The sequence below is a fragment of the Thauera sp. genome (assembly GCF_047601425.1).
GTDB lineage: Bacteria > Pseudomonadota > Gammaproteobacteria > Burkholderiales > Rhodocyclaceae > Thauera.
In genome coordinates, this window is sequence record NZ_JASGJL010000001.1 from 2085550 (window position 1) to 2142554 (window position 57005).

General features: G+C 67.6%; 51 protein-coding genes and 3 pseudogenes (2 of these 54 only partly in view). 10 read left to right on the forward strand and 44 right to left on the reverse strand.

Annotated features, from left to right (window positions below):
* The 10 genes from QM748_RS10230 to QM748_RS10275 all read right to left on the reverse strand — a co-directional run.
* A protein-coding gene (locus tag QM748_RS10230; protein WP_415246873.1) for a helix-turn-helix transcriptional regulator crosses the window boundary here: on the reverse strand, nt 1-322 show its start. Its footprint begins 827 nt before the window's first position; the window shows 322 of its 1149 coding nt (coding positions 1-322); the start codon lies at nt 320-322; its stop codon lies off the left edge, out of view.
* A gap of 47 nt (nt 323-369) precedes the next feature.
* Nucleotides 370-1314, reverse strand: a complete 945-nt coding sequence (locus tag QM748_RS10235; protein ID WP_415246874.1) for an electron transfer flavoprotein subunit alpha/FixB family protein — start codon at nt 1312-1314, stop codon at nt 370-372.
* A gap of 8 nt (nt 1315-1322) precedes the next feature.
* The gene (locus QM748_RS10240; RefSeq protein WP_415246875.1) at nt 1323-2072 is read right to left on the reverse strand and encodes an electron transfer flavoprotein subunit beta/FixA family protein; all 750 of its coding nucleotides are present in this window, start codon (nt 2070-2072) and stop codon (nt 1323-1325) included.
* A 24-nt stretch (nt 2073-2096) separates the two neighbouring features.
* Nucleotides 2097-2549 carry a MaoC/PaaZ C-terminal domain-containing protein gene (locus QM748_RS10245; protein ID WP_415246876.1) on the reverse strand — a complete coding sequence of 151 codons (453 nt, stop codon included), beginning with the start codon at nt 2547-2549 and terminating at the stop codon, nt 2097-2099.
* Nucleotides 2546-3628, reverse strand: coding sequence for an alkene reductase (locus tag QM748_RS10250; protein ID WP_415246877.1), 1083 nt, complete (start codon nt 3626-3628; stop codon nt 2546-2548). The genes QM748_RS10245 and QM748_RS10250 overlap by 4 nt, the downstream gene beginning before the upstream one ends.
* Before the next feature lie 8 nt (nt 3629-3636).
* Nucleotides 3637-4404 carry an SDR family NAD(P)-dependent oxidoreductase gene (locus QM748_RS10255; protein WP_415246878.1) on the reverse strand — a complete coding sequence of 256 codons (768 nt, stop codon included), beginning with the start codon at nt 4402-4404 and terminating at the stop codon, nt 3637-3639.
* A gap of 246 nt (nt 4405-4650) precedes the next feature.
* Nucleotides 4651-6036, reverse strand: a complete 1386-nt coding sequence (locus QM748_RS10260) for a DUF1329 domain-containing protein (protein WP_415246879.1) — start codon at nt 6034-6036, stop codon at nt 4651-4653.
* Between the two features lie 11 nt (nt 6037-6047).
* On the reverse strand, nt 6048-7712 hold the full coding sequence (locus QM748_RS10265) for a DUF1302 domain-containing protein (protein ID WP_415246880.1): 1665 nt from the start codon (nt 7710-7712) through the stop codon (nt 6048-6050).
* An 81-nt stretch (nt 7713-7793) separates the two neighbouring features.
* Nucleotides 7794-8837 (reverse strand): 2Fe-2S iron-sulfur cluster-binding protein, encoded by a 1044-nt coding sequence (locus QM748_RS10270; protein ID WP_415246881.1) that lies wholly within the window; start codon nt 8835-8837, stop codon nt 7794-7796.
* Nucleotides 8838-8847: 10 nt separating this feature from the next.
* Complete coding sequence (locus QM748_RS10275; protein WP_415246882.1) at nt 8848-10071, reverse strand: acyl-CoA dehydrogenase family protein; 1224 nt, start codon at nt 10069-10071, stop codon at nt 8848-8850.
* 400 nt (nt 10072-10471) lie between these two features.
* On the opposite strand from QM748_RS10275, the gene QM748_RS10280 reads away from it, so the two are divergent.
* From QM748_RS10280 to QM748_RS10290, 3 genes and pseudogenes are all read left to right on the forward strand, one after another.
* Complete coding sequence (locus tag QM748_RS10280; RefSeq protein ID WP_415246883.1) at nt 10472-11464, forward strand: WD40/YVTN/BNR-like repeat-containing protein; 993 nt, start codon at nt 10472-10474, stop codon at nt 11462-11464.
* A gap of 182 nt (nt 11465-11646) precedes the next feature.
* Nucleotides 11647-12663 (forward strand): annotated as a pseudogene (locus QM748_RS10285) (efflux RND transporter permease subunit); the annotation flags it as partial.
* Nucleotides 12664-13021: 358 nt separating this feature from the next.
* Nucleotides 13022-13918, forward strand: coding sequence for an efflux RND transporter permease subunit (locus tag QM748_RS10290; RefSeq protein WP_415246884.1), 897 nt, complete (start codon nt 13022-13024; stop codon nt 13916-13918).
* 63 nt (nt 13919-13981) lie between these two features.
* Here QM748_RS10290 and QM748_RS10295 read toward each other — a convergent pair whose 3' ends face one another.
* Nucleotides 13982-14713 (reverse strand): TetR/AcrR family transcriptional regulator, encoded by a 732-nt coding sequence (locus QM748_RS10295; protein WP_415246885.1) that lies wholly within the window; start codon nt 14711-14713, stop codon nt 13982-13984.
* A gap of 262 nt (nt 14714-14975) precedes the next feature.
* On the opposite strand from QM748_RS10295, the gene QM748_RS10300 reads away from it, so the two are divergent.
* The 6 genes from QM748_RS10300 (at nt 14976) to QM748_RS10325 (ending at nt 23742) form a co-directional block, all read left to right on the forward strand.
* Complete coding sequence (locus QM748_RS10300; RefSeq protein WP_415246886.1) at nt 14976-16184, forward strand: acetyl-CoA C-acetyltransferase; 1209 nt, start codon at nt 14976-14978, stop codon at nt 16182-16184.
* Nucleotides 16185-16217: 33 nt separating this feature from the next.
* Complete coding sequence (locus QM748_RS10305; RefSeq protein WP_415246887.1) at nt 16218-18416, forward strand: 3-hydroxyacyl-CoA dehydrogenase NAD-binding domain-containing protein; 2199 nt, start codon at nt 16218-16220, stop codon at nt 18414-18416.
* A gap of 95 nt (nt 18417-18511) precedes the next feature.
* Nucleotides 18512-19600, forward strand: a complete 1089-nt coding sequence (locus QM748_RS10310; protein WP_415246888.1) for an acyl-CoA dehydrogenase family protein — start codon at nt 18512-18514, stop codon at nt 19598-19600.
* A 5-nt stretch (nt 19601-19605) separates the two neighbouring features.
* Entirely contained in the window at nt 19606-20892 is a 1287-nt protein-coding gene (locus tag QM748_RS10315) for an acyl-CoA dehydrogenase family protein (protein WP_415246889.1), read from the forward strand.
* Between the two features lie 4 nt (nt 20893-20896).
* Complete coding sequence (locus QM748_RS10320; protein WP_415246890.1) at nt 20897-22087, forward strand: CaiB/BaiF CoA transferase family protein; 1191 nt, start codon at nt 20897-20899, stop codon at nt 22085-22087.
* A gap of 29 nt (nt 22088-22116) precedes the next feature.
* Nucleotides 22117-23742 carry an AMP-binding protein gene (locus QM748_RS10325; RefSeq protein WP_415246891.1) on the forward strand — a complete coding sequence of 542 codons (1626 nt, stop codon included), beginning with the start codon at nt 22117-22119 and terminating at the stop codon, nt 23740-23742.
* A 299-nt stretch (nt 23743-24041) separates the two neighbouring features.
* Here the strand turns inward: QM748_RS10325 and QM748_RS10330 are convergent, their stop codons facing one another.
* The 8 genes and pseudogenes from QM748_RS10330 to QM748_RS10365 all read right to left on the reverse strand — a co-directional run bounded on the left by QM748_RS10330 (nt 24042) and on the right by QM748_RS10365 (nt 33314).
* On the reverse strand, nt 24042-24455 hold the full coding sequence (locus QM748_RS10330; RefSeq protein ID WP_415246892.1) for a hypothetical protein: 414 nt from the start codon (nt 24453-24455) through the stop codon (nt 24042-24044).
* A 152-nt stretch (nt 24456-24607) separates the two neighbouring features.
* Nucleotides 24608-25609: pseudogene (locus QM748_RS10335) on the reverse strand (IS5 family transposase); the annotation flags it as partial.
* Between the two features lie 80 nt (nt 25610-25689).
* Nucleotides 25690-26262 (reverse strand): hypothetical protein, encoded by a 573-nt coding sequence (locus tag QM748_RS10340; RefSeq protein ID WP_415246893.1) that lies wholly within the window; start codon nt 26260-26262, stop codon nt 25690-25692.
* Nucleotides 26263-26332: 70 nt separating this feature from the next.
* A complete protein-coding gene (locus QM748_RS10345) occupies nt 26333-27025 on the reverse strand; it encodes a DUF6988 family protein (protein ID WP_415246894.1) in 693 nt (230 codons plus the stop codon).
* A 319-nt stretch (nt 27026-27344) separates the two neighbouring features.
* Nucleotides 27345-28952, reverse strand: a complete 1608-nt coding sequence (locus QM748_RS10350; RefSeq protein ID WP_415246895.1) for a DUF1302 domain-containing protein — start codon at nt 28950-28952, stop codon at nt 27345-27347.
* A 28-nt stretch (nt 28953-28980) separates the two neighbouring features.
* Nucleotides 28981-30363: a DUF1329 domain-containing protein gene (locus QM748_RS10355; protein ID WP_415246896.1), complete on the reverse strand. Its 1383-nt coding sequence runs from the start codon at nt 30361-30363 to the stop codon at nt 28981-28983.
* A 163-nt stretch (nt 30364-30526) separates the two neighbouring features.
* The gene (locus QM748_RS10360) at nt 30527-32233 is read right to left on the reverse strand and encodes a class I adenylate-forming enzyme family protein (RefSeq protein WP_415246897.1); all 1707 of its coding nucleotides are present in this window, start codon (nt 32231-32233) and stop codon (nt 30527-30529) included.
* A 16-nt stretch (nt 32234-32249) separates the two neighbouring features.
* Nucleotides 32250-33314 carry an MBL fold metallo-hydrolase gene (locus tag QM748_RS10365; RefSeq protein WP_415246898.1) on the reverse strand — a complete coding sequence of 355 codons (1065 nt, stop codon included), beginning with the start codon at nt 33312-33314 and terminating at the stop codon, nt 32250-32252.
* 239 nt (nt 33315-33553) lie between these two features.
* On the opposite strand from QM748_RS10365, the gene QM748_RS10370 reads away from it, so the two are divergent.
* Complete coding sequence (locus tag QM748_RS10370) at nt 33554-34657, forward strand: Rieske 2Fe-2S domain-containing protein (protein WP_415246899.1); 1104 nt, start codon at nt 33554-33556, stop codon at nt 34655-34657.
* Nucleotides 34658-34963: 306 nt separating this feature from the next.
* Here QM748_RS10370 and QM748_RS10375 read toward each other — a convergent pair whose 3' ends face one another.
* The 25 genes and pseudogenes from QM748_RS10375 to QM748_RS10495 all read right to left on the reverse strand — a co-directional run.
* Nucleotides 34964-35644 carry an EthD domain-containing protein gene (locus QM748_RS10375; RefSeq protein ID WP_415246900.1) on the reverse strand — a complete coding sequence of 227 codons (681 nt, stop codon included), beginning with the start codon at nt 35642-35644 and terminating at the stop codon, nt 34964-34966.
* Complete coding sequence (locus tag QM748_RS10380; RefSeq protein ID WP_415246901.1) at nt 35641-36624, reverse strand: NAD(P)H-dependent flavin oxidoreductase; 984 nt, start codon at nt 36622-36624, stop codon at nt 35641-35643. The genes QM748_RS10375 and QM748_RS10380 overlap by 4 nt, the downstream gene beginning before the upstream one ends.
* Before the next feature lie 16 nt (nt 36625-36640).
* Nucleotides 36641-37810, reverse strand: a complete 1170-nt coding sequence (locus QM748_RS10385; RefSeq protein WP_415246902.1) for an acyl-CoA dehydrogenase family protein — start codon at nt 37808-37810, stop codon at nt 36641-36643.
* Between the two features lie 23 nt (nt 37811-37833).
* The gene (locus QM748_RS10390; protein WP_415246903.1) at nt 37834-38967 is read right to left on the reverse strand and encodes an acyl-CoA dehydrogenase family protein; all 1134 of its coding nucleotides are present in this window, start codon (nt 38965-38967) and stop codon (nt 37834-37836) included.
* A complete protein-coding gene (locus QM748_RS10395; protein WP_415246904.1) occupies nt 38964-40169 on the reverse strand; it encodes an acetyl-CoA C-acyltransferase in 1206 nt (401 codons plus the stop codon). The genes QM748_RS10390 and QM748_RS10395 overlap by 4 nt, the downstream gene beginning before the upstream one ends.
* Before the next feature lie 22 nt (nt 40170-40191).
* Nucleotides 40192-40647, reverse strand: coding sequence for a MaoC family dehydratase (locus QM748_RS10400; RefSeq protein ID WP_415246905.1), 456 nt, complete (start codon nt 40645-40647; stop codon nt 40192-40194).
* A gap of 17 nt (nt 40648-40664) precedes the next feature.
* Nucleotides 40665-41450 (reverse strand): SDR family oxidoreductase, encoded by a 786-nt coding sequence (locus tag QM748_RS10405; protein ID WP_415246906.1) that lies wholly within the window; start codon nt 41448-41450, stop codon nt 40665-40667.
* 137 nt (nt 41451-41587) lie between these two features.
* A complete protein-coding gene (locus QM748_RS10410) occupies nt 41588-42019 on the reverse strand; it encodes a nuclear transport factor 2 family protein (RefSeq protein WP_415246907.1) in 432 nt (143 codons plus the stop codon).
* 12 nt (nt 42020-42031) lie between these two features.
* Nucleotides 42032-42808 (reverse strand): SDR family NAD(P)-dependent oxidoreductase, encoded by a 777-nt coding sequence (locus QM748_RS10415; RefSeq protein WP_415246908.1) that lies wholly within the window; start codon nt 42806-42808, stop codon nt 42032-42034.
* Nucleotides 42809-42910: 102 nt separating this feature from the next.
* Nucleotides 42911-43375: a nuclear transport factor 2 family protein gene (locus QM748_RS10420; protein WP_415246909.1), complete on the reverse strand. Its 465-nt coding sequence runs from the start codon at nt 43373-43375 to the stop codon at nt 42911-42913.
* Nucleotides 43376-43456: 81 nt separating this feature from the next.
* Nucleotides 43457-44281: an SDR family NAD(P)-dependent oxidoreductase gene (locus tag QM748_RS10425; RefSeq protein ID WP_415246910.1), complete on the reverse strand. Its 825-nt coding sequence runs from the start codon at nt 44279-44281 to the stop codon at nt 43457-43459.
* Between the two features lie 18 nt (nt 44282-44299).
* The gene (locus tag QM748_RS10430; RefSeq protein WP_415248051.1) at nt 44300-45877 is read right to left on the reverse strand and encodes an amidase; all 1578 of its coding nucleotides are present in this window, start codon (nt 45875-45877) and stop codon (nt 44300-44302) included.
* Nucleotides 45878-45879: 2 nt separating this feature from the next.
* Nucleotides 45880-46749 (reverse strand): SDR family oxidoreductase, encoded by an 870-nt coding sequence (locus QM748_RS10435; protein WP_415246911.1) that lies wholly within the window; start codon nt 46747-46749, stop codon nt 45880-45882.
* Nucleotides 46750-46770: 21 nt separating this feature from the next.
* Nucleotides 46771-47922, reverse strand: coding sequence for an acetyl-CoA C-acetyltransferase (locus QM748_RS10440; protein WP_415246912.1), 1152 nt, complete (start codon nt 47920-47922; stop codon nt 46771-46773).
* Between the two features lie 2 nt (nt 47923-47924).
* On the reverse strand, nt 47925-48983 hold the full coding sequence (locus QM748_RS10445) for an acyl-CoA dehydrogenase family protein (RefSeq protein WP_415246913.1): 1059 nt from the start codon (nt 48981-48983) through the stop codon (nt 47925-47927).
* A gap of 10 nt (nt 48984-48993) precedes the next feature.
* A complete protein-coding gene (locus QM748_RS10450; protein WP_415246914.1) occupies nt 48994-50163 on the reverse strand; it encodes an acyl-CoA dehydrogenase family protein in 1170 nt (389 codons plus the stop codon).
* A gap of 7 nt (nt 50164-50170) precedes the next feature.
* Nucleotides 50171-50923, reverse strand: coding sequence for an enoyl-CoA hydratase family protein (locus tag QM748_RS10455; protein ID WP_415246915.1), 753 nt, complete (start codon nt 50921-50923; stop codon nt 50171-50173).
* Nucleotides 50924-50969: 46 nt separating this feature from the next.
* The gene (locus tag QM748_RS10460) at nt 50970-52112 is read right to left on the reverse strand and encodes an NAD(P)H-dependent flavin oxidoreductase (protein WP_415246916.1); all 1143 of its coding nucleotides are present in this window, start codon (nt 52110-52112) and stop codon (nt 50970-50972) included.
* Nucleotides 52109-53020: an enoyl-CoA hydratase gene (locus QM748_RS10465; RefSeq protein WP_415246917.1), complete on the reverse strand. Its 912-nt coding sequence runs from the start codon at nt 53018-53020 to the stop codon at nt 52109-52111. Before QM748_RS10465 ends, QM748_RS10460 begins: the two co-directional genes overlap by 4 nt.
* A gap of 15 nt (nt 53021-53035) precedes the next feature.
* Complete coding sequence (locus tag QM748_RS10470; protein ID WP_415246918.1) at nt 53036-53845, reverse strand: CoA-transferase subunit beta; 810 nt, start codon at nt 53843-53845, stop codon at nt 53036-53038.
* 14 nt (nt 53846-53859) lie between these two features.
* On the reverse strand, nt 53860-54735 hold the full coding sequence (locus tag QM748_RS10475) for a CoA transferase subunit A (protein WP_415246919.1): 876 nt from the start codon (nt 54733-54735) through the stop codon (nt 53860-53862).
* A 26-nt stretch (nt 54736-54761) separates the two neighbouring features.
* The gene (locus tag QM748_RS10480) at nt 54762-55667 is read right to left on the reverse strand and encodes a VOC family protein (RefSeq protein ID WP_415246920.1); all 906 of its coding nucleotides are present in this window, start codon (nt 55665-55667) and stop codon (nt 54762-54764) included.
* Between the two features lie 112 nt (nt 55668-55779).
* Complete coding sequence (locus tag QM748_RS10485; RefSeq protein WP_415248052.1) at nt 55780-56121, reverse strand: SDR family NAD(P)-dependent oxidoreductase; 342 nt, start codon at nt 56119-56121, stop codon at nt 55780-55782.
* A gap of 64 nt (nt 56122-56185) precedes the next feature.
* Nucleotides 56186-56530 (reverse strand): annotated as a pseudogene (locus QM748_RS10490) (SDR family NAD(P)-dependent oxidoreductase); the annotation flags it as partial.
* Between the two features lie 80 nt (nt 56531-56610).
* On the reverse strand, nt 56611-57005 hold the 3' portion of the coding sequence (locus tag QM748_RS10495; RefSeq protein ID WP_415246921.1) for a helix-turn-helix transcriptional regulator. Its footprint extends 841 nt past the window's final position; only the last 395 of its 1236 coding nucleotides appear in the window; the start codon falls outside the window, past its right edge; its stop codon occupies nt 56611-56613.

Sequence of the window (57005 nt, forward strand, 5' to 3'; positions counted from 1 at the left end):
AATAGGCCGTGCGCCGCCATTCGGACTCGGTCATCAGGTCCTGCACCAGGAAGACCTTGTCGGCCGGCTGGTTGGCGAAGGGCGTCATCGAATGGCCATAGGGCAGGTAGGTGACCTTGTCGCCCCCTTCCACGCCCACGGCGATCATCATCCCGAGATTGGCCACTTCCGGGCTGCGCAGGATCAGGGTCGCGTAGTTGGCCTGGAACAGCACGCGGAACCGTTCCAGCGCCTCGCCCCAGCGCCGGCTGTCGAGCGACGCATCGTAAAGCGCCGAAACGATCGCGTCGTATTCCGGCAGTCCCAGTTCAATGTCGCTCACAGCCCTTCCCCTTCAGTTTCATGCCGGCAGCCGGAAGGCTTGCCGTCTCAGACTGCTGCCAGGCTCGAAGTCAGCGCGGGCACGGCCTCGAACAGGTCGGCAACCAGGCCGTAATCCGCCACCTGGAAGATCGGTGCGTCCGGATCCTTGTTGATCGCCACGATCACCCTCGAATCCTTCATGCCGGCCAGATGCTGGATGGCCCCCGAGATGCCCACCGCGAGGTACAGGCCCGGCGCGACGATCTTGCCCGTCTGGCCGACCTGGTAGTCGTTGGGCACGAAGCCCGCGTCGACCGCCGCACGCGAAGCGCCGAGTGCGGCCCCAAGCACGTCCGCCAGCGGATCGAGGATGCGGTGATAGTTCTCGCCGCTGCCCAGCCCGCGGCCCCCGGATACGACGACCGCCGCTGCGCCGAGTTCCGGCCGCTCGGATTTGCTCAGTTCGCGGCCGAGCACGCGCGACAGTGCCAGATCGGGGCCTGCCGCGATCTCCACCACTGCCGCGGCACCGCCGCCGGCGGCGGCATCGAAGGCCGTGGTGCGCACCGTCAGCACGTCGAGCGCCTGGTCCGATTCGACCGCCACCAGCACGTTGCCGGCGTAGATCGGCCGCTCGTAGCGTCCCGCCGCGGCGATCGCCACCACGTCCGAAACCGCCGCCGCGTCGAGCAGGGCCGCCACGCGAGGGGCGAGATTCTTGCCGAAAGCCGACGCCCCGGCAAGCACGGCGCGGTAACCGTTTTCGCCCGCCACGCGCTGGATCAGGACAGCCAGATTTTCCGCCAGCGCATCGGCATAGTGGGCCGCATCCGCCTTCAAGACGCGCGCCACGCCGGCCACCGCGCATGCCTGCGCGACGACCCCGCCGCAATCCGCGCCGGCCACCAGCAGGTCGATCTCGCCGCCAAAATGCGCTGCGGCAGTGACGGCATTGAGCGTCGCCGCCGCCAGTTGCTTGTTGTCGTGTTCCGCAATGACCAGGGTCTTCATCGTCCGCCTCAGATCGCCTTCGCTTCGTTGCGAAGCTTGTTCACCAGTTCGGCCACGTCGGCCACCTTGACCCCGCCCTTGCGCGCCGCCGGTTCGGCATGGCGCACGTGGCGCAGGCGCGGCGCGACATCCACGCCCAGTCCGGCCGCCGGCAGCACGTCGAGCGGCTTCTTCTTCGCCTTCATGATGTTGGGCAGCGTCGCGTAGCGCGGCTCGTTCAGCCGCAGGTCGGCGGTGACGACCGCCGGCAGGCTGAGCTCGATCGTTTCCAGGCCGCCGTCGATCTCGCGCGTGACGCGCGTCTTGCCGCCATCCGGCACCAGCTTCGAGGCGAAGGTCGCCTGCGCCCAGCCCAGCAGGCCGGCCAGCATCTGCCCGGTCTGGTTGGCGTCGTCGTCGATCGCCTGCTTGCCGCAGATCACCAGCGTCGGCTGTTCCCGCTCGGCCACCGCCTTCAGCAGCCTGGCCACCGCCAGCGGCTGCAGCTCGGCATCGGTTTCGACGAGGATGGCGCGGTCCGCCCCCATCGCCAGCGCGCCGCGCAGGGTTTCCTGCGCCGCGGCGGTGCCGCAGCTCACCGCCACCACCTCGGTCGCCGTGCCTGCTTCGCGCAGGCGCACGGCCTCCTCGACGGCGATCTCGTCGAAGGGATTGATCGACATCTTCACGCCGGCCAGCTCGACCCCGCTGTTGTCGGATTTGACCCGTACCTTCACGTTGTAGTCGACGACCCGCTTCACCGGGACAAGAATCTTCAAGATGTTCTCCTTGCTTGGTTTTTGTCAGGCCGCGAGCGGCTCGCGGCGCAGCATCACGACCTGGGCATCGAAACTGACGGCCACCTCGCCGCGCTGGTTCAGCAGCTCGAAGCGCGAGGTCACCACGCCGCGGTCCGGCTTCGAACCCGGCCCGCGCTCGACGTGGGTCACCCGCGCCCGCAGTTCGTCGCCGGCCACGCCGGGACGATGGAAGCGCAGCCTGTCCCAGCCGCGGCCGGCGATCGACGCGGTCTCGCCGCTGGGGATGCCGTGGCTCAGCCGGATCGTGATCGACAGCAGGTGCACACCGGCCGCGAACAACTGCCCGATCGGCGATTTCGCCGCCGCGGCTTCGTCGATGTGCGGCGGGAAAGGATCCCACTCGGTGGCGAAAGCCTTGATGTTCTCGGCGCTCAGCACGTAGCGTTCGGGCGATTCGCGCGCTTCGTCCAGCACCATGTCTTCCCAATAGATCATGCTTCTGCCTCCTCGGCCGCCGGGTAATCGGTATAGCCTTCGGCGCCCGGCGTATACAGCGTCCTACGGTCGAAACGCGCCAGCGGCAGGCCGTCGCGCAGCCGCCGCACCAGGTCCGGATTGCCGATGAAATGCCGCGCGAAGGACACCGCGGCGGCGCTGCCGTCCGCCGCGGCGGCCTCGGCCGTGGCGCCATCGAAACCGTCGTTGAGGATCAGCGCGGCGCCGAAACCTTCGCGCGCGAGGCCGAAGGCATCGATGTCCGGCACCGGCGCGCGCATCACATGCGCGTAAGCCAGGCCCAGCCGTCCTGCCTGGCTCGCCAGCGCCGCGTGGGTCGCCGCCGGGTCGGCATCGGCGGTGTCGTTGTAGGTGTTGCCCGGGTTGAAGCGCAGCCCCACCCGGCCCGGCCCGATCGCATCGGCCATCGCCTGCAGGCACTCCAGCACGAAACGCACCCGGTTGCCGGCGTCGCCGCCGTATTCGTCGCCACGCTGGTTGGTGCCGGAACACATGAACTGCATCGGCAGGTAGCCGCTAGTGCAATGCAGTTCGACACCGTCGAAGCCGGCCCTGCGCGCATTCAGCGCCGCCTGGCGGTGCTCGGCCACCACCGCGCGGACTTCGTCCGCGGCCAGTTCGCGCGGCATGTCGTAAGCCTGCATGCCGGCGCTGTCGGTGAAGACTTCGCCGGCGGCGCGGATCGCCGACGGCGCCACGGTATCGACGCCCTCGCCCTTGATGTGGCGGCTGCCGATCCGGCCCGCGTGCATGATCTGCAGCACGATGCGTCCGCCGCGCGCATGCACGGCCTCGGTGACCTTGCGCCAGCCGTCGATCTGCGCCGACGTGGCGATGCCCGGCTGGCGGCAATAGGCCTGTCCGGCGGCGCTCGGCCAGGCACCTTCGGCGACGATCAGGCCGGCATCGGCGCGCTGGGCGTAGTACGCCACCATCAGTTCGCCGGGCACGCCCCGGGCGTCGGCGCGGTTGCGCGTCATCGGCGCCATCACGATGCGGTTGGCCAGTTCGAGCTCGCCCAGCCGCAGCGGGCTGAACAGGTGCGGGAAGGCGGCCATGCCGGTACTCACAGCGCGGTCACCAGCACCGACGAACGGCCGCCGTCGACCGGCAGGCTGGCGCCGGTGATGTAGGAGGCTTCGTCGCTGGCGAGGAACAGGATGGCATTGGCCAGTTCGTCCGGCTGGCCGACGCGCCCCATCGGGATCAGCTTCTCGGTGTTGCGGCGCGAAGCCTCGTCGGCCAGCATGCCGGCGGTGGCGGGCGTCTCGACCACGGCGGGGATCACCACATTGACGCGGATGCCGTGCGGCGCGCCTTCGGCCGCCGCGGCGCGCGAGAAGTTGTCGACCGCCGCCTTGGCCGCCGAGTAACCGGCCATCCACGGCGTGCCGAGCTGGCCGCAGATCGACGACAGATTGACCACCGCGCCGCCCTTGCCCTTCATCAGCCGCAGCGCGGCGCGCGTGCCCCAGAAGGTGCCGTCGACCGAGGTGGCGAAGTTGGCGTGCCAGTCGGCGGTGCTCATGTCCTCGATGGCGCCCCAGGTGTAGGCCATGGCGTTGTTGACCAGCACGTCGAGGCCGCCGTGGCGTGCCGCCGCGGCTTCCAGCGCGGCGGTGAAGGCGGCTTCGTCGCTGACGTCGGCCACCACCGCCTCGGCCTTGCCGCCGGCCGCGGCGATGCGCGCCACGGTTTCGTCCAGCGGCTCGCGGCGGCGGCCGCACACCACCACCGTCGCGCCTTCCTGCGCGAAGCGCTGCGCGGTCGCGGCACCGATGCCGCTGCCGCCGCCCGTCACGAACGCCACCTTGCCCTGCAAACGACCTGCCATGTTCCGTCTCCTCGTCGCGGCCGCCGCGCACCCGGCGCGGCCTCTCCTGCCGATGATGATCCCGACTCCGCCGGCGTCTCCGGCGCCGAATCGGCCCTTTGCCACGAGAGTATGGAAACGCCTCTTCCGCGCCATCGTCCGATGGGACTAACAGCAAGGGACGAGGCCACAGGCCGTGGCAGGCAAGAAAAAAGGGCGGCGGACACATCGCGTCCGCCGCCCCTTCCGCCCGTTTCCGGGCCCGGATCACAAGCCGGACCGGCGCGCCGCTTCCGGACCGAAATCCTTGTCGCTCAGCTTGCCGGTGTTGAGCGTGTAGCCGTTGCGCTGCTCGTTCACCAGGTTGAAAGCCAGGTAGGTCCCGCTCTGCAGATCGTGATAGAGCCCCACACCCGCCTGCCAGGTATTGGCTTCGTAGGCGTAGAAGTAGTTCATCATCGATGTCCGCCACAGGCCGCCACGGGCATCGTAGTTCTCGCCCATCATCATCAGCCAGCTATCCTCGTCGATGTACATCACGCGCTTGCTGTACAGGTGGCGGAAACCCTCCTTGAGCTGGGCTTCCAGCACCCATACGCGGTGCAGCTCGTAGCGCATGTGATCGGGATTGATGTGGCCCGGCTGGATCAGCTCCGCATATTTCACCGCCGGCGAATGCAGCCGGTAGGCGTTGTAGGGGATGTACAGCTCGCGCTTGCCGACGATCCGCCATTCGTAGCGTTCGGGCGTCCCATTGAACAGCCGCACCTCGTCGACCGTGATCGAGCCGCCGGAGCCGGGGAAGGACATGTCGAAGCCATAACCCGGCGACTGCCGCACGCGGCGGGTGCCGGGGTCGTAGCGCCAGCTCTGGCGCGGCTTGGCCTTGTGGTTCCAGAACTCCACGCCGGTATTGATCTCGCCCTTGTCGCGTTCGGGCAGCAGGGTTTCGTTCAGGTAGAAGGACGACTGGCGACCGTCGGTGGTGCTCCATCTGGCATCCGGCGCCAGGTGCGCGGCGAGGTTGCGCGACTTGACCCGCCCCCAGTTGACCTTGCCGTCCGCGAGCACATAGGCGTTGTCCGAGATCAGTTCCTCGGAGAAGGGCCGGAAGGTGAAGATCGACGAGGTCCACAACAGCTCCAGCCCGCTCTTCGGGAAGGGGAACAGGATGCCGCCGGTGGTGGCGATCACGCCTTCGCCGTCATCGACCAGCTCGGCCTCGGCGGCGTTGCGCCGCGTCACCTCGCAGACGAAATCCGGCAAGCGGAAGTCGCGCCGGCTTTGATAGACCGGCATGCGGAAGGTCTTCGGGTACTTCTCGAACAGGGCTTTCTGCCCGTCCGACAGACGCTCGGCGTACTGGGCCATGTTGTCCGCGGTGATGACGAACAGCGGCTTGTCGTCGGGGTAGGCGTTGACCGGATGATTGCCGGTGCCCTTGAAATCGACGTGCGAGGGCACGCCGAGCCATTTGCCGCTCCATTCGGGGATGCTGCCGTCGGCATTGCCGGCGCGCTCGGCGCCGACGCAGGTCAGATCCTTGCCCAGGCGGGCGACTTCCTCCGCCGTCGCCCTGGCCTGCAGCGCCGGCGCATGCGCCAGCGCTGCGGCCGCAAGCACGCACAGAAGTCCGTTGATGTTCTTGCTCATGTCGTCGCGTCTCAGAAAGTGTATTTGGCGTTGAAGGAGACGTAGTCGCGGTCGGCCATCGTGCGCTGGTGCCTGAGGCTGGGCGAACCGAGGTAGTTGACCCAGGTGAGGCCGAGCGACAGGTTGCCGAGATACTTGAGGTCGGCGCCGAGGGTCAGCCGCTTTTCATCGCGCCCCATGCCTGAATAGGCGCTGCCCTGTACGTTCTGCGTCCAGGTCGCGCGCGTGCTCAGGTCCCAGCCGCTGAAGACGCTCGGGTAGTCGAAGATCGCGCCCAGGCCGATCAGCGTCGAGCCGCGCGTCTGGCCGTCATATACATACTTCGAGAAGCGGCCGTTCTGTCCGGCCATGCCGCCGCTGACCGTCAGCGCATCCACGCCCATGATCCGCTGGTGCACCACTTCGCCCATCAGCGTGGTCTGGTGGGCAAGCGCGCTCGGACCCATCATGTAGAGGGCATTGACGTTGCCCTGCAGGTAGCGGCCGCGGGCCGGGCTGCCGTTGTCGAGATAGACCGGCGCGCCGTCGCGGTAGCTGAGGTCGCCGCCGAACTGGACGCTGTCGCCGATCTTGCTGCTGAGGCTGATGCCGGTGAGCTTGATGTCGTCGAAATAGGCGAGCTTGTAGTACGGCGCGCTGCCCGGCGAAGCGCGGCGGCCGAAGCGCGAGAAGGACGAATAATTGGTGGTGCCGGTGAAGTCGAACAGCATCGCCCCGACACGATCGTGGTAGCGGTAGTGGAACAGTCCGATCTCGATCGCGTCGGTTGGCTGGTAGCGCAGGCCCACGCCCCACTGCCCCGAGTCCTTCGGCTTGATCTCGCCGGCGAAGTTGGCCACCGCGAAGCTGTTGTCCGGCAGTGCGGAAATGACGCCGGGCGCCAGGCGATGGAACTGCGCGCCGGGCCCGAAGGTGTCGGAGCCGAAGAAATCGCCCACCGGGTTCAGCCGTGTTTCTTCCCACTCGTACTGGTAGTAGCCGGTCAGGCTCAGGCTGTCGTTCAGGGTCAGGGTCGCCGAGAGCTGCCCCACCGGCAGGTAGGACTCCTTGGCCTCGGTGCCGGGCACGTTGAACTTCGTCGCATCGACCGGCAACTGGCCCTGGCTGATGTTCGCCCAGAACAGGCTCTCGCCCCAGGCGACGACATGGCGGCCGAGCTTGAGCGACAGATACTGCTCGTCGCCCACCACCCAGTTGCCGTAGATGAATGCGTCGAGCAACTGCGAATCACGGCCGCTGCGCCTGCGCGTCTTGCCGACGAATTCGTCCGCCGCGCCGATCTTGTTGACCGTGCCGGGCGAGTCGTTGTCGTTGCTGCCGCGGTACACCGCGTCGTAGAAGGTGTTGGCGCGCAGCATCGCACCGACGTTGTCGTGGCGCAGGCGCAATTCGCCGAGCGCGCTGACGCGGTTGTTCACCAGCGCGCCGCGCTTGAAGTTGCGCGTGGCGTCGTCGCTGTTGAGGTCATCCAGGTATTCGCGCGCGGCCTTCGAGGTACGCGCCGACGCGGTATAGGACAGCGTCAGCGAATAGTCGAGCGTGGTTTCGTCGCCCAGATAGACGGTGGGCGCGGCCTGCGCGCCGGCACCGATCAAGGCGATGCCGAGCGCGAGCGCCGTACCGGCAGGCCGCCCGGTCCTCGCGCCTGCCCGGCGGAATGGAATGGAAAAACTCATCTCCCTACTCCTTGTTCGAGTTTTTTTGGGGTGCAACGAAAAGCCGCCCGCCGCGCGGAATGCACGTCGGGCGCGGAAGAATCAGCCCGGGAAGCGCACCTTGACGCGCTCGCTGAGCGGCAGCGCCTGGCAGCTCAGCGTCCAGCGCTTGGCCAGGTCCTTGGCGTCGAGCACTTCGTTGTGGCGCAGATGCACCTCGCCTTCGACGATCTGGCACATGCAGGACGCGCACATGCCGGCCTGGCAGGAATACGGCGCGTTGATGCCGGCTTTCAGCGCCGCATCGAGCAAGGTTTCGGTGCCGGCGACCTCCAGCACATGCAGCTCGCCGTCGAGTTCGATCTCCACCGTGGCACGCTCGACGCCCGTCGCCGGCGCAGGTGCGGCAGCATTGATCGCGGCCACGTCCTCCTCGTCGGGCAGGGAGGCGAAACGTTCGACGTGCACGTGCTCGCCATCCATGCCGGCCTGCGCCAGCGCCGACACCATCGCATCCATGAACAGGCCGGGGCCGCAGATGAAGGCCTGGGCGTGGCGCCAGTCGCGCGCCAGTTCGGCAAGCTGGGCGACCGAAGGCACGCCCTGCACCGAGTCGAGCCAGTGGATCACCCGCAGGCGGGCGGAATGCTGCGCGGCGAGCGCGTTGAGCTCGTCGCGGAAGATCACCGAACGCTCGTCGCGGTTGGCGTACAGCAGCAGGATGCGGCCCTGGCCGTGAGCCAGCGCGGAACGCAGGATCGAGAACACCGGCGTGATGCCGCTGCCGCCGGCGCACAGCACGAAGTCATCCTGTAGCGAAACCGGTGTGAACACCCCGGCGGGCGCCATCACGTCCAGCGCGTCGCCGGGGCGGATCTGGTCGCACAGCCAGTTCGAACCCCGCCCGCCCTGCACCCGCTTGACCGTCACCCGCAGGCTGGCATCCAGCGTCGGCGCGCTCGACATCGAGTAGCAGCGCGGCAGATGCCGCCCGAGCACCGGCAGGCGCAGGGTCAGGAACTGGCCCGGCCGGTATTTGAAGACATCGGCCAGTTCCGGCGGCACGTCGAAGACGAGCGACTTGGCGTCGTGCGTCTCGTCGACGACCGCCCGGACCGTGAGGCGGTGATGGCGCGGGGCTGTCATGGCGCGATGCTCAGATGTAGGGATCGGCGTTCGGCAGGCCGAGCATCACCGCACCGTGGGCGCGCGAATAGGCGTCCGCGTTGTTGGCGATGTGGGCGCGGGACTGGTGGATGTCGCGGAACACGCGCTCAATCGGATTTGTCCGGTAAGTGCCCGACGCCGCGCAGGCGCGCATCAGCTCGGCGACCATGGCGGCGCACAGCTTGGGCACCTGCGACGCCTGGGCGCGCTGCAGCAGGCGCTCCTCCACCGGCATCGCCTCGCCGGTCTTGGCACATTCGACGATGCGGGCGTAGTTGCGCAGCAGCACCAGCTTGAGCTGGTCGGTGGCCATCATCGCCTCGGACACCGCCTGCTGGGCGTTGACGTCTTCTGCCGTCTTGGCGCCATGCTTGCCGACGTGGGCCGCGGCGCGCTCGCGGAAATGGGCGATCGCGCCATCGAGCGCGCCGATGCAGGCCGAGGACACCGCACGCTGGAACACCTGGGTGAAGGGGATGCGATACACCCAGCCCGGATTGGTCTGGCGCCCCGGGCAGCCGGCGTCGCTGTGATCGTTGGTGCGCTGGGTGCGGTGCTCGGGCACGAAGGCGCCATCGACGACGATGTCGTGGCTGCCGGTGGCGCGCAGGCCGAGCACGTCCCAATTGTGCTCGATGCGGAAGTCGGCCTTGGGCAGCAGGAAGGTCGCATGCTCGAGCGCGCCGGAACCGTCCTTCTTCGGCAGCAGGCCGCCGAGGAATATCCAGTCGCAGTGCTCGGAGCCGCTGGAAAAGCCCCAGCGCCCGGAGAAGCGGTAGCCGCCCTCGATCGGCTCGGCCTTGCCGGTCGGCATGTAGGTCGAGGCGATGCGCACCGAAGTGTCCCTGCCCCAAACGTCCTGCTGGGCCTGCTCGGGGAACAGCGGCAACTGCCAGTTGTGCACGCCGATCACGCCGTAGATCCAGGCGGTGGACATGCAGCCTTCGGCCAGCGTCATCTGGATGCGGTAGAACACCCGCGGATCCAGCTCGTAGCCGCCGAAGCGCTTCGGCTGCAGCACGCGGAACAGGCCCGCGTCGCTGATTTCCGCCACCGTCTCGGGCGGCACCCTGCCGGCCTGCTCGGCGTCGAAGGCGCGCTCGGCGAGCCTGGGCACCATCGCCCGTGCCCGCGCCAGCAGTTCCACCGCCTCGGGCGTCATGTAGTCCTCGGCCAGAACGCCGGGAATCAGATCCTTGTCAATCGAGCCCATCTACCTGTCCTCCATGATCGCCGATGCGGGCGTGTCGCAATGTGTTTTGCGGCTGACGCTGCCGCAGTGGGCACAATGTTCCACAGGCCCCTGCCGCCCTCATCGTCTGAACGGACTAACGCGGATGGCTCTGAAAATCCCGGTTTTTCCTTTCAATACAAGGATCAAGAATCGATTTTGACGGCGCGCGCAGCGGCATCGAAAAGCTGGACAAGCTTCGGAGCGCCACCGCCCGGCAGGCATCCGGCGAGGACGGCAAACCTTCGGCAACACTTCTACAAGCCGTCGGCAGCCCCTCAGTAACCCTTTTGGACGATGCCTCCAGCGCTGCCGGATCAATAATTCGCACACCCCGCCACCGTCTCCGGACGGCATCCGGATACAAAGTGAGGAGACCCCCATGCTCGCCCCCGTAGGCATGTCGATGGCACTGATCGTCACCGCCGCCAGCATCTATGCGTTCTCGCCCAGGCCCGTGCCTCCGCTCGCGGAAACGCGCATCCCGATCGACAACATGCAGCTCACCACCATCGAGCGCACCGACGCCGGCATCGTCGTCGCCGGCGAACTGGGCTCGATCCTGGTATCGGCCGACGACGGGCAGACCTGGACCAAGGCGGCGCTGTCGCAGGACCGCCAGGCGCTCATCACCCGCGTCGTCTTCGCCGACGGCAAGCGCGGCCTGGCGCTCGGCCACGAAGGCTGGATCCTGCGCAGCGAGGACGGCGGCCTGCACTGGCAGGAAGCCAACTTCAGCGAGCGGAACGGCGAGCCGCTGATGTCGGCGCGCCAACTGCCTTCGGGCGACTGGCTGGCCATCGGCGCCTTCGGCCAGGTGCTGCGCTCGACCGACGACGGCCGCAACTGGTCGCCGGACGCGCTGCCGGATCTCAGCGACTGGCACCTGAACGACATCGCCTCGTCGGCCGACGGCCGCCACTGGCTGATCGTCGGCGAGGCCGGCACCGTGCTGCGCTCGGACGACGGCGGTGAAAACTGGGCGATCGTTCCGCCCTTCTACAACGGCTCGCTGTACGGCGCGGCCCACCTCGGCGGCGAACGCTGGGTGGCCTACGGCATGCGCGGCAACGTGTTCACCAGCGCCGACGGCGGCGATTCCTGGCAGGCGGCGAGGATCCCCGCGCCGGTCTCGATCTACGGCCACGCCCTGCTGCCCGGCGGCGAACTGCTGCTCGTCGGCCAGGGCGGCATGGTGCTGTCGAGCAAGGACGGCGGCCGGCATTTCGACATCGCCAACCGCGAAGGCCGCGCCAGCCTGACCGACATCGCCCTTGCCGGCGACGGCCGCTGGCTGCTGTCGAGCGACGGCGGCCTGCAGGTCCGCACGCCCTCTCCCGCCCCACGGAACACGCAAGACGGAGCCACCGAATGAGCCACGCCCACACCCCCTCCCGGACGGACGCCTTCGTCGCCGTCATGGCCCGCATGCTGATCCGGTGGCGCAAGCCGCTGGGCCTGTTCTTCATGCTGCTGACGCTGGGCCTCGGCTACTCGGCGCTGAACACCCGCCTCGACCCCGGCTTCAACAAGCTGATTCCGCTCAAGCACGAGTACATGGCGGCCTTCCTGGAACATTCGGGCACTTTCTCGGGCGCCAACCGCATCCTGATCAGCGTGCAATGGAAAGGCGAAGGCGACATCTACAACGCCGACTTCCTGCCGGTGCTGCGCAAGGTCAATGACGAAGTCTTCTTCACCCCTGGCGTCAATCGCGGCAGCGTGCGTTCGATCTTCACCCCCAACGTGCGCTACATCGAAGTCACCGAGGAAGGCTTCAACGGCGACGTCGTCATCCCTGCCCGCTTCGAGGCCACCGCGGAAGGCCTGAACCAGGTGCGCGCCAACGTCGCCAAGTCAGGCGTGGTCGGCCGCCTGGTCGCCAACGACCTGAAGTCGGCGCTGGTGCAGGCCGACCTGCTCGAAGTCAATCCGGAAACCGGCGAAAAGCTCGACTACGCCGGCGTCGCGCGCAAGCTCGAGGCGATCCGCGCCGAATTCGCCCAGGGCGACATCGACATCCAGATCGTCGGCTTCGCCAAGGTGATGGGCGACGTCATGGACGGCCTGTTCACCGTGGTGATGTTCTTCCTCGTCGCCTTCGTCACCACCTCGCTGCTGCTGTGGCTGTATTCGCGCTCGCTCAAGCTCACCGTGCTGGCGATCGCGGTGGCGCTGCTGCCGGTGATCTGGCTGCTGGGCATCCTGCCGCTGATCGGCTACGGCATCGACCCGATGTCGGTGCTGGTGCCCTTCCTGATCTTCTCGATCGGCGTGTCGCACGCGGTGCAGATGACCAACGCCTGGAAGCAGGACGTGCTGGCGGGCGAGACCGCGATGGAAGCCGCCGAAGGCGCGTTCCGCAAGCTCGCCATTCCCGGCATCATGGCCCTGCTCGCCAACGCGCTGGGCTTCCTCGTCATCATGGTCATCGACATCCCGATCGTGCACGAGCTGGGCCTGACCGCCTGCCTCGGCGTCGCGCTGATGATCATGACCAACAAGATGTTCATGCCCATCATCCTGTCCCACCTGCACCTCGAACGCATGGCGCTCGACCAGCCGGTGGACAACAAGGAAAAGCACCCGATGTGGTGGAAGGTCTCGGCGCTGTCCGAACCGCGCCCGGCGCTGGTCACCTTCGCCGTGATGCTGGTGCTGCTGGCCGCCGCCACCTGGTACTCGCGCCAGCTCCAGACCGGCGACATCGGCAGCGGCGTGCCCGAGCTGCACGCCGACTCGCGCTACAACCTCGACAACGACACGATCATCAGCAACTACTCGATCGGCATGGACGTGCTGTCGGTCTATGCGGAAACCGAGAACCTCCAGGAAGCCTGCCTGAACTGGGACGTCATGAACGCCGTCGAGCGCTTCGACCTCCACATGCGCGGCGTTCGACGGCGTCCAGTCGGTCAGCACCGTGGCGAGCATGGCCAAGCTGTACGCCGCCGGCAACAACGAGGCCAATCCGCGCTGGGCCGCGCTGCAGCGCACCGAAGCGGCACTGCGCACCGGCGGCCGCGCCGCCAACCCGGAGAACGGCCTCAATTCGCACGGCTGCAAGACCATCCACCTCGCCGTCTACCTGAACGACCACCAGGGCTCGACGCTCAAGCACGTGGTCGACGAGGCCCGCGCCTTCATCGACCAGGACCACACGCCCAACGTCACTTTCCGCCTGGCCGGCGGCAACGCCGGCGTGGCGATCGCCACCAACGAGGCGGTCGAGACGGCCGAAGTGCAGATGCTGGCCTCGATCTTCGCCTCGATCTCGCTGCTGTGCTGGCTGACCTTCCGCTCCTGGCGCGCGGTGCTGTGCGTGATCGTGCCGCTGATGCTGGTGACCATCATGTGCAACGCGCTGATGGCGCTGCTGGGCATCGGCCTCAAGGTCGCCACGCTGCCGGTGATCGCGCTCGGCGTCGGCGTCGGCGTGGATTACGGCATCTACATCTACGAGCGCCTGCAGCACGAGATGGCCGAACGCGGCTACGGCCTGCGCGAAGCCTTCTACGAAGCGATGCGCCAGCGCGGCACCGCGGCGGTATTCACCGCGGTGACGATGTCGATCGGCGTCGGCACCTGGGCCTTCTCGGCGCTGAAGTTCCAGGCCGACATGGGCATCCTGCTGGCCTTCATGTTCCTGGTGAACGTGCTCGGCGCGATCTTCCTGCTGCCGGCGCTGGCCTGCTGGCTGGGCGTGGGCCGCGAAGCCCGCTCGGACCGCAGCCGCCCGGGCCATACCCGGCCCGGCCTGAGCGATGCAGGCACCAAGCAGCCCGGCGCGATGCGCACCACCGCCGTATCGCAGCCGCTGCGCTCCTGAACCCTCCGGACGCCGACCAGACCAAAGGGCGCCGACGCAACCGTCGGCGCCCTTTCTCTTTTTCTAGGGCTCGGCCGGGTCCTGGCGGGAATCGAGCATGCCGCGCGCAATGCGCACCAGCATCGGCTCCAGCGAAGGAGAGTCGAGCAGTTCGGGCCGCTCCTCGACGACGGTGGCGAGCAGGATGCGCATGCCGCGCACGAGCATGAAGGCGGCCAACGCGGTGTCGGGCTCGCCGATTTCTTCCGCATGCTGCTGCAGCAGACGCTCCGAGTTGGCCACCAATTGCTCCGAGCTGCAATCGCCGCGGCCCAGGCCTTGCGCGCGGCCGAACTGCATGTTGCGGGCGTACTGGCGATAGAAGTCCTTGCCCAGCGACAGCAGCCGCTTTTCGGTCTGCACCGTGTTGCGGAACAAGGCCTGCAGCAGTTCGTCCAGCGACTGGCGGTTGAGGCGGAAAAGCTCGGGCGAGGCGGCGACGGAGGCCTCGTCCATGATGCGCTTGCTGATCTCGACCAGGATCGCCTCCTTGTTCGGGAAATACTGGTAGAGCGCGCCGATCGAGACACCCGCGCGTTGCGCCACGTTGCGGGTGGTGACGGCATCCACGCCCTGCGTGCGCAGCAATTCGTCGGCCGCGCCGATGATCGCCTCGACGGTGAAACGCGCACGCGCCTGCGACGGCTGGGCGCGCCGTGCGCCAGGCTCGGCCCCGGCGCGCACGGCCGGGGCCTGCGCACGCGGAGTCCTGCCCTGCCTGGCCGCGGGAGCCGCCCTCGATGTCTGCCTGCCCATGATCCGCCTCCCTGCCCTGTCTCCGGCCGCCCTTCGAAGTCTCACCCTTCGAAGCCCGCCCGGCACGACATTTTTGTTCGGTTTTTTGCAGCGCAAAAAACTTCATTTCTTTCAACACCATACGGATCGTATATCGATCACGTTCGGTTTCAAACTCGGATTTCCAGGAATCCCCGGCGCCTGCCCTAGCATGGCCTTCATCGACACGCCTGCCGCCATGGAGCGTCGTCCTCCCGACCATCACCTTCGACAAAGGACAGTCATGACCGAGGTCTTCATCTACGACCACGTACGCACGCCGCGCGGCAAGGGCAAGGCCGACGGCGCGCTCGCCGAAATCACGCCCGTGCAGCTCGCCGCGCAGATGCTGCAGGCCCTGCGCGACCGCAACCGCCTGGACAGCACCCTGGTCGAGGACGTGCTGCTCGGCTGCGTGGTGCCGGTCGGCGAACAGGGCGGCAACATCGCCCGCGTCGCCGCGCTGGTGGCAGGCTACGACCACGGCGTGCCGGGCATGCAGCTCAACCGCTATTGCGGCTCGGGGCTGGAAGCGGTGAACTTCGCCGCGGCCAAGGTCGCCTCCGGCCAGAACGACATGGCCATCGGCGGCGGCGTCGAAAGCATGTCGCGGGTGCCGATGGGCAGCGACGGCGGCGCGATGGCGCTCGATCCGCAGGTCGCGTTCAAGATGTACTTCACCATGCAGGGCGTCAGCGCCGACCTGCTATCCACGCTGCACGGCTTCAGCCGCGGGCAGTGCGACGCCTATGCGCTGGAAAGCCAGCGCCGCGCCGCGCGGGCATGGGCGAACGGCTGGTTCGAGCGTTCGGTGGTGCCGGTCAGGGACGTGCTCGGCCTGCCGGTGCTGGCCAGGGACGAGGCGCTGCGGCCCGACACCACGCTCGAATCGCTCGCCGCGCTCAAGCCCGCCTTCCTCGAGATGGGCACGCAGTACGGCTTCGACGGCGTGGCACTGCAGAAATACCCGCAGCTCGAGGCCATCGAGCACATGCACCACGCCGGCAACAGCTCGGGCATCGTCGATGGCGCCGCCGCGGTGCTGGTCGGCAATGCCGAAGCCGGCGCGCGTGCCGGTCTCAAGCCGCGCGCCCGCATCCGCTCGGTGGCCGCCGTCGGCTCCGAGCCCACGCTGATGCTCGACGCCCCCAGCCATGCCGCGCAGAAGGCGCTGAAGAAGGCCGGCATGACGGCCTCGGACATCGGCCTGTGGGAACTGAACGAAGCCTTCTCCTCGGTCGTGCTGTGCCTGATGGAACGCCTCGCGGTGCCGCACGAGCGCATCAACGTCAATGGCGGCGCGATCGCCATGGGCCATCCGCTCGGCGCGACCGGCGCCATGATCCTCGGCACCCTGCTCGACGAGATGGAGCGCCGCCAGGTCGGCACCGGCCTGGTCTCGCTGTGCGAAGCCGCCGGCATGGGCAGCGCCACCATCATCGAGCTCGTCTGAGCCCCACCCGACATCCTGAAGGAATCGACACTCATGACTGAAGTCATCCACGTCTCGGTGGACGCCGACGGCATCGCCACCCTGCTCTTCGACCGCCGCGACAGCAACATGAACGTCATGGACATGAAGTTCATGGACGAGATCGAGGCCGCCATCGAACGCCTCGCCGGCGACGATGCGATCAAGGGCGCGATCTTCACCTCGGGCAAGCCGGTGTTCGCCGCCGGCGCCGACCTCAAGCAGATCGAGGCTTCGTTGAACTCCAGCCAGAACAGCGCCGACCGGGACACGCCGGTGGCCGAGCGGCTGGCGCGGAACGCCTCGCTGTCGCGAGTGCTGCGGCGCATGGAAACCTGCGGCAAGCCGGTCGCCTGCGCCATCAACGGCACCGCGCTGGGCGGCGGCACCGAGATCGCGCTGGCCTGCCATTACCGCGTCGCCGCCGACGCCAGGGGCATCCGGCTCGGCCTACCCGAAGTGCAGGTCGGCCTGCTGCCGGGCGGCGGCGGCACCCAGCGCGTGCCGCGCCTGATCGGCATCCAGGCGGCGATGCCGGTGCTGATGGAGGGCCAGGCGCTGTCGGCGGAGAAGGCGCTGAAGATGGGCCTGATCCACCGCATCGTGCCGGCCGCCGACCTGATCGCCGAAGCGAAACGCTGGCTGATCGAGGAAGGCGACCCGGTGCAGCCGTGGGACAAGAAAGGCTACAAGCTGCCGGGCGGCGCCGGCCCGTCCTCACCCGCGGTGGCGCAGATGCTGGTGGTCAGCAACGCGATGCTGCAGGCGAAGACCTTCCACAACCTGCCCGCGCCGAAGGCGATCCTGTCCTGCCTGTACGAAGGCCCGCAGCTGCCGATGGACAAGGCGCTGGAAGTCGAGGCCAAGTACTTCACGCTGCTGCAGCTCGATCCGGTGTCGCGCAACATGATCCGCACCCTGTTCATCAACAAGGGCAAGGCGGACAAGCTGATGCACCGCCCCGCAGGCATCGCGCGGACGACATTCCGCAGGATCGGCGTCGTCGGCGCCGGCCTGATGGGCGCCGGCATCGCCTTCCACTGCGCCAGGCTGGGCATCGAAACCGTGCTGATCGACCGCGACCGGCAGGCCGCCGACAAGGGCAAGGGCTACGCCGCCAAGCGCCTGGAGCGGGACATCGCCAAGGGCCGCACGAGCCGGGACGAGGCCGACGTCATCCTCGCCCGCATCCACCCCACGACCGACTACGCCGGGCTGGCCGAAGTCGAGCTGGTGGTGGAGGCGGTGTTCGAGGATCGCGCGCTCAAGGCCGGCATCACGCGCAAGCTGGAAGCGGTGCTGCCGGCGCATGCGGTGATCGCCTCCAACACATCGGCGCTGCCGATCAGCGAACTGGCCGAAGCCGGCGCGCGGCCGCAGAACTTCATCGGCATGCACTTCTTCTCGCCGGTCGAGCGCATGCCGCTGGTCGAGATCATCCTCGGCCGCAGGACTTCGCCCGAAACCCTGGCGCGCGCGCTCGACCTCGCGCAGGCGATGAAAAAGACGCCGATCGTGGTCAATGACGGCCCCGGCTTCTTCACCAGCCGCTTCATCGGCGCCTACATCAACGAAAGCCTGGTGATGGTCACCGAAGGCGTGAATCCGGCGCTGATCGAGAACGCGGCGAAGATGGCCGGCATTCCGGTCGGCCCGCTCACCGTATCCGACGAGATCGGCCTCGACACCGCCTGGCATGCCAGCCAGCAGCGCAAGCGCGACGAAGGCGACGCCTTCGTGCCGACGCCCACCTTCCGCCTGGTCGAGAAGCTCGCCGGCGAACTCGGCCGCCATGGCCGCAAGAACGGCAAGGGCTTCTTCGCTTATGCCGAGGACGGCAGCAAGAAGCTGTGGCCGGGCCTGGCCGAGCTGTTTCCGCCGCTGGCCGAGCAGCCCACGGTCGACGAGGTCAGGACGCGCATGCTGTACGCGCAGCTCGTCGATGCCGCCAGGGCGATGGCCGACGGCGTGCTGCTCGATCCGGCCGACGGCGACGTCGGCTCCATCCTCGGCGTCGGCTTCCCGGCCTATCTGGGCGGCCCGTTCTCGATGATGGACACCATCGGCATCGCCGAAGTGGTGGCCGAATGCGACCGCCTCGCCGCCCGCCACGGCGCGCAGTTCGCCGCGCCGCAGTTGCTGCGCGACATGGCCGCCGAAGGGCTGAGCTTCCACGGCGCGCGGCGCGTCACGCCGCCGGCGGCGGTGCGCTGAACGGCCCGCCCCGCTTCATCGCGCCCTCTCCTTCCACCCAGGCCGCTGCCGCCGCCGACATCCGGCGGGCGGCAGCGCCGCACCAGGAACCCGGCATGAATTTCGACTTTTCCGACGACCAGCGCCTGCTGCAGGAGGCAGTGCGCACCATGCTGGCCGAAACCAGCACTTCGCAGGCGGTACGCGAAGTGCTGGAAGGCCGCGCCAGCCATTGCGACACCGTATGGCGCAACCTGATCGGGATGGGCGCGGCCACCGCGGCGATCCCCGAGCAATACGGCGGCGCCGGGCTCGGTTATCTGGAACTCTGCCTGGTGGCCGAGGAAGCCGGCCGCCATCTGGCCGCGGTGCCGCTGTGCTCCAGCATCTACCTGGCCGCCGAAACCCTCCTGCGCGCCGGCAGCAAAGCGCAGAAGCAGCGCTGGCTGCCGCGCATCGCCAGCGGCGAACTGATCGCCACCGCCGCCCTCGGCAGCCGCGAACGCTATCGCGCCGGCACGCCGCTCGGCTTCGACGGCGAGACGCTCAGCGGCAGCAGCCCGGCCCTGGTCGACGGCGGCAGCGCCGGGCTGGCCGTGCTGCGGGCCGGCAACGAGCTCGTGCTGGTCGAGCTCGACGGCAAGGGCGTCAGCCGCCGGCCGCTGCCCACGCTCGACCCCACGCGCCCGCTCGCCGAGCTGCACTTCGACCATACGCCGGCCGAACGCCTGCCCGCCTCCAGAGCGGCCGCCGTCGCCAGCCGCGTGCTCGACGGCGCCGCGGTGCTGCTGGCCTTCGAACAGGTCGGCGGTGCCGCCCGCATCCTGCAGCAGACCCGCGACTACTCGCTCGAACGCCAGGCCTTCGGCCGCCGGATCGGCAGCTTCCAGGCCCTGAAGCACAAGATGGCCGACATCTACACCGCGATCGAACTCGCCCGCGTGCATGCCTACTACGGCGCCTGGGCGCTGTCCTCCGACGCCCCCGAACTGCCCAGGGCGGCGGCCGCGGCCCGCGTCGCCGCCACCCGCGCCTACGTGTTCGCCGCCGAGGAAGGCATCGAGCTGCACGGCGGCATCGGCTTCACCTGGGAGATGGACTGCCACCTCCACTACCGCCGCGCCCGCCATCTGGGGCAACTGATCGGCAGCGAACATGCCTGGCGCGCGCGCCTGGCCGACACACTCATCGAGGAGGCCGCGTAAGCACCATGGATTTCACGGACACCCCGGAAGAAGCCGCCTTCCGCGCCGAAGTGCGCGCCTGGCTGGCGACCAACGGCCAGCGCCGCAGCCGGCCCGACGAAATCTTCGGCGAAGGCCTGGACGACGGCGCGCGGCTGGCCGCGGCCAAGGCCTGGCAGGCCAGGAAGGCCGCCGCCGGCTATGCCGCCATCGCCTGGCCCAGGGAGGCCGGCGGCCGCGGCGGCACCGCGATGCAGCAAGTCATCTACCAGCAGGAGGAAGCCGCCTACCTAGTGCCGGGCATGATCTTCGAGATCAGCATCGGCATGGGCCTGCCCACCGTGATGATGTGGGCCGCGCCCGAACTCAAGGCCCGCTTCCTGCGCCCCGGCCTGGCCGGCGAGGAAATCTGGTGCCAGCTCTTTTCCGAACCAGGCGCCGGTTCCGACACCGGCGCGGTGCGCACCCGCGCGGTGCGCGACGGCGACGACTGGATCATCAACGGCCAGAAGGTCTGGACCTCGGGCGCCCACTTCTGCGACTACGGCATCCTGCTCGCCCGCAGCGACTGGGACAAGCCGAAGCAGGAAGGGCTGACGATGTTCATCGTCGACATGAAAGCCGCCGGCGTCGAGGTGCGGCCGATCCACCAGATGTCGGGCGAAGCGGAATTCAACGAAGTCTTTCTCACCGACGTGCGCATTCCCGACCGCTACCGCCTCGGCCCCGAATGCGGCGGCTGGAAGGTGATGCTGAGCACGCTGATGCAGGAACGCCTGTCGGTCGGCGGCAACCTGCCCACCGACCTGCACGAGCACCTGATCGCGCTGGCGAGGAAGTGCGAGTGGGAACGCGGCGCCTGGGACAGCGGCGACAGCGCCCCGCGCCCGGCGATCGAGGACGAGCGCGTGCGCGCCCGCATCGCCGACGCCTATCTCCAGCAGCACGGCGTCGAGCTGCTGATCGCGCGCGGCCTGACCGCGGTGTCCAAGGGCCGTCCGCCCGGCCCCGAACTGTCGATCACCAAGCTGGTCGCGGGCAAGGCGCTGCAGGACATCGCCGCCTTCGCCGTCGAACTGGCCGGCGCCGAAGGTTTGATCGGCCACCAGGCGCTGGGCGGCGACTGGCGCTACATGCAGCGGCTGTGGCTCAGCTCGCCCGGCGCCCGCATCGGCGGCGGCACCGACGAGATCCTGAAGAACGTCGTCGCCGAGCGCGTGCTCGGCCTGCCCGGCGAAATCCGCACCGACCGGAAGCTCCCCTTCCGCGAACTCGAACGCGGCCCGCAGGCCGCTCCCGCACAAGGACACTGACACGATGGCAGCCAAACCGCTCGACGGCATCCGCATCCTCGACTTCACCCAGTTGCTGCCCGGCCCGATGTGCACACTGCACCTGGCCGACATGGGCGCCGACGTCATCAAGATCGAGCCGCCCGGCGGCGAGGCCGGGCGCGGCCCGGCGGGCACGCCGGTCTCGCATTTCTTCCACACGGTCAATCGCAACAAGCGCTCGATCACGCTCGACCTGCGCGCGCCCGGCGCACGGGAAGTCGTGCACCGCCTGGCCGCCAGCGCCGACGTGGTCGTCGAAGGCTTCCGCCCCGGCGTCATGGCCCGGCTCGGCATCGGCTACGAGGATCTGAAGGCGATCAATCCGCGCCTGGTCTATTGCGCGATCAGCGGCTACGGCCAGGACGGCCCGCTCGCCCAGCTCGGCGGCCACGACATCAACTACCAGAGCTATGCCGGCATCCTGGAGCAGAGCGCGGCGCCGGGCGGGCCGCCCCATCCCGGCAACTTCCCGATCGCCGACCTGGCCGGCGGCGCGCTGTCGGCAGCGATGGCGATCCTCGCCGCGCTGTTCGACGCCCGGCGGAGCGGCCAGGGGCGCTTCATCGACGTGTCGATGACCGACTGCGCGCTGGCGCTCAACACCCAGCCGCTGGCCAGCCTGCACACCTGGAAGCAGCCCGTGCCCGCCGGCCGCGACACGCTGTCGGGCGGGCTGCCCTGCTACGGCACCTACGAAACCGCCGACGGCCGCCATCTCGCCGTCGGCGCGCTGGAGCCCAAGTTCTGGCAGGCCTTCTGCGCCGCTGCCGGCTGCCCCGAACTGGGCAAGAGCGGCTGGGCCGCCGGCAAGTCGGGCGCCGCGGTGCGCGCGCAGGTCGCCGCCATCGTCAAGGCGCGCACGCTGGCCGAATGGATCGGGGTCTTCGACAGCGTGGATGCCTGCGTCAGCCCGGTGCTGCGCATCGACGAAGTGCTCACCCACCCGCTGACCCGGGCGCGCGGCATGACGGTGGAAACGCCGGTGCCGGACGGCAGCAGCGTGCCCTGCTTCGCCTTCCCGGTGAAGATGAGCGGCTTCGCTTTCACCCTCGACCGCGTGCCGCCGGCCGCGGGGCAGCACGACGAGGAAGTGCTGCGCGAGAGCGGCCACGGCGACGGCGACATCGCCCGCCTGCGCGAAGCCGGCGCGATCCGGCCGCCCGCGGCGAACTGAACACGAAAACACGAGCACGGAGACACCCTATGAGCACACGCAGCTACAGCCTCGCCGACCTCTTCGCCATCGCCGCCGAAACCGTTCCCGAGCGCGAGGCCCTGATCGTCGGCGACACCCGCCGCAGCTACGGCCAGATGGCCGCGCGCGTCGAACGCCTCGCCGCCTGGCTGCACGCCCAGGGCATCGGCCAGGGCGACGTCGTCGGCCTGCAGATGTACAACTCGGCGGAATACCTCGAAGCCTTTCTGGCCGCCTGCCGCGTCCGCGCAGTGCCCGCCAACATCAACTACCGCTACGTCGCCGACGAACTGCGCTACCTCTACGCCAACGCCGGCATCAAGGCGCTGTTCTACAGTTCCGGACTCGAAACCGCGGTGGGCGAGGCGCTGGACGCCGCGCCCGAACTGCGCGTCAAGGTCCGCACCGGCTCCGGCCTTCCCGCGCTGGCCGGCGCGGTCGCCTTCGACGACGCGCTCGCACACGACGTCCCGGCGCTGCGCGAGCTGCGCTGCAGCGACGACGACATCTCCCTGCTCTACACCGGCGGCACCACCGGCAAGCCCAAGGGCGTGATGTGGCCGCACAAGGCGCTGTTCTTCGGCTGCCTCGGCGGCGGCTCGGCCTACACCCCGGCCGAAGGCCCGATCACTACGCCCGAAGAACTCGCCGACCGCATCCGCAAGGCGCATCCGCTGCGCTTCATGCCGGTCGCGCCGCTGATGCACGGCGCCGCCCACTGGGCGACGATGGTGTCGCTCTACACCGGCCACACCGTGGTGCTCAACGATCAGCAGCACTTCGACCCCCGGCACGTGCTCGACATCGTCGCCACGCACAAGGTCAACGGCCTCGCCCTCGTCGGCGACGCGATGGCGGTTCCGCTGCTCGATGCCCTGAAGGCCGACCCCGCACGCTGGGATCTGTCCTCGCTGTTCATCTTCGGCAACGGCGGCGCGGTGATGTCGGCGCACGTCAAGGAAGCGCTGCGCCCCTTCCTGCCGCCGAACGTGTATTTCAGCGACGGCATCGGCTCGTCCGAAGGCGGCCAGTTCGGCATCGGCGCCAAGCCCGCCGAGGGCGGCATGATCCGCATCGCCCCCCATCCCCAGCTGCGCGTGGTGGTGGACGGCCAGCGCCTCGCCGCGCCCGGCGAAACCGGCATCCTCGCCCGCAGCGGCTACCTCCCGCTCGGCTACCACGGCGACCCGGCCAAGACCGCCGAAACCTTCGTCAGCATCGACGGCACCCGCTACGTCATCACCGGCGACGCCGCCACCATCGCCGAGGACGGCAGCATCGTGATCTTCGGCCGCGGCAACAACTGCATCAACACCGGCGGCGAAAAGGTCTTCCCCGAGGAAGTGGAAGAAGTGCTGCGCATGAGCCCGCAGCTCCTCGACGCCGTCGTCGTCGGCCTGCCAGATCCGCGCTGGGGACAGAAGGTCACGGCGGTGGTTTCGGTGCGCCCCGAAGCGACACTGGACGCCGACGCGCTGAAAGCCCTGTGCCACAGCCATCTCGCCGGCTACAAGGTGCCGAAGGACATCGTCGCGGTGCCGGAAGTGCTCCGCTCGGCGGCAGGCAAGGCCAACTATGTGTGGGCGAAGGAGACGGCGCAGAAGGCTTTGGCGGCTAGCGCGGCGAGCGTCTGATCTTTGCCATTCCTCGCGACGGCGATACTAGCAGCTCCTTGCCGTGCGTTGGCCATGATGATGCTGAAGCCAAACCATCTACCGACTAGTTGTCCGTCATTCGAGGGCAACTAGTCGGGGAAAAACAGTCTGTTTCGTCTTTGTCCATTGCGATGCTGCCACTCACAAAGCAACCACGCTCAGCCGTGATCAGCAGAAGAGGAGCATGAGAGTGTAATTAAGTTCTGCCACATCCTGCGGCCGCAGATCTTCAGAAAAGGGTTGGCGAAAAATCCCTTGCAGACAAGTTAGAGCTCACGTTAATCAACACTCCAAAACAACTCAATCCAATGCTCATTTGGACCAGGATTAATGCACGTGTACAAAAATGCGGTAATTCCGCCGTCGTGATACCAAATCTCTAATTGATCTGCCGCCATTTCACTTCGTACGATCGAAAGAAACTCCTCCGCTAGCTTCACTCTTGACTCAGCACTTGGCGCCGATGGGGCCAATATGGTTTTATCGAAGAATGTTGCAATATCTTTGAGGCCGGCGGGCTGAAAAAAACCTTCTGAACGCTCAACTCCTCCGCAAATCCAGATCACTTCTAGGTTATTACGATCAAAACTGACTGGGTACTTGATCGAAAATCCTCCTTCCTGATATGCACCATCCGAGATTGCTGAGAGGGCATCAAAGAAGCCTATTAAACGAGGGGGTAGCTGTTTCATGAATTATAACAAGCTGATGCAAAAGAACTGAACACCGCACTAACCAAGGGGTTCAAATTGATCGTCACAGAGGCTTCGTCGAGAGAATGTTTTTTCAATTCGGCCCATATTGCCGGCATGCCCATTCCGAGACTGACCAACCCCTGGCTCGTTTGCCCGATGAATCGCGTCTTGCGCAGCCCACCGACCGTCTTGAGCCAGCCGAAGATTTCCTCCACCCGCTTTCGCTTGCGTTGGCTGATCCGATAGCCCTCGGTTCGCGTCGTGCGCCCATCGAGCCCGGGCGTGCAGCGATGGTCGATCCGGGCGATGTGTGGCCGGATATGCTGCTCGCGCAGGTGCGTCACGAAATCCTTGATGTGGTAACCCTTGTCAGCCGCCAGACTCTTGGGATGGATGCGCCGTCGGCGGGCACGGGTGAGCATCGTGCGTGCGGCGCGGTGCTCGGCCTGCGTCGATTCCGTGATCAGGATGTTGACACACAGCCCATGACGGTTCTCCATGAGCACATGTCCGCCGTAGCTGAGCCTGGCAGGCTGGCCGTTACCCTTGCGCATGAGCCGTGCGTCAGGATCGGTGCTGCTCTGGTGTGTGGCGTTCGAACGCTTCTCACCTTTGAAATCGACCATCCCCGTGCCATCCCCACCGTCTTTCGGCGGCTCGCCGTCCTTGCGTTTGAAACTCTTGAACGAGGCCCAGGCTTCGATCAGCGTGCCGTTGACAGTGAAGTGCTCCGAGGACAGCAGATGCTGCCGGCGCGCCAGACGGACGACCTCGTCAAAGAAGCGGCGGGCGATATCAGTCGCCACCAGGCGTTCGCGCAGGCGGCTGAAATTCGACTGGTCCAGGCCCGCGCTCTCCAGGTCCATGTCGAGGAACCAGCGAAAGAGGATGTTGTAGTCCAGTTGTTCACAGAACTGCCGGTCCGAGCGGATCGAGTACAGGGCGATCAGCAATTGCCCCTTGAGCAGGCGCTCAGGCGGAATCGACGGGCGGCCGGTACTCGAGTACAACGCATCCAGGTCCGCCGAAATGGCACCCAGCGCCCGATCGGCCAATTGCTTCACCCTTCGCAGGGGATGATCGGCCGGTACGCGCGATTCCGGCGAGAAATAATGAAACATCGAGGACTGGGGATCGAGTGGGCCGCGCATCGCTGTCAGGACAAGGGATTGAGGAACGGGTCTATGACTAGCAACTCGCAGGATCGTTCACTGGGTTATGCATCAACCTGTTAGGGCGCTTTTTCATAAAACCGACTATCCAAAGTGGAAATACCCAGATCTTTCTTCAGCATCTTCACCATGCGCGGCGCCTCCTGAACCAACGGCAGGAATGGGCCTGGTAGGCCCTTTAAGTCTTCCAGTGCGCCAAGGGTTCTGGTTTTGAATTCTGCATAGTCCTGCACTCCCAACTCCTGCTCTGACTTCGCCTCACCATTGCGCATCTTTTTAAGGCTATCAAGGGTTGCATGGATTCTCGCTATACGATCATTGGCGGGAGTGAAAGCAATTTGTATATCTCTGTGCAGTGCTTCGGGCATAAACAGACTTGCCCTAAAAAATGCGTTCTGCGTTTCAATGAACCCCGAGACCACTTTGGCATATTGGTCCATGGTCAGTTTGTCATTGGGTGCGCAAAGCGACGTAAATTCGAGAAGCTGCGTAACGAGATTGCCATATATCTCGATCTTCTTCGCGTAGATGATCTCCCTGTACTTGCTCCAGCGACCTTGAAGGAAACCAAGGTAAACGCCCGCAGCAGCGGCAAGAACCGGAGCAATAAGTTTGACGAGCCAGTCATCCATGCGTAAGCGCCCTAACGCCTGAATTAAGCCGCGCCGCGAAGCGGCGTCGGCTTGAATGAATTATTGGCCGTCACAGCGGTGGAGGCATGCATGACGGGCGCTTGGTAGCGGTAGCCAAGATGTTGCGCTGTAGCGGTTGTCGCCCAGAAAGGACCGCAGCTTGCATGCAGCTGACGACTGCTAGGCCGTTTGCATTGCGGAGAACATCATGGATCAACTGGACAGGGTATCCGTCATCGTGTTGACGAATAGGGTGGATACCTGCATGGGCGTAGGAGTTCAACGCTTTCCATGAGTTCTCTTTGAAGCGGGATAGTGCATCGTAAGCCTGTGGCGGCGCTTTCGTGGCCAAAGCCTGCATCATTTCTGCGGTTTGAGGCATGTTCTTTGCCGCCTGCTCAGACTCTAGAGAAAGAGTAGTGATTAGCTTTGAAAGATGGTCTTCGGACGCAGCGTATAGCAGCCAAATTGAACGAGTGAGCGCTTCAAACTGGGCGCGATGAGTAACGATGGCTGATGACAGCAAGCCAGAATGAAGAAGCTCCCTTGTCGACGTCCAATGCTCCAGGGAAAGTGAGCATGCAATATCACTGGTTCTAATGCGCGGTGAGTCGTCAAAGAGCGGCACGTCAATCAGCGCCATCAATTCTTCAGCTAGGTCGTCGGACTCGTCGAATATTGAGGGCAGAGGCATGGTGTTGATTGTGACGGCTAACAGTTGTAGTAGACGGAGCGGGCCGATAGGTGAGTAGACGGAATCCACATAATCCCCGCATCGTTGCGGTGACGCACTGGTAGTTCATCGCGACGGCAACACCGCATAGTCAAGATATGTGCTCATCGTGACTCAAAACCGCTTCTGCCACCATCCCCAACATAGATTGCCATGCCCCTCCCGTCCTACTTCTCCACCAGCATTGAGACGTTCATGCGTCCCAAGATAATACCGTTCGTGCAATTCTCGACGAGGCAACCCGTCACACTCCGCTCTCATTACCTCCATCCACACTGCGCACGGCCCAAATGCAAAAAGCCCGCCGCGCATGACGCGCAAGCGGGCTGAGCACCGAAATGGCCGTGGATCAGAAGGTGTACTTCATCACCAGCGAAAGCTGATCTCGGTCGGTCATCTGGCGGTTACGCACCGGGTCCAGACTGGCGTCGCCGAAATAGCCCAGATAGGTCAAACCGACCTGGAAGTTGCGCCGATAGGTCATCGTCGCCCCCACGCTCAAACGGTGATCGCCCTCGCCCATGCCGAGGCTGCCTTGCATCGTGCGGCCCTTGAGCTGGCGCGAGTAACTGATCGGCACGCCCAGTTCCCAGTTCTCGATGATGCCCGGATAGGTCAGGCTCAGGGTCGAAGAAAAGGCGATGCCGTAGCTGCCGAAGGTCAGATTGTCCGAGGCGGGCGTGGGGATCACGCCGAAGCTCACGTCGCCGGTCGCGCCCGGCACGCGGCGCGCCTCGGGGTTGCGCACGTCGGTGTAGGCAAGCTCGGCGAGGAAGTTGCCCTGTGGCGCCAGGAAAGTGCGGCCGAGGTTGATGAAGGTGTTGAGGTTGGTCTGGAGCACGTCGGCCCTGGTCGCAGTAGGAATCGCGCTACCGGCCATGCGTGCATTGACCAGCGCCGGTGCGTCCTTGCGGTACGAAATCTCGCCGCCCAGCGTCGCCACGCCGAAGCTGGTGCTGAAAGTTGCCCCCAGCATCTTGATGTCTTCGAAGTAGCGGTGACTGAAGCTCGGGCTCGCCCCCAGGTAGTTGATGTCGACCATCGGCGCACGGTCGTGATAGTTCAGATAGATCAGGCCGATCTCTGTCTCGTTAGTGACGCGGTACTTGGCGCCCACCCCCCACTGACCGCCGTTCGGCGCCGATTCCCTGCCTTTCAGCACGGTACATCCAGCCGCGCCGATCATGCACACGGCACCGGGCCCGACGATGTCGGAAGTACTCATGAACGAGCCCGGCGCGTTGACGATGGTCTTGTGCCATCCGTACTGGTAGTGGCCCATCAGCGACAGTCGGTCGTTAACTTCATACAGGACCGAAACCTGGTCTTCCGGCAGCAGTTGATCCTTCACCTCGGTCCCTGGAATCCCTGCCTTGGTACCGTCGGCAGGGCCTTGCGCACTGGAAATACCGGGGATGAACAGCGTTTCGCCCCATGACACCACATGCTTGCCCGCACGGACGGTGGCACGACCTTCGCTGCCGACATTGAAGTCGGTGTAGGCATAGGCGTCCAGCAGGCGGCTGTAGCCGCCGTGGTAGCGCTTGGTATCGGAAGAGAAGCGGTCTGCCGCTCCGCTGCGTTTGTTCGGGAAAGTCGCATTCGAGTTGTCGTTGCCCGAGTGATAGACGTCGTCGTAGAAGGTGCTGGCCGACAGCACGAAGCCGGTGTTGCCCTTCCGCAGCTTGGCGTCGAGCAGCAGGCTGGCGCGGTTCGAGGTCAGCGCGCCCTTGTCGAAGTTGTTGTTGCCGTCGTTGCCGTTGGCGTTGGTGGCATTGGACGACAGCAGGCGGTCGGGATCCGACAGCCGGGTCGACAAGGTGTAGGTGGCCGTCACCCGCGATTCGAGCACCATGCCGTTGTCGAACTCGATGTCATCGAAGGCCAGCGCCGGCGCGGCCATCCCCATGCCGATCAGCGCCAGTGCGATCGGCTTCATTTTTTCGTGCAGTTTCATGCTGCGTGCTCCCTGAAAGTCGATGCGGTCACTGGCCCAGGGCGCGCAGGGCGGCCGGGGTGTACATGTCGGGGGTGAGGTCGCCCTTGTTGAGGACGAAGGCCTTGTCGCGCTCTTGGATCAGGTTGAAGCCGATGTAGGCGCCCGAATTCAGGTCGTGGTAGAACGAGGTGCCGGCCTGCCAGGCATTGAGGTCGAAGGCGTAGTAGTGGCCGATGAAGGCGTGCTGCCACAGTTGGCCGCGGGTGTCGTAGTAGTCGCCCACCGAGGCCTGCCAGTTGTCCTCGTCGATGTACATGACGCGCTTGCCGAAGGCGTGGCGGTAGCCGTCCTTCAGCGTGCCTTCCAGCACCCAGACGCGGCGCAGCTCGTAGCGGATCAGGTCGGGGTTGGCGTGCCCTTTCTGCAGCAGGTCGGCGTACTTGACGTCCTTGCCGTGCAGGCGGTAGGTGTTGGCCGGGATGTAGAGTTCCTTCTTGCCGTGCAGCTTCCATTCATAGCGGCTGGGGTCGCCGTTCATCAGGCGGTCCTGGTCGATGGTGAGCTTGCCCGAGGTGCCTGCCATCGGCGAATCGAAGCCGTAGGTCGGCAGCTGGCGCACGCGGCGGGTGCCCGGGTCGTACTGCCAGGCCAGGCGCTTGCCCTTGGCGAAGTTGACCGGTTCCTGCGAGGCGGTGAAGCTGCCGCGGTCGCGCTCGGGCAGCAGCGCGCCGGTCAGCGAGTAGGCCATCAAGCCTTCCATCGGCTTGCCGATCTGGTCCGGGCTGGTGACGACGTTGAGGTTCTTGTTCACCTGGCGGCCCCAGGTGATGCTGCCGTCCGAAGCCACGTCGGCGATGTCGCGGACGATTTCCTCGGTGTAGGCGCGGTAGGGCATGTTCATGTTGGCCAGCACTTCCATCGGCTCGGTCGGGATCGGGAAGCCGATCGCGCCCTTCCAGCCGGAGAAGCCAAGGCCGCCGTCGATCAGTTCCGCTTCGAGGGCGTTCTTCTTCGCCACCTCGCAGATCACGTCCGGGTAGCGGAAGTCGCGCCGCGACTGATAGACCTGGATGCGGAAGGTGTCCGGGAAGCGCTTGAACATCGCCTTCTGGCCTTCGCTCAGCTTGTCGGCGTATTTGTCGACGTTGGCTGCAGTGATCGCGAACAAGGGCTTGTCGTCGGGGTACACGTTGACCGGGTGCTTGCCGGAATGGAGTTCATATTCGACGTGCGGCGGCTTGCCCAGCCATTTGCCCGAGAAGGCGGGAATGCTGCCGTCCGCATTCGGGCCGGCCTCGGCGCCGACACATGTGAGTTCCTTGCCGAGCTTGGCGGCTTCAGCCTCGCTCGCCTTGGCCACTGCATTCGCGGAGGCCATCGACAATGCAATCATCGTCATGACCGGCACCCAGACACGGGTTTTATTCATTTGAGTCTCCTTCCTGTTGGGCATTTGGTGTGGCCCCGATTGATCCTGCGAACCGGATGCGGAAGGCTTCGCGCCATCTCGTGCCGTTCCTGCATCCGGTTGCATTGTTTTGTTTTCGTGTCACCCGCTACATCGTCCGATGAGACTAAATCGGACGAATATCTCAACCCTTCGACTCAGTAATGAAGGCGCTGCGCAATTGCGCCTTGAGCAGCTTTCCGGCCGGATTGCGCGGCAGCGCCTCGGTCACCACGTGAACGACGGCGGGCACCTTGTAACCCGCAAGATGGGCGCCGACGTGGGCCTGCAGTGCCTGCCCGTCCAGCCTGCTGCCCTCGCGCACCGACACCACGGCCGTCACCGCTTCGCCGGTGTCCTCGTCGGGCACGGCGAACACCGCCGCTTCGAGCACCTCGGGCAATTGCAGCAGGCAGAATTCGACTTCGGCCGCGGCGATCTTCTCGCCGCAGCGGTTGATGACGTCCTTGATGCGGTTGACGATGAACAGGAAGCCTTCGTCGTCCAGATAGCCGACGTCGCCGGTGCGGAACCAGCCTTCTTCGGCGTCGATCGCGGCGGCAGTGGCTTCCGGGTTGCGCCAGTAACCTTCCATCAGCGTTGCGCCGCGCAACCAGATCTCGCCCTGCTCGCCTGGCGGCAAGGCCTGCCCGGCGGTGTCGACCACCCTCACGTCGATGACCGGCGACACCATGCCCGAGCTGCGCGGCTTGTAGGCGAACAGCCTGCCCGAGGCCGCCGCCCCCGAGCCATTCGTCTCGGTCAGGCCGAAACCGATGCCCGACAGCGAATCCGGCCGGCGCCGCATGACCTCGTCGATCAGCCGCTGCGGCATCCCCGCGCCGCCCAGGCCGAGGCCGGCGAGCGTGCCGGTCTGCTTCGGGTCGTCGAAGCCGGGCTGGGCCAGCAGCTGCATGACCATCGACGGCGCGCCGTTGAACTGGGTGATGCGCTCGCTGCGGATGACGTCGATGGCCTGCGCCGGATCCCAGCGATTCAGGAACACCAGGCGGCGGCCGTTGCGCAGCGCGGTCAGCATCTGGGCATGCAGGCCGCTGACGTGGAACAGGGGCACCGCGGTCAGCGTCGCCGGCGGCAGGCCGCTCTTCATCAGCGCGGCCACCGCATCGGGCGATGTCATTGCCGAGATGGCGCCGATGAAATCGATGTTGAACAGCGCCTGGCACACCGCGCGCTGCGAAGACAGCACGCCCTTGGCGCGGCTGGTCGCGCCCGAGGTGAACAGGATCAGGCCCGGATCGTCAGGGCCGACTTGCGGCAGCGGCTTGGGCCCGGCCGGCTGCGCGATCAGCACGCGGAAATCGTCCACGCCTGCGGCAAGGTCGGTATCGCCCACACACAGGATGCGGCAGCCGACCACCCGCGTATTGCCGCCGATGCGGGCCAGGCGTTCGCTGTCGCAGGCCAGCACGCTCGGCTCGACGCAGGCGAGCGCATCGTGCAGTTCATCGCCCAGGCCGAAGCTGTTCAGCGGCGCCGGCACCGCGCCGATCATCGCTGCCGCGACGAACACCACCGCCCATTCGGGCCGGTTGCGCATCGCGATCGCCACCCGCTCGCCCGGCTTCACGCCCCAGTCGCTCAGCCGGGCGGCGACGGCGTCGGCTTCGGCGAAGAAGCGGTCGAAGGACCAGGTCTCCCCCTGCCAGGTGATGAAGGGTTTGTCGCCGTGCGCCCGCGCGCTGGCGATCAGCTGCGGCAGCGTGCCGAAAGCATTGCGGTACATCCTGATCGGCCGGCCGCCGGCGCTGGCCTCGATCACCTCGAATGGCGCACCGGGCGCCGTCAGTTGGGCACGAACCTGGGCGGCAAGCTCGGAAAGCTGGGACATCGATCACTCCTTGGAATCAATTTGCAAGGCTGAAGCGGTACAGGCCGTCGTCGTCGAGCACGCGCCGGACCTGGCCCGCGTAACGCAGGCAGGACAGATGGGCGATGGTTTCGCCCAGCGCCATCATGTCCTCGACCGCGCTCAACTGGCGGGGAAACAGCCTTTGCTTGGTTTCGAAAGCGGTGGCAGCGCCGGTTTCGCGCAGGTACGTGCGCACGATACCGAACTGCTCCTCGTGGTGGGCGTGCAGTTCCGCCACGCGCGGGCGCAGGCCGCGGAACACGCGCTCGTGCGAAGGCAGCACCAGGGTGTCGGGCGCCAGCAGGTCGAGCCGGTCGAGCGAATCCAGCCACAGCTTGAGCGGATTGGCCTCCGGCTCGATGTCGGATACCAGCACGTTCGAGGTGATGCGCGGCAGCAACTGGTCGCCGGCGATCAGCAGGCGGTCGGCTTCGCAGTACAGGCAGGCATGCTCGGGCGAGTGGCCCTCGCCGATCACCACCCGCCAGTCGCGTCCGCCGATGTGCAGCACCTGGCCTTCGCGCAGGCGGCTGAAGGACGCCGGCTGCGGCGGCATGAAGGGGTCGCGGCGCAGCTTGGCGAACATCTCCTCGATGCGCTCGCGCCCCATGCCCGCGCGTAGGTAGAAGCGCAGCATGGGTTCGGGCAACGGCTCCGGCGGCGGGCCGGCGAGCGTGCGCATGGTGAAGTATTCGCCATGCGTCATGTACAGCGGCACATCGAAGCGCTCGGTCAGCCAGGCCGACAGTCCGGCATGGTCGTAGTGGAAATGCGTGCAGATCAGGCCTTTCAGCGGCAGGCCGCCGAAGTGCCGTTCGGCCACTTCTTCCCACAGCTCCCGCGTCCGCGCGATGTTCAGCCCGGTATCGACGATGAACCAGCCGTCGCTGTCGCGCAGCAGGTAGACGTTGATGTGGTCGAGCTGCATCGGCATCGGCATCCGCGCCCAGAACACGCCGGGGGCCACGGCGACCAGCTCGCCGTCGGGCCGGGGCGGCGCGAACGGGTATTCGATCCGGCCGCCGGCATCGGGCACGGCCTCTGCGGTCGCTGTCGTCATGTCGTCTCCATCCTTGTTCGGGCTTTTTTTCCGCATCCCACCTTAGGCGCGCGCCCCGCGGGCGGACACGTCCAAAAGGACGATGCCCGCAAGGACCGCGGTCACCGCCGGCACCATCGTCCAAACAGGGGATGCGGGGCCCGATCCGGCCCGACAGAATCGGCCACGCTGACTGCCGGCCCGTGCGGCTGCAGGATCACCACGGCACGACAACGAGGATAAGAGGAGCAAGGACTCGCATGGCCACAACCAAAGACTATCGCATCGGCGAATTCACCTTCCCGCGCGGCTGGTTCATGATCGCCGACGCGGAAGAGCTGAACACCCACAAGCCGCTCGCCGTCCGTTTCTTCGGCAAGGACTTCGCGCTCTACCGCGGCCGCGCCACCGGCAAGGTCGTGCTGCTGGACGCCTACTGTCCGCACATGAAGACCCACCTCGCCGCGCCCGACAACACCTCCTACGTGGTCATCGACGGCGGCGGCTCGAACGTCGAGGGCGACGGCATCCGCTGCCCCTACCACGCCTGGCGCTTCGGCCCCGACGGCAAGTGCGACGACATCCCCTACCACCAGGGGCCGGTGCCGGCCAACGCCTGCGTCAAATCGTGGACGGTGGTCGAGAGCCTGGGCGCGATCTGGGTCTGGCACGACCCCGAAGGCGGCGAACCGGAGTGGGACCCGCCCAGCCTGAAGGAATGGGACGACCCCTCGTGGGTGCGCTGGAAGTTCGACCACCTGGGCATGCTGAACCAGCATCCGCAGGAAGTGATCGACAACATCTGCGACTACGGCCACCTGAGCCCGATCCACGGCTCGACCGTGCAGAAGTATGAAAACGAATTCAAGGCCCATCACGCCATCCAGCGCCAGTGCGGCCCGCACCGCACCCTGGTCGGCGCCGACGGTGTCAGCCCGATCCTGCACACCGTCACCGTCTACCACGGCCCCGGCGTGCTGATCTCGCACCTGACCGGCCTGTACGACGCCGTGCTGATGATCACCCACACCCCGGTCGAGGACGGTTCGCTGAAAGTCTGGCACGCGCTGCTGGTGAAGTCGCCGAACGGCAACGACATCGTCACCCAGCCGGATGCCATCGCCGCGCGCCAGTTCCAGGAAGCCAGCCGCCTGGCCTTCGCGCAGGACTTCGAAGTGTGGATGAACAAGGGCCCCTGCCTGAACGGCCTGTTCATCCCCAGCGACGGCCCCTTCATGAAGGTGCGCATCTGGTACAAGCAGTTCTACAACCCCCGCGCCAGGAAGCAGGAATTCCTGGAGCAGTGCGAGGGCTTCTACGTGCCCAAGGGCGCAGTGCCTTATACGGAAGAGCAGACCGCCTGAGGACGGGCACGGCGCTCCGGTTTCCCTCTCCCCCTCTCCCGCCGGCTGGCGGATCGGGCCTGCCGATGAGCAGGCCCGTTTTTTTGGTGAGTACTCCCGAGAGTTCTTCGTATTGTTATCTCAGCCATCGGATAACAATACGAAGAACACACATAACCATTTGATTAATATTCAAATTGATGGAGCGTTATTTTCCATCCAGCCCTGTGGTCACCCTCACTCACGACTGCGACAAGGCTCCGCCATGCCCGTCCGACCAGCCCGCCGGCAAGAGTCGGCCCCCCTGAAGGTGCCCCCACAATCCCTTCAGGGACGGCGGTGGGTGACTCGGGTGAGCATGCACACCGAGCGCGCCGGATCGACCTTTTCCGCCAGCGCCGTGGGCAGTTGCGTCCACACCAGGATCTCACCGAAAGCGCCTGCCACCGCCTCGACCGAGGTGAACCAGGCTTCGACGATCACGTCGTATTCATAGCCGGGCGGGCGCACACCTGCCACCGTGTTCCACACCACACGCGCGGCAGCCGCCCACGGCGAACCCGGCAGGATCTCGAATGCGCTCGCGGACATCGCCTCGCCGCGCAGGAGCAGCACCATGCACACCCCGGTTTCGCTGCCATCGACCAACACGGTTTCGCACGCGGTCAGGGCAAAGTCGCGCACGTAGGCCGAAAACACCCGCGGCTCGTCGGGCCGCATGATGCGCAGCGTTTCCTCGTCGTTCCAGATGTCGTCGGCAGCCTGGCGGTCGCGCAGCGTCAGCAGGTTGACGCCGTCGTAGGCCGTGCTGGCGCCGCGCGGCATGTCGGCGCGTTCGAGCACGCGCGAACACTGGCGCACGCCCAGCACCTTGTCCTGGACGTTGCGGCACTGGCGGCCGAGCGCGGAATGCTCGCGCCAGGCCTGCGGAAAAGCCTCGGGCGCAAGCGCGGGGTTGCGCTTCGCCAGATAGATCATCTTCCACTGCACACGCCCATCGCTGCTCATCCGCCAGCCCCGGCAAAGGCTGCGGGGTGGGCAGCAGCCTCGGCGTACTCGTGCTTCATGCGCGCCACCAGTTCGGCCACGCTCGGCACGTCGCGGATGATGCCGATGCCCTGCCCGGCCGACCAGACGTCCTTCCAGGCCTTCGTCTTGCCGTCGAGGCCGGCGAACAGATCATCCTTGCCGCCGTTCTGCCGCCCTTCGAGCGTGTCGGGATCGACTCCCGCGGCACGCACGCTGTTCTTCAGGTAGTTGGCCCAGATGCCGCTGAACACCGGGGTATAAACGATGTCGGCCGCACTGTCGGCGACGATCATGTCCTTGTGGCCGGCATCGGCAGCAGCCTCGCGGGTGGCGAGGAAGCGTGTGCCCATGTAGCCGAGGTCGGCACCCATGACTTCGGCCGCGCGCAGGGCGCGGCCGCTGGACAGCGCACCGGCGAGCGCCACCGGGCCGTCCCAGAACTCGCGCACTTCGGCCAGCAGCGCGAACGGCGACAAGGTGCCGCCATGCCCGCCGGCACCGGCGCACACCAGGATCAGCCCATCGACGCCGCTCGCCACCGCCTTGCGCGCATGCTCAGCGCTGATCACGTCGTGCAGCACGATGCCGCCATAGCCATGCACCCGCTCGACCACTTCGTCGGGACGTCCTACCGACGTGATGACGAAGGGCACGCGATGCGCCACCACGCGATCGAGATCGGCATCCCGCCGGGGATTGGACTTGTGCAGGATCAGGTTGGCGCCGAAAGGCGCGGCGAGACGCTCCGGATTAGCCGCATTCCACTCGTCCAGCTCACGGCGGATATGCATCAGCCATTCGTCCAGCAGTTCGGGCGTGCGCGCGTTGAGCGTCGGGAAGCTGCCGGCGATGCCGGCCTTGCACTGCGCCAGCACCAGCTCCACGCCGCTGGCGAGGAACATCGGCGAACCGATCAGCGGCAGGGCGAGGCGGCTGTCGAATATCCGGGGGATGGGCATGGGATGCCTCCGGGAGTCAGCCGCGCGGCATGCCGAGGCCGCGCTCGGCGATGATGTTGAGCTGGATCTCATTGGTGCCGGCGTAGATGGTGTCGGCGCGCGAGAAGAAGAACACCTGCTGCAGCCGGCGCAGCGCATCGCTGCCGGCATCGTCTGCCGCGCGCACGTCGCCGGCGACACCGATCACGTCCATCGCCAGTTGGCCGAGTTCGCGGTGCCAGTTCGACCAGGCGTATTTGTAGATCAGCGCCTCGGCACGCACCGCGGTCGCACCGCCGTCCTCCTCGAGCATGCGCAGGCCGTTGTCGCGCAGGCCCTGCAGGCCGATCCAGGCAGCGGCGATGCGCTGGCGCAGCGCCGGATCGCGCGCCGCGCCGTTGGCGCGGGCGACGTCGACCAGCAGTTGCAGCTCATGGCTGAAGTGCATCTGCTGGCCCAGCGTGGACACGCCGCGCTCGAAACCGAGCAGCGCCATCGCCACCTTCCAGCCTTCGCCCGGCTTGCCGACGATGCAGTCGGCCGCGGTCACCGCGCCGTCGAAGAACACCGAGTTGAACTCGGCCTCGCCGGTCATCTGCCGGATCGGATGGATCTCGATGCCCGGCTGCCGCAGCGGCACGAGCAGGAAGCTCAGGCCCTCGCGCCCGACCGAGCCGGGCGTGCTGCGCGCGACGACGAAGATCCAGTCGGACTCATGCGCCAGCGAGGTCCATACTTTCTGCCCCTGCAAGCGCCAGTTGCCGTCCTCGTCCTGCCAGCAGCGGGTGGTGATCGCGGCCAGGTCCGAACCCGCTCCCGGCTCCGAATAGCCCTGCGCCCAGTATTCGCGGCCTTCGCGGATGCCGGGCAGGAAGCGGCGCTGCAGCTCCGGCGTGCCGAGCGCGATCAGCGTCGGCGCCAGCAAGGTCTCGCCAATGTGGCCGATGCGGCCCGGCCCGCCAGCGCGCACGTACTCCTCGTGGAAAACCATCTGCAGCGACAGCGGCAGTTCGCGGCCGCCATGCTCCTGCGGCCAGCCGAGGCCGACCCAGCCGCCGCCGGCCAGCTCCTGTTCCCATTCCTTGCGCAGCGCCGGCCAGGCTTCCTCGTCGCCCGGCCCGCCGCGATGCTTCAGGCAGGCGAAACGGCCGCTCAGGTGCGCGGCCATCCAGTCGGCGACTTCCTTGCGAAACCTCGATTCATCCATGTCGATCTTCCTTCCCGTCCGGCTCAGGCGGCATCGAGCAGTTGGACTGCCAGGGCTTCGCGCCACTGCTCGACCGGGCCGAGCCACTGGCTCGCCCACTGCGCGCGCTTGAAGTGCATCTGCGGATCGTATTCCCAGGTGAAGCCGACGCCGCCGTGAAGCTGGATCGCCTCCTGCGCGCAGAAGCGGTAGGCCTCGGTCGCCAGCACCCGCGCGGCGGCGGCTTCAGCCTGCAACGCGGCTTCGCTGCCTTCGCCCGCGGCCAGCCGCGCCGCCGTGGCACGCACCACCGAGCGCGCCGTCTCGATGCGCACCATCATCTCCGCGCAGCGGTGCTTGACCGCCTGGAAGCTCGCCACCGCGCGGCCGAACTGGACCCGCTCGGCGGTGTAGGCCGTGGTCAGCGCCAGGCATTGCGCCGCGCCGCCCACCTGCTCCGCCGCCAGCTGCAGCATCGCGGCCACCTGCGCGCGCGCCAGCCCGGCGGCGGCACTGCCCGGCACGTCGAGGCGTGCCGCCGCTTCGAGGCGCACCCCGGCGAACTGCCAGCGTGCCTGCGGCCGGGTCAGATCCCACACCTCCAGCGGCGTGCGCCGCAGACCGACGGCATCGGCAGCCACTTCGAACAAGGCCACGCCGTCGCCGCCATCTTCCTCTCCGATGCGTGCAGCCACGTAAGTGACGTCGACGCTGCCGTCGTCCAGCACCTGGGCGGCGTCGCCATCCAGCCGCCAGCCGTCGCCACCCTCGCGCTGCGCCCGCAGCGTCAGCGTCGCGGCGCGCGCATCCAGCCCTGGCCCGAAGATCAGCGTGGCGCTGCGCGCGCCTTCGGCCAGGGCCGGCAGGCAACGCTGGCGGGCATCCTCGCTGGCGGCGTGCAGCAGCGCGGTCTGCGCCAGCACCACGGTGGCAAAGAAGGGCGAACGCGCCAAGCTACGGCCCATTTCTTCCATCAACAGGCTCAGCTCCACTGCGCCCAGGCCCAGGCCGCCGAGTTCTTCGGGCACCTGTACCGCCGTCCAGCCCAGCTCGACGATGCGCTGCCACAAGCCGGCATCACCGTCCCGCGCCTTGCGCGCATTGCCATGTTCAGCAAGGAAATCCGCTGCCATCTGCTGCAGCGCGCGCTGTTCCTCGTTCAGCGCCAGGGTGTTCACCGGCAGACCTCGAACAGCCCTGCCGCCCCCATGCCGCCGCCGATGCACATCGACACCACGACGTAGCGCTCGCCGCGCCGGCGGGCTTCGAGCAGGGCATGGCCGACCATGCGCGCGCCCGACATGCCGAAGGGATGGCCGATGGCGATCGCGCCGCCATTGACGTTCAGCCTGTCGTTGGGAATGCCGAGCGTGTCGCGGCTGTACAGCACCTGGCAGGCGAAGGCTTCGTTGATCTCCCACAGGCCGATGTCGCCCACTGTCAGGCCGAAGCGTTCGAGCAGGCGGGGAATCGCGAACACCGGGCCGATGCCCATCTCGTCCGGCGCGCAGCCGGCCAGCGCGATGCCGCGATACACGCCGAGCGGCGCGATGCCGCGGCGTTCGGCCTCGTCGCGGCTCATCAGCAGCGCCGCCGCAGCGCCGTCGGAGAATTGCGAGGCATTACCGGCCGTGACGAATTCGCCCTGCTGCACCCACTGCCCGCCCTTGACCACCGGCTGCAATTTGGCGAGGTCTTCCAGCGTGGTCGAAGCGCGGTTGCACTCGTCGCGATTGGCGACCACGTCCTCGTGGCCGGCGGGATTGCCTTCCTTGTCGAACAGCAGCTTTCTCGCCGCCAGCGGCACGATCTCGTCGTCGAACAGCCCGGCGGCCTGCGCGGCGGCGGTGCGCTGCTGGCTTTGCAGCGAGAACGCGTCCTGCGCCTCGCGCGAGATGCCGTAGCGGCGCGAGACGATCTCGGCCGTCTCCAGCATCGGGATATAGGCCGCCGGCACCACCGCCTTCACCGCCTCGGACTGGGCGCGGTAGGTGTTCTTGTGCTTGGTCTGGGTCAGCGACAACGACTCGACGCCGCCAGCCACCGCGATCTTCATCTCGCCGGCGAGGATGCTCTTGGCGGCGACGCCGACGCTCATCAGCCCGGATGCGCACATGCGGTCGAGCGCCATGCCGGGCACGGTGTCCGGCAGGCCGCCGGTGTAGGCGCACAGCCGGCCGATGTTGTAGGCCTGGGTGCCCTGCTGCACCGCGGCGCCCATGATCACGTCCTCGACCGCCGCCGGCTCGATGCCGGCGCGCTCGACGACGGCGCGCACCACGTGGCCGCCCAGCACCGGCGCCTCGGTGTCGTTGAAGGAGCCGCGGAAGGATTTGGTCAGCGCGGTGCGCGCGGTGGAAACGATGACGGCTTCGGTCATGGCCTTGTTTTCTCCGGGAAAATCAGTCGATGAAGGTGTAGCGGCTGATGGTGTCGACCACGCAGCCCGGGCGTTCGCCGCCCTCGATCTCGATGGTGACGCGCACGGTCGATTGCACCGCGTCCTTGATGCGCTCGACCTTCAGGATCTCGCCGCGGCCGCGGATGCGGCTGCCGACCCGCACCGGCGCCGGAAAGCGCACGCGGTCGCAGCCGACGTTGACGCCCATCTTCAGCCTGTCGGCGCGGATCAGTTGCGGCAGGAACAGGTTGGCGAGCGCCAGCGTCAGGTAGCCGTGGGCGACGCAGGCGCCGAAAGGGCCGTCCTTGGCGCGCTCGGCATCGACATGGATCCACTGGTGGTCATCGGTCGCGTCGGCGAAGCGGTCGATCCGCTGCTGCTCGATCCGCACCCAGTCGGTGACGCCCAGGTCCCTGCCCTCGGCGGCGATCAGTTCCTCGGCGCTGGAAAAAACCATGGTCATCGCCGCACCTCTCAAGCGTGCTGCGAGCTGACCGACATCACTTCGCCGGTCATGTAGGAGGCGTAGTCGCTGGCGAGGAAGACCATCACGTTGGCCACTTCCCACACTTCCGCAGCGCGACCGAAGGCTTCGCGGCTGGCAAGCCGGGCCAGCAGTTCCTCGCTCGACGCCTTCTTGAGGAATTCATGCAGCGCGATCGACGGCGACACCGCGTTGATGCGCACGCCATGCTCGGCGGCCTCGACCGCCGAACAGCGGGTCAGCGCCATCACGCCGGCCTTGGCCGCGGCGTAGTGAGCCTGGCCCTTCTGCGCACGCCAGCCGAGCACCGAGGCGTTGTTGACGATGGCGCCGCGGCCGCGCCTTTCCATGTGCGGCAGCATCGCCCGCGTCATGCGGAAAGTGCCGGTCAGGGTGATGTCCAGCACCCGGCTCCACTCCTCGTCCGTCATCTCGGTGACGCGCTTCTCGCCGCCCAGGCCGGCGTTGTTGATCAGCACATCGACGCCGCCCAGCTTGTCCTCGGCGGCGGCAATCAAGGCCTGCACCTCGTCCTCGCTGGCGACGTTGCAGAGCTGGCCCCAGACGTCCTGCAGGCCCGTCTCGGCCTTCAGCTTCGCCACCGCTTCTTCCAGGCGGCGCGGGTGGATGTCGGAAATCATCAGCGCGCGGCAGCCTTCCTCGGCGCACTTGCGCGCCGCCGCAAAGCCGATGCCGGCCCCAGCGGCGGCGGTGATCAGGACGGACTTGCCGGCAAGCAACTGGTGGCCGGGTACGTAGGCAGGCGCTTCTTTCACGGCGTGAACCTCGATCAGTGGATACGCCGTCATTTATAGGGAGCCCGCGGGGGGGCGGCATCGTCAAAACGGACGGGACGACAGACATAAATCCGAGCGAACGCCGCCGCAATCGAAGTGCGGTGTGCCAGATCAGGTCAGCCCGTGACCGCCGCCAGTATCCGCGACCGCGTCGCCACGATCTTCCACGCCCCCTCGATGCGGCGGTATTCGTCGTCGTAGATCACGCCCAGCCAGCGCGTCGCGCCGGTTCCGGCATCCAGGTTGAAATAGGACAGCGCCCAACGTCCGCGCGCATGGTCGTCGGTAAGCAATTCGATTTCCGGGTTGGCGCCGTGGTGGCTGTCGCGTACGCGTGGGTGGCAGGCAAGCGACTGGTAGAGGGCGACGAAGCTGTCGCGATCGGCGAAGCTGCCAACGGCTTCGTAGTCGATGAGGATCGGGCCGCTGGCGAAACAGTCGCGGATCGCCTCGACCTCCTTGAGGTCGCAGGCATTGAGGTAACGGTGTTTGAGCAGGCGGATGGCCTCGGCGGCTTCGAGGCGGGCGATGCGTTTTTCGAGATCCATCATCATCCTCCGTCAGCTCACCCGTGCCGGATGGAATTCGCACGGCGCACCAAGCATGCCGCGCCAGCTCGGCGGCTCGCGGCCGCCGTCGTCGGTGATGCCGTAGCGCTGTGCAAGCTCGGCCGCGATCTGCGTGCGCCCGGACAGCGCTGCGAGCTCCGGATCGCGCCACAGCGCATGGATCACACGGCCGACAAAAGCCGGGCTTTCGCTGCGTGCCATGAAGTCGCCGTAGGCATCGCCGCGCAGGCGGGCGGCGATCTCGGTGCGTTCGGTGCGCTGCACCCCCAGCCACAGCGAGACCGCCGCCACCCCGGTGTCTTCGAAGTCCACCGCCATGTCGGCCGCCATCTTGTCGCAGCCGGCCTTCTGCGCGCCGTAGGCCGGGCCGTGCATGTAGCAGCCGGCGCCGTACGAGGACGTGAACGCAAGCAGCCCCCGCCCCGCTTTCAGCAGCAACGGCGCCGCGTGCCAGGCGGCGACGTAGTTCGAGCGCAAGCCGACCCCGAACATGTCGGCCTGGGCGAGCGGCTTGGTCCAGAACGGGCCGGGTTCGATCAGGCTGTCGTCGATGCAGAGCGCGTTGTTGACCAGGATATCGAGCCGGCCGTGCTCGTGCGCGATGCGTTCGAACAAGGCCTTCACCTGAGCGTCGTCGGCATGGTCGCACTGCACCGCAATGCCCCGCCCCCCTGCGGCGGTGACCGCAGCGGCGGCGGCGTGGATCGTGCCGTGCAAGGGCGTGTCGCCGATGCGGGATGCACCCTCGGTGGTGCTGCGTCCAGTCACGTAGAACCGTCATGCCGGCCGCACCAAGCGCTTCGGCCACGCCCCGGCCCACACCGCGGCTGGCGCCGGTGACGACCGCGATGGATTCAGTCCCATGCGTGCTCACGTCCGAGCCTCCGCGTTGGGAGCTTCAGCTTGACCGGGTACGGCAAGGATCACCCGCGTACGGGTCGAGACGATGCGCCAGCTCCCATCGCAGTCGAGATATTCGTCGTCGTAGATCATCCCCATCCGCAGCGTCGCCCCCGTCCGCGTATCCAGGCCGAAATACGACAGCGCCCATCTCCCGATCGCATGCCGGGAGTCGACCAGCCGTATCTCCGGATTCGCGCCGTGGTGGCTATGGCGCATGTGCGGGTGCTGCATCAGGACCTCGAAGCAGGCAAGCAGCTCATCGACCGAGGTGAATTTACCCACGCCTTCGTAGTCGATCGAAACCGGTCCGGGCGCAAAGCATTCCCTGACCGTGTTCAACTCATGCAGGTCGCAGGCATTGAAATAACGGTGCTTGAGTCGGCAGATTGCCTCGACCGCTTCAAGCCTCTGGAGACGCGCTTCGATATCCATGTGCACTCCTGCCTGCATCGAATGGTGAGAGAAGACGGCCGGCGGTCTGCCCACACCGCGGCCGGGGCCGGTGCGCGCCCGTCAGCGTCCGGCGACCTGCCCGCCATCCACGCTGTAGAGCTGGCCGCTGATCCACTCACCCTGCGTGCTGCAGAGATAGACCACCATGCTGCCGATTTCCGCAGGGGCGCCCGCGCGTTTCAAGGGCACATAGGCGTTGATGATCGCGTCCCACTGCTCGGGCGCGATATCGTCCAGGCGGGACGTGGAGACGATGCCGGGACAGATCGCATTGACGCGAATGCCGTATCGCCCCACCTCGCCCGCCATCGCCGCGGTCAGGGCATGCAGCCCCGCCTTGCTGGCGGCGTACGCGGCCGTGTTGGGGGCCATCAGCTTGCCGCCCACGGACGAGATGTTGATGATGGCGCCGCCCTCGCCCTGCTCGATCAGCTTGCGGCCGAACACCTGGCTCATGTAGAAGCTGCCGTTCAGGTTGACGTCGATGACATTGCGCCAGGCCGCGGGATCGACCTCGACCACCGGGACCCGGTCCCCCGCCCGCGCGGCCCCTGCGTTATTGATGACGAAATCCACCCGGCCTAACGCGCCTGCCACCGTGTCGGCCAGCGCCTTGACGGCATCCGGATCGGCGACATTGCAGACCACCGGCAGCGCGCGTCGGCCCAGGGCGCGGATTTCCTCCGCGACGGAGTCGATGTCGCGCCAGCCGGCCTGTTTCTCGTCCGTCGGAAAGGAGTCCGGCGAGCGGCCGCTGCCGGTGATGACGACGTCGCAGCCCGCCTTGGCGAGCTCGACGGCAATCGAACGGCCGATGCTGCGCATCCGCCCCGCGCCGGTGACGACGGCGACCTTGCCTTCCAGGCCTGTGAGTGCGTAAGTCATATGTGATGTCCTCGTCGATCAGCCCAGCCGCGGCGGCCGGCGGTCTGCCCACGGCGCGGCCTGTTCCAGTTGCGCGGCGAGCGCGATCAGCCGCGCCTCGCCGCCGTAGGGCGCGGCGAACTGCACGCCGATCGGCAAACCGTCGGCACTCCAGTGCAGCGGCACCGACATCGCCGGCAGGCCGCTGATGTTGAACATCGAGGTAAAGGGCGAAGCCAGGATCGCATGCTGCACGAAGCTCTCGAACGGCTGGTCGAGCGACAGGTCGCCGAGCTTGGGCGGCAGCGCCGCGGTGGTCGGCGACAGGATCAGGTCGTAGCGCGAGAACACTTCGTCGAGCACGCGGCCGGCCTGGTCGAAGGCCGCGCGGGCGCCGAGCACCTGTTCGGCGGTGTAGGTCCTGGCCTTTTCCATGCTGCGCCAGTCGAGCGGTTCGAACTCGTCCTCGCGCGCCGCGCGGCCCAGCGCCTTCTCGCGCGCACGCACGCTGTGCAGCATGCCGCTGGCGGTGACGATGCCCATGCCGCCGGCCATTTCCAGGAAAGGCAGCGCGGCCAGCGACAGCGGCTCGACATGGTGGCCGAGGCCGGCGCACAGCGTCGCCGCCTTGTTGGCCGCTTCCAGGCATTCGGCATGCACGCCGGCGCCGAACAGGTTGTCCACGAACAGGCCGATGCGCAAGCCGCGCGGCGTCTGCGCCAGCGCCGCCAGCAGGTCCGAGGTCGGCGGCGCGGTGCGGGTGCCGGCTTCCGGCCCCTGGCTGAGCTGCATCAGCAGCGCGGTATCGCGCACGCTGCGGCTGATGACGTTGTGCGCCGACAGCCCCAGCCAGCCTTCCAGCGCGCGCGGCCCCATCGGGATCAGGCCGCGGCTGGGCTTGAGGCCGAACAGGCCGCAGTGCGAAGCCGGGATGCGGATCGAGCCGCCGCCGTCGCTGGCATGGGCAACGGGCAGCACGCCGGCGGCGATCGCCGCCGCCGAACCGCCCGAGGAGCCGCCGGTGCTGTGTTCCAGATTCCAGGGATTGCGCGTCTTGCCGAACAGGCGGGATTCGGTGGTCGCGGTCTGGCCGAACTCAGGGCTGGTGAGCTTGGCGAAGATGTTCAGCCCCGCCGCCCGATAGCGCTGCACCAGGGTGGAATCGTGATCGGCCACCGCGTCCTTGAAGAAGGCGCAGCCGTTGGTGGTGACCGTGCCTTCGAGCGCGACGCCGAGATCCTTCAGCGCGAAGGGCACGCCGGACAGCGCCGGGCGCGCCTCGCGCTCGGCCTTGCCGGCACCGTCCAAGACCTGAGCCTGGGCGCGGGCGAGGTCGAAATGCGGCACGGCAACGGCATTGATGACCGAACGCGCCTCGACGCGGGCAAGCGCGGCTTCCAGCACTTCACCCGGCCGCAGGTCGCCGCGCCGGATCAGGCGCGCGATCTCGGTGGCGTCCCAGCTTTCGTAGTCCGGCAGCGGCAAGGCCGCCGCATTCGCGGCATTCGCAGCCGCCGCCGAACCGGCGAGGCCCAGGCCGCCTGCGGCAGCGCCGCCCAGCACCGCGCCGGCCTTCAGAAAGTCACGGCGCCCCTGCGCCACCGCCTGTTCCGTCATCTTCAAGTCCCCCACACCTTTTGCGCAGGCACGGCCTGCTTCATCAGTTCATCGACCATCGCGCCCGCCTCGGCCGGCGTCAGGCGCGCGCCCTTGTCCTTCTGCGGGCCGGTGCGCCAGCCGTCGCAGACCGAGATGCGGCCGCCCTGGCTCTCGAACACCTGGCCGCTGACGTGCGACGACGCTTCGCTGCCCAGCCACACCACCAGCGGCGCGACGTTCTCCGCCGCCCAGGCGTCGAAGCCGCTTTCAGGTGCCTTGACCACGTCGGGCATCGCGCTCTCGGTCATCGCCGTGCGCGCCGCCGGCGCCAGCGCGTTGGCGGTGACGCCGTAGCGGCCGAGTTCGGCGGCCTGCACCAGGGTCAGCGCGGCGATGCCGCCCTTCGCCGCGGCGTAGTTCGACTGCCCGACCGAACCCTGCAGGCCGGCGCCCGAGCTGGTGTTGATGATACGCGCGGCGATCCTGTTGCCGGCCTTGGCCTGGTCGCGCCAGCGCTTGCCGAGGATGCTGGCGAGGCAGAAATGGCCTTTCAGATGCACCCGCATCACCTGGTCCCAGTCGTCCTCGGACAGGCTGATGAACATGCGGTCGCGCAGGATGCCGGCGTTGTTCACCACCACATGCACTTCGCCGAACACGGCCAGCGCGGCATCGACGATGCGCTGCGCGCCGTCCATGCGGGTGATGTCGTCGGCGTTGGCCAGCGCCTTGCCGCCGGCCGCGGCGATTTCCGCCACCACGGCGTCGGCGGCTTCCTGGCGGATGTCGTTGACCACCACGCCGGCGCCTTCGGCGGCGAAGGCCAGCGCGTAGGCGCGGCCCAGGCCGCCTCCGGCGCCGGTGATGATGACGGTGCGTCCTTCACACATTCCCATTGAATCGTTCTCCGCTCACAGTTTCTCGATGATCGTGACGTTGGCCTGGCCGCCGCCTTCGCACATGGTCTGCAGGCCGTAGCGTCCGCCGCTGCGCTCCAGCTCGTGCAGCAGCGCGGTCATCAGGCGGGCGCCGGTGGCGCCGAGCGGATGGCCGAGGGCGATGGCGCCGCCGTTGGGGTTCATGCGCGCCGGGTCGCAGTCCAGCTCCTTCTGCCAGGCCATGACGACCGAGGCGAAGGCTTCGTTGATCTCGACCACGTCGATGTCGCCGATGCCCATGCCGGCCTTCTTCAGCGCGGCGCGGGTGGCGGGGATCGGCGCCGTGAGGTGCCAGATCGGATCGTCGCCCATCACCGACAGGTGGTGGATGCGGGCGCGCGGCGTCAGGCCGTAGCGCTTCAACGCCGCTTCCGACACCACCAGCAGCGCCGCCGAGGCGTCGCAGGTCTGGCTCGACACCGCGGCAGTGATCGACGGATAGTCAGGGCCGACCGGCTCGAGTTCGGCCATCTTCTCAAGCGTGGACACGCGCGGCGTCTCGTCCTTCGACACTCCCTCGAGACCGACGATTTCGCGCTCGAAGCGGCCTTCGGCGATTGCCGCCAGCGCGCGGCGATGGCTTTCGAGCGCGTATTCCTCCATGTCGCGGCGGCTGAGCTGCCAGTGGTCGGCGATGCGCTGGGCCGAGTAGAACTGGTTGACCGGCTGGCCGCCGAAGCGCGCCTGCCAGCCCTTGCTGCCGGAGAAGGGGTCGGCGAAGCCGAGCGGCTGGCCGGCGAGCATCGCCGACGAGATCGGAATCTGGGTCATGGTCTGCACGCCGCCGACCGCGACCACGTCCTGCGTGCCGCTCATCACCGCTTGCGCGGCAAAGTGCAGCGCCTGCTGCGAGGAGCCGCACTGGCGGTCGACGGTGGTGCCGGGCACGTTCAGCGGCAGGCCGGCGGCCAGCCAGGCCGTGCGCGCGATGTCGCCCGCCTGCGAACCGATGGTGTCGACGCAGCCGAAGATCACGTCGTCGTATTCCTCGGCCGGCACCGCGTTGCGCTCGACCAGCGCCTTCAGCACATGCGCGCCGAGATCGATCGCATGCACGTGGGACAGGCCGCCCTTGCGCCTGCCGGTGGGGCTGCGCAGGGCATCGACGATATAGGCTTGCGCCATCTTCATTCCCCGAAAGTGTGGCCGGGGCCGAGCGCGGCGCCTTCGGCCAGGATCGCGCCAGCAACGCGCGACTTGTGGAAACCGCGGTCGCCCCAGGCGGCGTCAAGCGCCCAGGCCCGCTTCATGAACATCTGCAGATCGACTTCCCAGGTGTAGCCCATCGCGCCGTGCACCTGGATGCCGTTGCGCGCCGCCAGCCAGGCGGCATCGCCGCAGGCGAGCTTGGCGTGCGACACGCGCGCGTCGGCACCCGCCTCGCCCTGCGCCAGTGCATAGGCGGCGCGGTACAGCACCGGCTTGGCGAACTCGATGCGGGTGGCGACGTCGGCCAGGTGATGCTTGACCGCCTGGAAGCTGCCGATCGGCTTGCCGAACTGCTTGCGCTGCGCGGCGTAATCCACCGACAGGTCGAGCATGCGCTGGGCCAAGCCGAGCAACTGGCCGGCGACCGACAGCGTGCCGCGGTTCAGCGTCTGCGCCCACAACGCGCGGCCCGCCTCGCCGTCGGCGAGCAGGGTGGCGGCGGCCGACGTCCAGGCGACGCGGGCGAGCCGGCGCGACAGGTCGATGCTAGGGTTGGCCTCGACCTCGACCTGGGCGCGCGGCACGGCATGCACGGCATCGCCGTCGGCGAGCAGCAGCAGGTCGGCGGGGTTGGCGTCGGCCACCAGCGGATTCACCGGATGGCCGACGGCGATGCGGATGCTGCCTTCGGCGATGCGGCCGAGCCATTCTTCGCGCGATGCGGTGCCGGCCGGCAGCGCCGTGATCAGCCCGGCGGCGACGTAGGCGGTGTCGGCCAGCGAATCGGGGATGGCGTAGTAGCCCAGCTCCTGCGTCATCAGCGCCCAGGCGACGTCGTCCATGCCCAGGCCACCGCAGTCCTCGGGCACCGACAGCGCGGTGAGGCCCTGCTCGGCGATGTTCTTGCGCATCTCGGGCGAGCGCCCGGTATCGGTCTCCCAGATCTCGCGCAGCATCTCGGGCGCGGCTTCGGTCATCAGGAAGCGGCTCACCGCCTCGCGGAAAGTGAGCTGGTCGTCGGTGAAAGTGAAGTCCATGGCCGGCCTCTTACTTGGGCAGGCCGAGCATGCGCTCGGCGATGATGTTGCGCTGGATCTCGTTGGTGCCGGCGTAGATCGGGCCGGCCTGGGCGAACAGGAAGCCGTCGAGCCAGCGCGCGGCATCGACGGACGCGGGCGCGTCCGCGGTCAGTTCGCCGCGCGCGCCGAGGATGCGCATCGCGGTTTCGTGCATCTTCAGATCCAGCTCCGACCAGTAGATCTTGTTGGTGCTGGCCTCGGCGCCGATGCGCGCGCCTTTCGCCAGGCGGCCGACGGTGTGGTAGGCCGACAGCGCGTAGGCCTCGGTGCCGGTCCAGGCCTCGATCACCGCGTCGCGGATCGCGGGGTCGCGGTCGGCCGCTTCGCGGTTGGCCTTGTACAGCTCGATCAGCTTGCGCGCGGTGTATTGGAAGCGGGCCGGCGAGCGCAGCAGCAGGCCGCGCTCGAAGCCGGCGGTGGCCATCGCCACGTGCCAGCCCTGGCCTTCGTCGCCGATGCGGTTGTCAACCGGCACCTTGACGTCGTCGAAGAAGATTTCGGCGAAGGCCTGCTTGCCGTTGAGCGCCTGGATCGGCCGGATCGTCACGCCCGGCGCGTCGAGCCGCAGCGCCAGGTAGGACAGGCCGTGGTGGCGGCTGGAAGCCGGATCGCTGCGGAACAGGCCGAACAGCCAGTCGGCGAAGATCGCCCGCGTCAACCAGGTCTTCTGGCCATTGACCACGTAGTGGCTGCCATCGGCCGACAGCACCGCCTTGCTCGTGATCGCCGCCATGTCCGAGCCGGCATTGGGCTCGGACCAGCCCTGCGCCCACATGTCCTCGCTGGAGGCCATGCGCGGCAGGAAGCGCGCCTTCTGCTCTTCGGTGCCGAACTCGATCAGGGTCGGACCGAGCAGCAGCTGGCCGTTCTGATTCACCCGCATCGGCGCACCGGCGCCGTAGTACTCCTCTTCGAAGATCAGCCACTCGATCAGGTCGCAGCCGCGGCCGCCGAGCGCTTCGGGCCAGATCACCATCGACAGGCGCGCGTCGAACAGCTTGCGCTCCCATTCGCGGTGCTGCTCGAAACCCTCGCGGGTGTCGTAGCTGAGCAGCGGCTCGGACGGCAGGTTGGCCGCGAGCCAGGCGCGCACTTCCTCGCGGAAGGCTTTTTGCCGGGGGGTATAGGCGAGATCCATGGTGTCCTCAGAACTTGGCTTCGCGTTTCTCGACGAAGGCGCGGCGGGTTTCCGCCGAATCCGGGCTGGTGTAGGCCTGCAGCGTGAAGCCCTGCTCCCAGCGGTACTTGTCTTCCAGGTTGCCGTCCTCGATGCCGTTCAAGGCCTCCTTGGCGATGCGGATCATGGCCGGGCTCTTGGCGGCGATCCTGCGGGCGATGTCGAGCGCCGCCGCGCGCAGCTCAGCCTTCGGCACCACGCGCTCGATGAAGCCGTAGCGTTCGGCCTCGGTCGCGCCGATCTTCTCGCCGGTGAAGAACAGGTAGCGCACCTTCTGCACCGGGAACAGGCGCTGCAGGTGGGCGCCGCCGCCCATCGCGCCGCGATCGACTTCCGGCAGCGCAAACGTGGCGCAGTCCGCGGCGACGACGATGTCGGCCGCGCCGGTGATGCCGATGCCGCCGCCGAGCACGAAGCCATGCACGGCGACGATGACCGGCACCGGGCAGCGATGCACGGCTTTGAAGGTGGCGTAGTTGCCGCCATTGACGGCGACGATGCGTTCGGGATGGGCGTCGAGCTCCTTGATGTCAACGCCGGCGCAGAAGCCGCGGCCCTCGGCGCGGATCACGATCACCCGCACGCCGGGGTCGGCGCCGAGTTCGTCGATGCGCCGCGCCAGCGCGAACCATTCGCTGCTGTCGAGCGCGTTGACCGGCGGCTTGTCGATGACGAGTTCGGCGATGCCGCCCTCGATGCTTGTCTGGAATGCGTGGCTCACGTTGTCGGGCTCCCTGGGGTTCTGGTCTGCGCTGGTTTCCGCGCCGTCAGGCGACGGCCTGGATGTCCTCGTTGCTGCGGGCGGCGGCGCCGGCGTCCAGCCGCGCGTACAGCGCGGCGAGGCAGGCTTCGGCTTCGGCGGCGATGCCGTGGATGACGTCCTCGCAGCTTTCGAGCTTGCCGATCGCCGCCGCCACCTGGCCGCTGGGCAGGATGCCTTCGTCCGGAAAGCCCTCGACCATCGAGCGCTGCAGCAGCACAGGCTGGTTGGCGGACATCACCGTCTGCGACACCGCGCCGGGGTCTTCCTTCAGCGCTTGGCGGAACACGCCGAGCATGTGGCCGAGGCTCATGCCGGTCTGCCGCTTCCACTGCCAGGCGCTCCGCACCGCGATCAGCAGCCGGCCCAGCGGACTGGCCGCTTCGAGGCGGTCGATGAAGGGGTTTTCGATCATGCGGTGGCGCATGCCGTCGACCGCCAGCGTCACCCTCACCTTCTGCGGGTCGTCCACCTTCAGGTAGCGCGCCAGCGTCGGCGGCGGCGTCGGCGAATCGGTCGTCATCAGGAAGCGGGTGCCCATCGCGATGCCGGCGGCACCTGCCGCCAGCGCGCCGGCCAGGCCGCGGCCGGTGGAATAGCCGCCGGCGGCAATCACCGGCACCTGCACCGCCGCCAGCACCTGCGGCAGCAGGATGGTGCTGGGCACACCGCCGGTATGGCCGCCGCCCTCGCCGCCCTGGATGGTGATCATGTCGGCGCCCAGCTCGACGGCCTTGATCGCGTGCTTGAGCGCGCCCACGGTCGGAATGCACAGCACGCCGGCTTCCTTGAAGCGGGCAATGGTCTTGCGGTCCGGGCCACGGCCGTAGCTGACCGCGCGCAGGCGGTACTGGATCGCCAGGTCAACGCACTGCGCGGCGTTCTCCTGGAACATGTGGAAATTCAAGCCGAAGTTGCTGCCGCCGGTGGCGGCGATGAGCTTGCGGATCTCGTCTTCCAGCTTGGCGGCGTCGATGGTGGCGCCGGCGAGGAAGCCGAAGCCGCCGGCCTTGGTGGTGGCGACCACCAGGTCGGCATCGGCGACCCAGCCCATCGCGGTCTGCACGATCGGGTAACGGCAGCCGAGGCGCTCGGTGAGCGGCGTGCGCAGCAGCGCGGAGAAGTCGGTGGGCACGGCGGCGTGCGTCATGCTTCGCCCTCCGTGGCAGCACGCTTGTTGGCGCTGGCCATCGCCCTGGCGTCGTAGCCGCCGAGCTTGTCGCCCGACAGCAGTTCGTTGTGGGTATGGGCGAAGTGGTGCCAGGCGAACACCGCGTCCATCGCCGTGCGCTTGCCCTGCAGGTCCTCGACGTGGTTGATCGCCTGCTTGGTCAGCGCCAGGCCCATGCGCGGCTGCGCGGCGATGCGGGCGGCGAGCGCATAGGTCGCCGCTTCCAGCTCGGCGCGCGGCACCACCTTGTTGACCATGCCCATCTGCCAGGCCCGCTCGGCGCCCATGCGATCGCCGGTCATCAGAAACTCCTTGGCGATGCGCGGGTTCAGCTCGTAGGGATGGGCGAAGTACTCGACGCCGGGAATGCCCATGCGCACCACCGGGTCCTGGAAGAAGGCATCGTCGCTGGCGACGATCAGGTCGCACACCCAGGCCAGCATCAGCCCGCCGGCGACACAGGCGCCCTGCACCATCGCGATCGTCGGCTTGGGCATGTCGCGCCAGCGACGGCACATGTTCAGGTACACCTCCTGCTCGCGGGCATAGAGATATTCGCCGCCCGGCTTGTTGGTGTGGTCCCACCACAGGTGCACCCGCTCGAAAGGCTTGTTGATGTCGCGCCCCGGCGTGCCGATGTCGTGACCGGCCGAGAAGTGCTTGCCGTCGCCGCGCAGCACGATGACCTTGACCGCGTCGTCGTCGACCGCGCGGCGGAAGGCCGCGTCGAGCGCGTAGGTCATCTGCGAGTTCTGGGCGTTGTTGAATTCGACGCGGCTCATCGTCACCGTGGCGATGCCGTCGGCGACGGCGTACTTCACCGGCGCGTCGGTTTCGTACACCGCCTCGTCGGGGCGGCTGACGAAGTTCTGGTCTGGGGCGCTCATGTCTGTCAACTCCTCTCAGGCAACCGCCCGCACACCCGGCGGGTTGCCCTTGAGCTGCGCGGCGCGCAGACCGTGCGGGTCGAGCCGGCGGATGATGGCGAGCTGCTCCGCGCTCGGCCGCGGCGTCTCGCCCAGCTCCGGCGCCTTCAGCAGCGGGAAGCCGGTCTTGTCCTGGACTTCGTCGAAGCCGACGCCCGGATGCAGCGAGCGCACCCGGACCGCACGATCCGGCCCGTCGAAATCCAGCACGCACAGGTCGGTGACGATGCGGCGGATGTCCATGAAGTCCCGCCGCATGCCGGGCTCCCAGCGCGCCGGGTTGAAGCCGGCGCCGGACACCATGTCCACCTCGCCTTCGACGAACACGCGCTTGCTGTGATTGGGCACGAAGAAGGAGTTGATGTGGTTGATGCTGTTGCCCGGCAGGCCGCGCACGCCGAGGATGGCAGCCTTGGGCCTGTGGTAGTCGCCGACCACCGACAGGTTGGTCTGGCCCCAGCGGTCGATCTGGGTCGGGCCGATCATGGCGTGGCGGCGGCCGCCCCACACGCATTCGAAGACGCGCTCGAAGGACATGTAGCCGGAATACTTCGGCACGCTATCCGGATCGGCGCCGCGCGCCCCGAGCGGAATCGGCTCTTCGACCAGGAAGCATTCGCTGTCGGTCATCAGCAACTCCGGCGCATAAGTGAGCTTGGCCAGGCTGGCGCCGAGGCGCGGGATCACGCCGATGCCGGAGGCCAGCACTTCGCCGTCGCCGCGCCAGGCTTCGGAGGCCGCGACGATCATCAGTTCGGCCAGGGAAAATTCAAGCTTGTCGCTCATGCCGCTCACGCTCCTCAAAACACCGGCAGGGGCAGCGCGCCCATGCGTTCGATACCGCCGTTGGCGGCCTGGTAGGCGGCCTCGCCCGGAGTGACGAATTCGTCCATGTAGGCCTGCCAGCCGCCTTCCTCGGCGGCGCTGGCGACGTAGCGCTTGAAATGGCTCATGTCCCAGCCGTAGTCCGGCGCGCAGGTGGTCGGATGGGCGCCGCCGGGCGCATGCACCACGCCTTTCACCAGATAGCGCTCGAAGGTGTTGAAGCGGGCCTGCTCGGGCGTCAGCGCCAGCCGTTCCTCGACCCGCTCGGCCGACACGTAGCAGGCGTCCGCGGCGCGGGCGACGAGGTGGTCGAAATAGGGATCGCCGCCCAGGATCAGGGTGTTGCCGAGCCGGTCGGCGACATTGACGTGCACCAGCGCGACGTCGAGCTTCAGCGCCGGCATCGCCAGCAGCACTTCGCCGTCGTCGTAGGGCGAGCGGATGGTCTTTAGCTCCGGGTTCAGCTTCGTCACGTCGGTCGCCAGGCCGCAGCGCGTCGGCAGGAAGGGCACGCGCATGCCGGCGGCGCGCAGCCCCCACTGCCACATGCCCTCGTCGAGTTCCATCAGCTCCAGGCCGCCGGCTTCGCGCACCTTGCGGTACCAGGGTTCGAGCGGAATCGCGTCGAGCGTGGCGAAGCCGAAGATCAGCTTCCGCACCTTGCCGGCGGCGCACAGCATGCCGACGTCCGGCCCGCCGTAGGACACCACGGTGAGATCCTTCAGGTCCGAGCGCAGGATTTCGCGCACGATCGCCATCGGCTTGCGCCGCGGCCCCCAGCCGCCGAAGCCGATGGTCATGCCATCGCGCAATTGGGCGACGACCTCGGCCGCCGTCATCTGTTTGTTCATGGATGCTTTCCTGTTGCCGGCCGCACTCAGGCGGCCTGTTCCTGCCGCTGGCCGACGCCGAAGTCGTGGCCCCAGATGCTGACGCGGGTGAATTCGAAGGCGGTGTGGCGATCCCAGTCGAGCTGCAGGCCGCCGAAGCCGTATTCCAGGTCGAAGTCCGACGGCGTCTTCATGTAGAAGGAGATCATGCGGTCGTTGAGGTGCTGGCCCAGCGTCGCCGACAGCGGCACCTTGTGGGCGATGCGGCGGTCGTGGGCGCGGCCGACCTCGGTCATCGAATCGACTTCCACCATCACATGCACGCAGCCGCTCGGCACCGGGTATTCGGCGATCGCCAAGCTGTGGTGGCGGGCATTGCCGCAGTGCATGAAGTGGATGCGGACCGGCGGCGCGGCCGGATCGGGGCGGAAGTTGAAGATGTCGGACAGGCCGAAGCCGAGCACGTCGCGGAGGAAGGCCGCGGTGGCGTCGAAATCGGGCGCCGGCAGCACCGTGTGGCCCAGGCCCATGTCGCCGGTGACGAAACGGGGCACCGCCTGCGGCGAGACGAAGGGCTGGCAGTCCGACAGATGGCCCCAGCACAGTTCGTGGCGGTTGCCCGACGGATCGGTCAGCACCGCCACCGCCTGCATGCCGCGCTGGGCCACGGTGGCGGCGTCGGCCAGCGCGTAGCGCACGCCCTTCGCATCCAGTTCGGCCAGCGCCGCCTCGAATGCCTCCCTGCCCGGCAGTTCCCAGCCCGAGGCGAGGTAGCGGCGCTCCGCGCCCTGCACCACCAGGATGCGGAAGGGCCGTTCGTCCATCTTGATGTAGAGCCCGCCGCCGGGCGCCGGCGAACTCATCATGCCGAGCACGTTCTCTGCGTAGCCTGCCCATTCGGCGAGATCGTCGATCTGAGTGACGATGTAGGCCAAACCGCGAATGTCGATCATTGCTGCCCCCAGGGTTGGTCGGATACCTGGGAGCATTGTGCGAACTGCCGGCCGCGCCATCATCGTCCGTTGAGACTACGACTCCGGACTTGCCGCGGCCCCGGCAGCGGGCTCAAAGATTGGCGTTGAAGCCGGCCATCATGCCGCCGTCGATGGCGAACTCGCCGCCGGTGCAATAGGAAGCCTCGTCCGAGGCGAGGAAGGCCACCAGCCGGGCGACTTCGGCCGGGGTGCCGATGCGCGCGATCGGCAACTGCCTGTAGGCTTCGTCGAGGTCACGGTCGGGCGTCTGCACCATCGGCGTGTCGATGCCGCCCGGATGCACCGAATTCACCCGGATGTTGTAGCGGCCGAACTCCAGCGCCGCGCTCTTGCTCATGCCGCGCACCGCGAACTTGCTCGCGGTGTAGGCGCTGGCGCCGCCGATGGCCTGGATGCCGGCGACCGACGAGATGTTCGACGACCGCGCCGCCGCCGGCCGCCTTCAGCGCCGGCAGCGCCGCCTTCATGCCCAGCCAGCAGCCGGTCTGGTTCACGCCGATCACCTGCAGGTATTCCTCCAGGCTCATGTCCTCGATGCGCCCCCAGCGCAGGATGCCGGCATTGTTCACCAGCACGTCGAGGCGGCCGAAACGGGCCAGCGTGGCCTCGATCGCCGCCGCCCATTGCGCGGCATCGGCAACGTCCAGACGCACCGCGAGCGCGGCCTCGCCGAGTTCGGCGGCAAGCCGGGCCGCCTCGTCGTCGAGCACGTCGGCGATCACCACGCGCGCGCCTTCGGCATGGAACAGCCGCACTTCGGCCTCGCCCTGGCCGCGCGCCGCTCCGGTCACCAGCACCACCTTGTTGTCGAAACGCTTCATGAACGGCTTCTCCTTTGGTCTGCTTCGAGAAAAAAACGGCCTCTTGACGGGCCGCGATGGAAAAGCGGAGCCGGCGGCGCTCAGGCCAGCGGCGCGACGCCGCTGAGCAGCACGCGCAGCAGCTCGGCCTGGCGGGTGACGCCGGTCTTGGCGAAGATGGCGCGGATCTGGCAGCGCGCGGTATTGCGGCTGACGCCCAGGTTGCGCGCGGCCTCATCGACGGTATTGCCGGCCATCAGTTCGAGCGCGAGCGCGGCTTCGGCCGAGGTCAGGCCGTACAGCCGCTTGAGCTGGTCGTCCACCGCCAGCACGCGCATGTCGGGATCGCGGATGATGACGGCCGCCGCCGGCCGGCTCGACGGCTCGGACCACTCGGTCGGCGGCACCGCCCGTACCGCGACGCCCAGCGGGCTGCCGCCCGAGGGCCGGCTGACCGACATGCCGGCGACGACGCCCGGCATGTGGCGGCCGGCGG

Coding starts and splice junctions, on each gene's coding strand:
- QM748_RS10460 (WP_415246916.1), bottom strand. CDS start 52,112: ATGACGCACGCCGCCGTGCCCACCGACTTCTCCGCGCTGCTGCGCACG.
- QM748_RS10480 (WP_415246920.1), bottom strand. CDS start 55,667: ATGATCGACATTCGCGGTTTGGCCTACATCGTCACTCAGATCGACGAT.
- QM748_RS10475 (WP_415246919.1), bottom strand. CDS start 54,735: ATGAACAAACAGATGACGGCGGCCGAGGTCGTCGCCCAATTGCGCGAT.
- QM748_RS10450 (WP_415246914.1), bottom strand. CDS start 50,163: ATGGATCTCGCCTATACCCCCCGGCAAAAAGCCTTCCGCGAGGAAGTG.
- QM748_RS10470 (WP_415246918.1), bottom strand. CDS start 53,845: ATGAGCGACAAGCTTGAATTTTCCCTGGCCGAACTGATGATCGTCGCG.
- QM748_RS10320 (WP_415246890.1), top strand. CDS start 20,897: ATGGCAGCCAAACCGCTCGACGGCATCCGCATCCTCGACTTCACCCAG.
- QM748_RS10265 (WP_415246880.1), bottom strand. CDS start 7,712: ATGAGTTTTTCCATTCCATTCCGCCGGGCAGGCGCGAGGACCGGGCGG.
- QM748_RS10360 (WP_415246897.1), bottom strand. CDS start 32,233: ATGTCCCAGCTTTCCGAGCTTGCCGCCCAGGTTCGTGCCCAACTGACG.
- QM748_RS10420 (WP_415246909.1), bottom strand. CDS start 43,375: ATGGATATCGAAGCGCGTCTCCAGAGGCTTGAAGCGGTCGAGGCAATC.
- QM748_RS10425 (WP_415246910.1), bottom strand. CDS start 44,281: ATGACTTACGCACTCACAGGCCTGGAAGGCAAGGTCGCCGTCGTCACC.
- QM748_RS10435 (WP_415246911.1), bottom strand. CDS start 46,749: ATGTGTGAAGGACGCACCGTCATCATCACCGGCGCCGGAGGCGGCCTG.
- QM748_RS10370 (WP_415246899.1), top strand. CDS start 33,554: ATGGCCACAACCAAAGACTATCGCATCGGCGAATTCACCTTCCCGCGC.
- QM748_RS10305 (WP_415246887.1), top strand. CDS start 16,218: ATGACTGAAGTCATCCACGTCTCGGTGGACGCCGACGGCATCGCCACC.
- QM748_RS10325 (WP_415246891.1), top strand. CDS start 22,117: ATGAGCACACGCAGCTACAGCCTCGCCGACCTCTTCGCCATCGCCGCC.
- QM748_RS10440 (WP_415246912.1), bottom strand. CDS start 47,922: ATGGCGCAAGCCTATATCGTCGATGCCCTGCGCAGCCCCACCGGCAGG.
- QM748_RS10340 (WP_415246893.1), bottom strand. CDS start 26,262: ATGGATGACTGGCTCGTCAAACTTATTGCTCCGGTTCTTGCCGCTGCT.
- QM748_RS10255 (WP_415246878.1), bottom strand. CDS start 4,404: ATGGCAGGTCGTTTGCAGGGCAAGGTGGCGTTCGTGACGGGCGGCGGC.
- QM748_RS10315 (WP_415246889.1), top strand. CDS start 19,606: ATGGATTTCACGGACACCCCGGAAGAAGCCGCCTTCCGCGCCGAAGTG.
- QM748_RS10310 (WP_415246888.1), top strand. CDS start 18,512: ATGAATTTCGACTTTTCCGACGACCAGCGCCTGCTGCAGGAGGCAGTG.
- QM748_RS10250 (WP_415246877.1), bottom strand. CDS start 3,628: ATGGCCGCCTTCCCGCACCTGTTCAGCCCGCTGCGGCTGGGCGAGCTC.
- QM748_RS10400 (WP_415246905.1), bottom strand. CDS start 40,647: ATGGTTTTTTCCAGCGCCGAGGAACTGATCGCCGCCGAGGGCAGGGAC.
- QM748_RS10245 (WP_415246876.1), bottom strand. CDS start 2,549: ATGATCTATTGGGAAGACATGGTGCTGGACGAAGCGCGCGAATCGCCC.
- QM748_RS10270 (WP_415246881.1), bottom strand. CDS start 8,837: ATGACAGCCCCGCGCCATCACCGCCTCACGGTCCGGGCGGTCGTCGAC.
- QM748_RS10295 (WP_415246885.1), bottom strand. CDS start 14,713: ATGGGCAGGCAGACATCGAGGGCGGCTCCCGCGGCCAGGCAGGGCAGG.
- QM748_RS10275 (WP_415246882.1), bottom strand. CDS start 10,071: ATGGGCTCGATTGACAAGGATCTGATTCCCGGCGTTCTGGCCGAGGAC.
- QM748_RS10380 (WP_415246901.1), bottom strand. CDS start 36,624: ATGCCCATCCCCCGGATATTCGACAGCCGCCTCGCCCTGCCGCTGATC.
- QM748_RS10385 (WP_415246902.1), bottom strand. CDS start 37,810: ATGGATGAATCGAGGTTTCGCAAGGAAGTCGCCGACTGGATGGCCGCG.
- QM748_RS10375 (WP_415246900.1), bottom strand. CDS start 35,644: ATGAGCAGCGATGGGCGTGTGCAGTGGAAGATGATCTATCTGGCGAAG.
- QM748_RS10330 (WP_415246892.1), bottom strand. CDS start 24,455: ATGAAACAGCTACCCCCTCGTTTAATAGGCTTCTTTGATGCCCTCTCA.
- QM748_RS10395 (WP_415246904.1), bottom strand. CDS start 40,169: ATGACCGAAGCCGTCATCGTTTCCACCGCGCGCACCGCGCTGACCAAA.
- QM748_RS10260 (WP_415246879.1), bottom strand. CDS start 6,036: ATGAGCAAGAACATCAACGGACTTCTGTGCGTGCTTGCGGCCGCAGCG.
- QM748_RS10280 (WP_415246883.1), top strand. CDS start 10,472: ATGCTCGCCCCCGTAGGCATGTCGATGGCACTGATCGTCACCGCCGCC.
- QM748_RS10430 (WP_415248051.1), bottom strand. CDS start 45,877: ATGACGGAACAGGCGGTGGCGCAGGGGCGCCGTGACTTTCTGAAGGCC.
- QM748_RS10300 (WP_415246886.1), top strand. CDS start 14,976: ATGACCGAGGTCTTCATCTACGACCACGTACGCACGCCGCGCGGCAAG.
- QM748_RS10445 (WP_415246913.1), bottom strand. CDS start 48,983: ATGGACTTCACTTTCACCGACGACCAGCTCACTTTCCGCGAGGCGGTG.
- QM748_RS10365 (WP_415246898.1), bottom strand. CDS start 33,314: ATGACGACAGCGACCGCAGAGGCCGTGCCCGATGCCGGCGGCCGGATC.
- QM748_RS10290 (WP_415246884.1), top strand. CDS start 13,022: ATGGCCAAGCTGTACGCCGCCGGCAACAACGAGGCCAATCCGCGCTGG.
- QM748_RS10355 (WP_415246896.1), bottom strand. CDS start 30,363: ATGAATAAAACCCGTGTCTGGGTGCCGGTCATGACGATGATTGCATTG.
- QM748_RS10465 (WP_415246917.1), bottom strand. CDS start 53,020: ATGAGCGCCCCAGACCAGAACTTCGTCAGCCGCCCCGACGAGGCGGTG.
- QM748_RS10235 (WP_415246874.1), bottom strand. CDS start 1,314: ATGAAGACCCTGGTCATTGCGGAACACGACAACAAGCAACTGGCGGCG.
- QM748_RS10350 (WP_415246895.1), bottom strand. CDS start 28,952: ATGAAACTGCACGAAAAAATGAAGCCGATCGCACTGGCGCTGATCGGC.
- QM748_RS10410 (WP_415246907.1), bottom strand. CDS start 42,019: ATGGATCTCGAAAAACGCATCGCCCGCCTCGAAGCCGCCGAGGCCATC.